Origin of the sequence: Bacillus sp. EE-W1 (assembly GCF_009760835.1) — a bacterium.
GTDB classification, from domain to species: Bacteria; Bacillota; Bacilli; order Bacillales; family Bacillaceae_G; genus Bacillus_A; species Bacillus_A wiedmannii.
On sequence record NZ_WIPE01000074.1, the window covers coordinates 173,015 to 230,685 of the forward strand.

Below are 57,671 nucleotides of genomic sequence, written 5' to 3' on the forward strand. Positions count from 1 at the left end.
TTTTTCCATCGTTAGTAATTCATACACACCTTTTTTCGCTCTTGCAAACGATTCAAGTGTCGGTGTTGCACTACCAAGAACGATAGGACATTTATGATATTGCCCCCTCCAGACAGCTACATCCCTTGCATGATACCTCGGATTATCTTCTTGCTTATAGCTCGATTCATGCTCCTCATCAATAATAATAATCCCTAAATTTTCAAAAGGAGCAAATACAGCTGAACGTGCACCAACTACAACTTTCACTTCTTTTCTTAAAATCTTACGCCATTCATCATATTTTTCTCCAACAGACAGCGCACTATGAAGAACCGCAACTTGCGAGCCAAATCTGCCTTTAAAACGATCTACCATTTGAGGCGTTAGTGCAATTTCAGGAACAAGTACAATAGCTTCTTTCCCTTTCGCGAGCACTGCTGCTATAGATTGTAAATATACTTCTGTTTTTCCGCTTCCTGTAACACCATATAGTAAAAATGGATTGTAAGTTTCATTTGTAATTGATGATAAAATCGGTGCAATAACTTGCTTTTGTTCCTCCGTAAGTGGGAATGGTTTCGTTTGTTCAAAATCATCATCGTCATACGGATTTCGGTACACTTCCACATACTTTTCTGAAATTAGCCCCTTTTTAACAAGTGCTTTAATCGGAGCGTCTGTTATTTGCAACTCTTCTGTTATCACTTTCAACGGCACACTTTTATAATTTTCCACAAAATAATAGAGTACATCTTGTTGTTTTTTACTTTTCAGTTCAAATGCTGCTAATTCCAATTTATCTTCTGACAACTCCGGTTGAACGACTCTTTGTTTCTTCTTTTGCACTTTATCTTTTACCTGATAAACAACTTCAATCGTGCCATTTTTAATTTCTTGTTGAATCGTGCGGTATAGATGCGGCTGCGTCTCAATAGCTTCCCAATCTATCGCTTCTTTGTCCTGAAATAAAAACAGTAGTTCAGGTGCTACTACTTCTTGTTTACGAAGTTGTAGACGCTTTTTATACGTAGCTTTTATCGCCGTTGGAAGCATGACTTGAAAGGCTGAAATCATATAACATAACGTTTCGCTTGTAAGCCAATATCCAAGCTTTAATAATTCCTCGTTTAAAACTGGTGTTACATCTAATATTTCATGGATTGTCTTTAGCTTCTTACTTTCTACTTCAGCCGAATCTTTGATCCCAATAATAAAGCCTTGCAATTTCCTTGGGCCAAATGGAACTACTACACGCATGCCTGTCTGGACAATATCTTCCCACTTTTTAGGGATAATATAATCAAATGGTCGATCTGTCTGACGTGCAGGTACATCAACAATTACACTTGCAAATTTCATAGACGATCATCTTCTAACATCATTTCAATTTGCTTTAATATTTCACGAGCAACCTCTTTCTTCGTTAAAAGTGGTAACTCGATGACTTCTCCATCTTTTCTATACATTGTTACAATGTTTGTATCTGTACCAAATCCAGCTCCTTGTGCCTTTACATCGTTCGCAACAATCATATTCGCATTTTTCTCACGTAATTTTTTTGTTGCGTATTCTTCTACCTTTGTCGTTTCAGCCGCAAAACCGATAAGTAACTGTTGATCCTTCATCTCACCTAACGTTTTTAAAATATCTACTGTTCTCTCGAGTTCGATTACAGCATCTCCATTTTTCTTTTTCATTTTATTATCATGAACATATTTCGGGCGATAATCTGCAACTGCTGCTGTTTTAATGACAACATCTACGTTTTGATACTGTTGCAGAACTACTTCTAACATATCTTGTGCAGATTCCACTTGTACCGTATTTACATGTAATGGTGGGTTTAATGCTGTCGGTCCCGAAACAAGTATGACATCAGCACCTAAGTTCGCTGCCACTTCCGCAATTGCATATCCCATTTTCCCAGAAGAAAAATTGGTCATAAAACGCACTGGATCAATCTTTTCACGAGTTGGGCCAGCAGTTATTAATATTTTTTTTCCTTGCAACGGTTTTTGTTCGGAAAAAGCCTCTTCTAACCGTGCAATAATTGCTTCCGGTTCTTCTAGTCTTCCCTTCGCAACATAACCACACGCTAAAAAACCTTCTCCAGGCTCAATAAATGTATATCCTAACGTTTTCAACGTCATCATATTTTTTTGTACAATTTTGTTTTCATACATATGCACATTCATAGCAGGTGCAATCCACACTGGGGCTGTAGTAGCTAACAAAGTAGTTGTAATCATATCGTCTGCAATACCACTAGCTAACTTCCCAATACAATTGGCAGTAGCAGGTGCAACAAGTACTACATCTGCCCAATCTGCTAAATCGATATGTGCAATAACAGCCGAGTCTTTCTCATCGAATGTATCTGTATATACATCATGGCGAGAAAGTGCTTGAAATGTAAGAGGCGTAACAAACTTCATTGCCGACCCACTCATCATTACTTTTACAATAGCACCAGCTTGTGTCAATTTACTAGTTAACGCAGCCGCTTTAAAGACCGCAATGCCTCCTGTTACACATAGAAGTATCTTTTTCCCTTTTAGCATATGGCTCGTCCTCTTTCTTTTTCAAACTTATAATACTGAAACAGAATTCCCAGCTCATCAGTACCAATATTTCTTCCCTATCGTAAAAAAATAACAACCTACTTGTAAATAGGTTGTTACCGTTACATAGAAAATTATAAAGTCTATGTTTTAATTTGTCGAAAAGAATGTCTTAATCGATGATTTTGCCTTCGCTTGGTACATATTTTAATACTTCTGCATCGATTTCTTCTAATGATTTACCTACACATTTATGAGAAACAGGTTGCTCGATAACACAGTTATCAGCAAGTTGCATTTCACGCGCACGTTTTGCAGCTACTGTTACAAGTGTATATTTAGAATCGATTTTTGTTAATAATGAATCAATTGATGGATTTAACATAATTATAGACCCTCCGTCATTTCTTTATAATATTTTGCTACTCTTTCGCGGCGGCAATGTTCACCAACCACAATTGCTTTAATTCTTTCACAAGCTAATTCAACTTGATCGTTTTCTACAACATAGTCGTAAGCGTCCATCATTTCGATTTCTTCTTTCGCTACCGTTAAACGATTTTCAATAACATCTTCAGTTTCTGTACCACGGCCGACAATACGGTTCTTTAGTTCAGATAAACTTGGAGGTGCTAAGAAAATAAATACACCTTCTGGGAAAGCTTTCTTAACTTGAATTGCTCCTTGCACTTCAATTTCTAAGAATACATCTTTTCCTTCTTGTAATGTTTTTTCAACATAGTCAATCGGTGTTCCGTAATAATTACCTACAAACTCAGCCCACTCAAGTAATTTTTCATTACGAATCATTTCCTCAAATTCTTCTCTCTCTTTAAAGAAATAATCCACACCATCTACTTCACCTTCACGTGGCTTACGTGTCGTTACTGAAATGGAGTACTGAAAACGTGTATCCTCATGACTAAACAGCTCTTTTCGAACCGTTCCTTTACCAACCCCAGAAGGTCCTGAAAGAACGATGAGCAATCCTCTTCTACTTCTCATAAATATGTAAAACCTACCCTTCCTCACTTAAATCTTCTTTATTATTCAAACGATGTGCAATCGTCTCTGGCTGAATTGGACTTAATACCACATGCCCATCATCCATAACAATAACCGCCCTTGTTTTTCTCCCATACGTAGCATCAAGCAAAGCATTATGTTCGCGTGCTTCCTGTACTGTTCGTTTAATAGGAGCTGACTCCGGACTTACAATAGCAATAATTCGATGAGCAGATACAATATTTCCGTATCCAATATTTAAAAACCGCATGGCCATAGTTTGCGCCTCCTAGTAAGTCTATCCGATTTCTCCACCACGTATAACTTTATATATTTTTTGAAAGCTACTCAATATTTTGTACTTGTTCACGAATTTTTTCAAGGTTATTTTTCATTTCTACAACATATTTTGAAATTGTTAAGTCATTTGCCTTAGAACCAATCGTATTAATTTCTCTATGCATCTCTTGCACGATGAAATCCATTTTCCTTCCAACAGGCTCTTCAATCTGCAGTGTTTCACGAAATTGCTCTAAATGACTTTGCAAACGAACTAACTCTTCGTGAATATCACAACGCTCTGCAAAGATTGCGACTTCTGTTAACAATCTTTGTTCATCTAGATCTTGATTATGTAATTCTTTTAAGCGATTTTCTAATCGTTCACGATATTTTTGTGTAACAATCGGTACATGCGGAATAATTGCATTTACACAATTGTGAATCTCTTGTAAACGATACGCTATATCTTTATGTAATCGTTCTCCTTCGCCATCTCTCATCGTTTTTAACATATGAGCAGCTTGGCGAACAGCCTCATATAAACCGTTCTCAAATTGTTCATTTACATTTTCTACTTCTTCAATCGCTGTTACTTCTGGCATTTCCATTAATTGCTGAAGTGTAATAGAATCTTGTAATTGAAATTTTCCTTTTATATCTTCCATAATCGATTGGTACTGCTCAAGAAGCGACCAATTCACACTTAATTTTCTTTCAACAAGCCCTTCACCCGTTATACTAATAGACACTTCAATGCGTCCACGCCGAACTTGTTCTGCAATTATTTTACGAATTTTTTCTTCAAATATCATCATTTGCTTCGGAAGTCGAATACTCATCTCTAGGAAACGGTGGTTCACCGATTTCATTTCTACTGTAATTTGAAAAGTATCATTTTCTACTTTCGATCTTCCAAATCCTGTCATACTACAAATCATTTTTATCACATCCAAGCCATGAAATAACTCAATGAAAAAGGTAATAGAGACAAGGCTCTACTACCTTCTGTAAATTATATCACATTTTCATATCATTGACTATTTCAAGTTTAATCCCTTCTTATATAATACTGGCTTTTCCTTCTTCCCCTTTTTCCCTGTTAATAAAGAACCTACTAACAAGAAGGTCGGAATTGATGACAAACCTCCAATTAACAACCAATCTCTCGCTTGTATTGGCATTGTACTAAAGATCGGTTGTAGCGGTGGGTAATATATAACCACTAACATTAACAGTAAAGAAATAATAACCGCTCCTACTAAATACACGTTCCCAAACGGATTACGGTGGAAGATAGAATGTTCACTCCGGCAATCAAATACATGAATAAGTTGTGCAAGTACCAACGTCGCAAACGCCACAGTTTGTGCATATTTCAGTTCATTTGGATGTTGATTATATGCAATAATAAACGCCACTAACGTCACTGCTCCAATTAGAAAGCCACGGCTTATAATTTTCCAGGCAAGCCCTCTAGCAAATACCCCTTCTTTCGGATGACGCGGCGTTCTCTTCATAACGTCTCCTTCCGCCTTATCCAATCCTAATGCCATCGCCGGTAATCCGTCAGTCACTAAGTTCACCCATAAAATTTGAATGGGAACCATCGGCAGCGGTAATGCAAGTAACATTGCAAATAACATGACTAAAATTTCTCCTACGTTCGATGCTAATAAATAACGAATAAACTTACGTATATTCTCGTATATATTTCTACCTTCTTTAATTGCTGATTTAATCGTAGCAAAATTATCATCTAGCAAAACAAGAGAAGAAGCTTCTTTCGCAACATCTGTCCCTGTAATTCCCATCGCTATCCCAATATCCGCTGTTTTTATAGCCGGAGCATCGTTTACTCCATCACCTGTCATCGCTACTATATGCCCTTTATTTTGCAACGCCTTAACAATCTTCAATTTATGTTCAGGTGATACTCGAGCAAATACATACGTATCTTCTACAACACTTTCTAGTTCCTCTACATCCATATTCGCGAGTTCTACTCCTTCAACAACACGTCCACCAGGTGGTAAAACCCCTAATTGTTCCGCAATTGCCATTGCTGTCACTTTATGATCTCCTGTAATCATCACTGTTCGAATACCAGCTTCTCTGCACTCTTTTACAGCCTGTTCTACCTCTGGTCTTGGCGGATCAATCATTCCCTGTATCCCGACCAACATAAAATCTTTTTCAACGTCTCTTTCATGTTCAATAGAATCTGTTACTTTTAATGGCTTAAATGCAACTGCAATTGTTCGGAGCGCTTGACTACCTAAACTATGAATAGCCGCCTGTACTTCTTTTCTATACAACTCACTTAACGGTTGTTGCTTATCCCCCCATAAAATCGTTTGACTCATTTGCAGGAGGACATCTGGTGCTCCCTTCGTAACAAGAAACTTTTTCCCCTCTCTATCTCGCACAATAACACTCATCATTTTTCGAGTTGAATCGAATGGAAATTCACGAATAATTTCAAATTTCCCTTTCAGTGCCTCACGTGTTATCCCCGCTTTCATTGCTGCAGCTACAAGTGCTCCCTCAGTTGGATCTCCATCTAATACATACGCCTTTTTCTTTTGAATAATATTTGCGTTATTACAAAGTGAACCAAATGTTAGTAGTTGATACAGTGCTTTTGTTTTAGCTGGATCGCATTCTTTTTCACCTTTCAAAAAAGAGCCATTAGGTTCATATCCTTGACCCGTAACTTTCCATAATTCCCCACCTGACCACATATGTGTTACCATCATTTTGTTTTGCGTCATTGTTCCTGTTTTATCAGAGCATATAACAGAAGCGCATCCTAACGTTTCTACCGCTGGTAACTTCCTTACAATTGCTCTCTTTTTAATCATACGCTGTACACCAAGCGATAAAGCTACTGTAACAATTGCTGGTAATCCTTCAGGAATAGCAGCAACAGCTAGCGACACGCCTGCTAAAAACATATGATACACTTCATTCCCTTGATACACACCGGCTAATACGACAAGCGCTGTCAAAATAAGAGCCACAATAATTAATATTTTCCCGAGTTGCTCTAATCTTCTTTGCAGTGGTGTTTCCATTTGCTCTGCATTTTGTAACATATTTGCAATTTGGCCCATCGCTGTATTCATACCAGTTGCTACAACGACCCCTGTTCCAGCTCCTCGTGTAATCATCGTACCCATAAAAGCCATATTTTTTTGATCACCAATTGAAACATCTTGCCCCTGCAGAGCTTCTACCTTCTTCTGCACCGGTACTGACTCTCCTGTCAAAGCTGATTCTTCGATATATAAACTTGATGCCTCAACAAGACGTACATCCGCCCCAATACGATCACCACTAGAAAATTTAATGATATCACCTAAAACAAGTGCTTTAGACGGTGCTTTTACCCAATTTCCATTCCGCATTACAGTAACTTGCGGGGCGGCTAGCTCTTTTAAAGCTTCCAGTGACTTTTCAGCCTTTCTTTCTTGAAAAAAGCCAAGAATACCATTGATAATAACAATCGCAACAATCGCAATAGCATCAATGTATTCACCTAAAAAAGCTGAAACTATTGTTGCACCAAATAAAACAAGTACCATAAAATCTTTAAACTGCGCCAAAAATACCATCAGTGCAGAAGGCCTTTTGGCTTCATCTAATTCATTTGTACCAAATTTTTTTATTCGCCCTTCTGCTTCCTTCTCTGTAAGCCCAACCTTCACATTCGTATTCGTTCTTTCTTCCACTTCGTGTGCGCGCATTCCATACCAGTTCATCCCACTATCGACCTCCTGATTCCAGACATACTCTATTGAAAGCTTATTCAGCCTCGTCCAAAAAAATGCTATAATTAACTTTTAGTTAGAAAGGAGTGTTCATTTATGGCATTCGATGGATTATTTACAAGAGCAATTACACATGAAATTGCAAATTCTCTTTACACAGGAAGAATTTCCAAAATATATCAACCTTCAAAATACGAGATTTTATTACATATTCGAGCAAACGGAAAAAATCAAAAACTAATTCTTTCCGCTCATCCGACATATGCACGTTTACACTTAACAAATCAAAATTACGATTCACCTGCACTTCCGCCAATGTTTTGTATGCTTCTTCGTAAGCATTTAGAAGGTGGGTTCATTGAAAAAATTGAACAAATTGATTTAGAGCGCATTATTCAAATTACCGTTCGTAGCAGAAATGAAATTGGTGACGAATCGCTAAAAACATTAGTAATTGAAATAATGGGACGACATAGTAACATCATTTTAGTAGACACAAAAACAAACAATATTTTAGATAGCTTAAAACACGTTTCTTTAGCGGTAAACAGACATCGGACTGTATATGCTGGAGCGGAGTACATTGCACCACCAGCACAACATAAAATTAACCCACTCCAGATTGAAACAAATGATGAATTTATTAGACCGCTAGACTTTCTATCTGGAAATATGGATAAACAGCTTGTCGGCACCTTCACGGGAATTTCGCCGTTATTCGCAAAAGAAGTAGTGAAAAAAGCAGGTATGGTAAATGAAAAAGCATTAGCGGACGCATTTTTCTCCATACAAAAACCATTACTAACTCATACATATTCACCAACAATGACTACTTCAAATGGGAAAGAATTCTTTTATCTTTTCCCTCTTGCACACTTGCAAGGAGAAGACAAGACATTCTCATCTGTTAGTGAATTGCTAGACCGTTTCTTTTTCGGAAAAGCAGAGCGCGACCGTGTAAAACAACAAGCTTATGATTTAGAGCGCTTTATGCAAAACGAAAAAAATAAAAATGAGAAGAAACTCATTAAACTAGAAAAAACATTACAAGATGCCGGAAAAGCAGATAAATATCAACTATTCGGAGAACTACTTACAGCCAATATGTACGCTTTGAAAAAAGGTGATAAAGATATTGAAGTCGTTAACTATTACGACGAAAATGGCGGAACTGTAAAAATTACATTAGATCCTTTAAAAACACCATCTGACAATGCGCAACGCTATTTCCAAAAGTACCAAAAAGCGAAAAATTCAGTTGTTGTTGTAGAAGAACAAATCGAAAAAACAAATGAAGAAATTATTTATTTTGATAGCTTACTTCAACAAATGGAAGCTGCTTCTTCAAAAGATATTGAAGAAATTCGCGAGGAATTAGCTGAAGAAGGTTATATGCGCAATCGTAAAGCAAAAAATGCTAAGAAGAAACCAACTAAACCGGTATTAGACAAATATTTAGCTAGTGACGGAACAGAAATTTTCGTCGGTAAAAACAACAAGCAAAATGATTATTTAACAACGAAGTTTGCCCGTCGTGATGAAATTTGGTTACATACGAAAGATATCCCTGGGTCTCATGTTGTCATTCGTTCTCTTGAACCTACCGAAGAAACCGTGTTAGAAGCTGCTAAAATCGCTGCCTATTTCAGTAAAGCAAAAGATTCTAGTTCTGTTCCTGTAGATTTCACCAAAATACGCCATGTCAAAAAACCGAGTGGTGCAAAACTTGGTTTTGTTACGTACGACAATCAGCAAACCGTATATGTAACACCTGATGCTGATACTGTAATGAAATTAAAAGCGTAAATAAAAAATGCGTTGCTTATAAGCAACGCATTTTTTACATTCGTTCACACTAGTTCATATACCCATTCACTAATTCATAACATCTTTCTTTTGTCATCTTGTATTTTTCATCTGCTGCTTCAATATATTTCATCGTTCCATTATTTTCATCCATAGCAATTGCTTTAACCTTACTTTCCTTTTCTTTAACCCATGCAACTTGTTTCTTTTTCAACGACTGAAACGCATCAGCTGACATCGTATTTTTTAATGTGCTGTAAATTTCATTTAGTTTATTATCCCACAGTTGATAATTTCCTTCTATTTCATTTACTATGTCATTTGTTGACATAACATTTGTATGTTTTTCTTGGTTTTCTAGAGCTGCTAACTCATTTAAAACCTTAGTTTTCCCCACCGCTGACGAAGTTTCTTTTTTTGAACTAGTAGACGTACTAGAATCATTCCCCTTAACTGTTTCTTGCTCTTGAACAAAATCTTTTTTCGTTACCTTTTCTTGCTCTTCATCATCTACATTGTGAGTAATAACCGAGTTTTTTGCGTCGACAGCAACTACTCCGTTACTTTCTTTAAAAATATATTTTTTATTTCCACTATTCTCTTCTCTAACGAAAGAGACATTCTTGAAACCTTGTACTCTAAGAAGTTCTTTAGCTTCTTCTTTAGTTAACTTTAAATCTACTGACGTATTTGATGACCATCTATCCATTAACCATTTTCCATCGGTATACACTAAGACAAATTCCCACATCTCCGCTTCATTACCCATATCATTTGCAAGAGTAAGCGTCTCAATCTTTAAGACATCATTTTTCTGTGAATAAGTTGTCCTCACGTCCGGCTCAATATGAATCGGAAATGGTAACATATCTGTTTCCCTTGATCTATTAAATGTATCAAGCAATCCTGGAAGCTCCTTCTCCACAAACTTATCTGAAACTAGCCCCTCAACGCCTTTTTTAGCTGTAGCTAAATCTCCAGGATTATTTCGGCTCCATCCATTTTCTTTTTCCATCTCACTAAATGCATTTGCTATTGCATCTACACTCTTTCTTACAATCTTTTTCGCTTCTTTTTCTTTCACTTCTGGCGCTTCATCAAGCTGTTCAATCGTTTCATTTACTTGAACTTTGTTTTCACCTTTTTCACAACCTGTTACAACTAGCATACTAGCAGCCAAGCAAAATGATATTACTTTACTTAATTTCTTCATGTACTCACAATCCTTATTCCTTCATATTCGTTACGTTTCCCTATTTCCGAGAGAAATCCAACAATTACCTATTATATCAATAACAGTTGTTTATTTATATATTAAATTTTATATCAGAACGAAACAAAGGACATACTTTCAAAATATATACTAAAAACCTCTTATCCTTTTCTTCCATATTGTCAAAAAAATTGACAGCGCTCTTTCGAATTTGTATAAAATTTTTGACACCTTGTAAAGAAACTGAAATTGTGATCGATATTTTTCTCATTCTCCCACTGATAATTGAAATAATCTGTATTTCACGAGCAGCCCACCACCCATAAATAGCGGGATAAAGTGAAACTTTAATCAGTGGGGGTTTTCTTCATCCCCCACCTAACTCCTTTGCTTTCGCTGAATTTTGAGGTGTGGGTCTTACTGCCCATTAAAGCGGGATAAATTCCCTACCTAAAAGATATGCAATTTCTGTTATCTTTTCTCTAACAATATTTTTTGGCACGCTATTTGCTTTATTCAATACTGTGAATAGGGGGAATTAACATGACTTTAAAAATTAATAAAATCCAAAATCAACTACAAAATTATGAAATTGACGGATTGCTTATTACAAAAAAAGAAAATCGCCAATATGCAACAGGCTTTACAGGTAGTGCTGGCGTCGTCTTAATCTCTGCGGATAAAGCTGTTTTTATAACTGATTTTCGCTATGTAGATCAAGCAAAATCACAAATAAAAGATGCTGAAATTATTATGCATAAAGGAAATTTAGAAAAAGAAATTGCAAATCAAGTATCAAAATTAAACATTCAAAAACTCGGAATTGAAGAGAACAACATGACATTGCAACAATATAAAAACTTACAAAAATACGTACATGTAGAAATGGTTCAAGTGTGCGAAATCATCGAAAATATTCGTATTATTAAAGACATGCCTGAAATAGAAACAATGAAAATCGCAGCTAATATTGCTGACGAAGCATTTCACCACATCCTTACGTTTCTAAAACCAGGAATAAGTGAAAATGATGTACGAGATGAGTTAGAATTTTTCATGAGAAAAAAAGGAGCTACATCCTCTTCATTCCAAATCATTGTAGCTTCTGGCGTTCGTTCTTCACTTCCTCATGGAGTTGCATCAAATAAAATAATCGAACGAGGCGACGTTGTTACATTAGATTTCGGTGCACTTTACGATGGATATTGTTCCGATATAACTCGTACTGTAGCAATCGGAGAACCATCCGAAGAATTCAAAAAGATATACAATGTTGTACGAGAAGCGTTAAAACGTGGGACTGAAGCAATTAAGCCTGGAGAAACTGCGAAAAGTATCGATGATATAACGAGAGATTACATTACAGAACATGGATACGGTCAATATTTTGGACACTCTACTGGTCATGGTCTTGGATTAGAAATACATGAACCTCTTCGTCTATCCCAAGAAAGTAAGGCTACTTTAGAAGAAGGTATGGTTGTTACCGTTGAACCTGGTATTTACATACCAAACTGGGGCGGTTGTAGAATTGAAGATGATATTGTCATCACAAAAGACGGATATGAAGTTATTACAAAATCAAATCGGGAACTAATTGTTATCCCTTGTTGAAATCATAGAAAAAAATGCCACCGAATAAGGTGGCATTTTCTTTTATTCATTAGCGAATAGCTTTTCATTTACTTTTTTAGCGACTACCGCTACCAACATTAAAATGCATATTAAATATATCGATTTCGCAATAAATAACCAGCCTTGAAACATTACAATTCCATCTATTATCTCATTTCCTTTCAATAACAAAAATGGAATCGTGCTTATTACAATGACAAACTCGATGCTGAAAACAATTTTCTTTTTTCGGCTATATGCCTTCCATTCTTTCCAGCGATACATAGGTGCAAAAATCAATACTCCTATACATATGCCCTGAAACAACTGATAATAGTAAACAAACGAGCACACCATAATAACCTATTTTCTCTCTCATTCGTACTCCCCCATTCTACTTCTCCTTTAATATGTAACTTACTACGCTTATAACAATTCTTAGAAAAACAACAACGACAATTACAAGATAAAGACCTTTTGCAGAAGACATCCATTCTTGAAAAATAGACATTTTCTCCATTTGCTTCTGCCCTTCTATTAAAATAAACCCTACGAAAAATGAGCAAATAACAATGATACCTATCATCATTCCGATACTTTTCTTACTATATTGTTTCATATCTTCCCAGTTATATAAAAGTATAAATACAAACCCGAAAACAGGTATAATACTGATCCATTCATTACTTGTAAACAGATTCAAAATGATTAATAGACTACAAGAAAGGATGAATCCCCAAAACCCAATTTTTTTGCGCATAAACCCTCCTTAAATTCCATTTTTAGGATTAATTGTATTGTAACATCCATTTCTACTTCTTACCATTACAGTACATGAAATTTCACTTTTTTCTTTTTCCTATACTCACATACTTTTACTGCTTTCATACAATAAACTACACGAATGCCTAAAGGATGTGAATGTTATGGGAGTTGAATTAACGCTGTTGCATGCTCTCTATATTCTTTGTTTACTCACTATTATTACTTTTTTTATTCTCCGGAAAGATACGACGATTATTTGTATCGTTTTTATCTTTTTATTAGCATTAACCGCTACAAGTTCTATCCCTCTTGCCGTTAGCGGTATTTTTCAAAGTTTCATTTACGCTATTACTGAACTATTACCAACTATATTAATCATCTCCATTATCGTATCAATGAGCAATCTACTCGTTCATACTGGCATAAATGATACGATGATTTCACCATTTACAAAGATGATTCGTACCCCTACCCTCGCCTACTGGATTATCGGCCTTTTAATGATGACAATTTCTTTCTTCTTTTGGCCTTCTCCAGCTGTCGCTTTAATGGGAGCTATTTTATTACCCGTCGCTGTACGCGTCGGCCTTCCACCAATTGGAGTTGCCATTGCTATGAACTTGTTCGGACACGGCATCGCCTTATCTGGTGACTTCGTTATTCAAGGTGCACCGAAATTAACAGCGGATGCTGCTGGTTTTCCTGTTTCCAGCGTTGTTTCTGCCAGTGTTCCCCTCGTTATCGTTATGGGTATTGTGACAACTTCCGTCGCATTTTTCTTCTTACGAAAAGAATTCCATACAGGCTTATCTATACAAGAATCTATCCCATCAACTGAGTCTTCTAAAACGCTCACTTCATTATCTCCTCGGACAAAAAAATGGCTCGCTATTTGTATTCCGATCGTATATGCCATCGATATCCTTTGCATGATTCAATTTAAACTACAAGGAAGCGACGCAACTGCACTTATCGGCGGGACGACTGTTATTATGATTATCATTATTTCCCTCATCGCTTACAAAGGAAATGGACTGAATAAAACGACCGATTATTTTATAGAAGGGCTCCAATTTGGATTTAAAATTTTCGGCCCAGTTATTCCAATTGCTGCACTCTTTTATTTAGGAGATAGCGGTTTTGTAAAAATTATCGGAGACTATTTACCGAAAGGTTCACATGGAATCATTAACGACTTAGGGATCGCCTTATCTCAAACTGTTCCTTTAAACCAATATGTATCGGCGGGAACATTAACTATCGTTGGTGTCATAACAGGCTTAGATGGGTCTGGTTTTTCCGGTATATCACTTGCTGGTTCAATTGCCAATCTTTTCGGAACAGCACTTGGGCATGGAACAGCTACATTAACAGCACTCGGGCAAATTGCTGCAATCTGGACCGGAGGCGGGACTTTAATTCCTTGGGCGCTTATTCCTGCCGCTGCCATTTGTAAAGTGGATCCATTTGAACTTGCAAGACGAAATTTTTTACCGGTTGTGATTGGCTTAATTGTCACCACAATCGTTGCGATGTTTATCCTATAACATAAGCAAGTGTTCTCTTGCTTATGTTTTTTTATTGTAAAATTCATCATGAATTACTGGCTTTCAAAAGGAGTTATGTATATGTTAGCGAAATTATATTAAGAGAGTATTTATTCCAAAACGTTTACGAGAAACAGATTACTTCCATTAGAAAAGGGGACATAACTATGAATGAATTGATTTTCGTCTTATTAATTTGTCCATTACTTATCTTTATCGTTTCTGTTATTGGAACGCGCAAGACGAAAACGTATTACGTAATGCCGATTGTAACGTTTGCTAGTTTTTTAATAATAGGTGTTATCGCCTTTACTCCAAAATTTTTCTTTTGGGTTGGCATGTATAGCATTTTCTCATTTATTGTTTCTTATATGACGCTATTGTTTGTAAGAGGATATGAAGTTGCGGAAAATGCTAAATAGTTGTTAGCAAGGAGACAGGAATATGGTTTTCTTTGATATTGATGGAACTTTACTTGATTATGAGGCCGCTGAAAGAAATGGTATTATAGATTTTTTTCAAATATATAATACTATTTTTTCAGGCAATGAATTAGAGGCAACGAAAGTCTGGCATGAATTATCAGAAGAATATTTCAACAAATTTTTATCCAAAGAATTATCTTTTCAAGAACAACAAAGTATGCGAATGTATCATTTATTTAAAGCATATGGAGTAAACTTATCTCCCGAGGAATCTCAGCATAAATTCAATCAATATATAGAACTATATAAGAACAACTGGACCGCGTTTGAAGATGTAAACTATACATTACAGACCTTGCAGGAAAAAGGGCACTCATTAGGTATCATTAGTAATGGTGAATATGAGCAACAAGTCGAAAAGTTAACTACTCTAAACATTCTACAATATTTCAAATACATATTTACTTCTAGTGAAATTGGGATATCGAAACCAGACCCTAAAATTTTTCAAAGAACTGTATTACAATCAAATCTTGAACTGAAAGATTGCTATTATATTGGCGATCGATTAGAAACAGATGCAATTAGTAGTACAGCAGCTGGAATGCATGGGATATGGTTAAATCGGGATAACTTGCAACTCAAGTTTGATGTTCCTACTATCTGTTCTTTACATGAAGTTTTAACAATAATATAAAAAGACGACCGCGTTCCCCCGCGGTCGTCTTTTTTCGTGTTACGCTGTGATCCAAGCTTCATTAGCTGGATTTTTACGCCACTCTTGTAATTTTTTCGTTTCAGCTTGTCCGATCATACCTTTTTCTGCTGCAACTTCAGTTAATGCACTGTAATCACTTAAAGAATATGATGCTACGTTTGCTACTTCTAGTTTCTCTTTTCCTGACTCAAGCTCGTATGTGAAGATTGATACGATTCCTAATACTTCACAGCCAGCTTCGCGAAGTGCTTCTACACATGTAATTGCACTACCGCCAGTTGAAATTAAGTCTTCTACTACTACTACTTTTTGACCTTTTTCAGCTTTTCCTTCGATTTGGTTCCCTTTACCGTGACCTTTTGCTTTACTACGCACGTAGCACATTGGTAAATCCATACGATCGCTTACCCATGCAGCGTGCGCAATACCAGCAGTTGCTGTTCCTGCAATAACTTCTACAGTTGGGAAGTGCTCTTTAATTAACTCTTCTAATCCAGCTGCAATCGCTTGACGTACTTTTGGATAAGATAAAGTTAAACGATTATCACAATAAATTGGTGATTTCATACCTGAAGACCAAGTGAATGGATCATTCGGTTGTAAAAATACTGCTCCAATTTCTAATAAATGCGATGCGATTTCTTTTTTCATACTGTTACACCTTCCCACTGTTGTTTTACTGTTTTATACGCTTCAAGCGGATTTCCCGCTTTTGTAATACTACGTCCAACTACGATGTAGCTTGAGCCAAGTTCCCTCGCACGTTTCGGTGTTGCTACGCGCACCTGGTCATTTACATCATCGCTTGCAAGACGAATCCCCGGTGTTACTGTTACAAATTCATTTCCGCATACTTCACGTAATTTCGGAACTTCAAGTGTTGAACAAACAACACCATCAAGTCCACTTTCTTTCGTTAGTTTTGCATAATGAGCAACCGCTTCTTCTAACGTTTTCTCAATGCCAATCTCTTTTTTCATCATAGCTTCCGAAGTGCTTGTTAGTTGTGTAACTGCAATACAAATCGGTCTCTCTTTTCCTTCTTGCTTACCTTCCTCTAATCCCTCAATCGCAGCTTTCATCATACTGCTTCCCCCAGCAGCATGAACATTTACCATATCAACATCTAGACTAGCTAGGCTACGCATAGCGCTTTTTACTGTATTCGGAATATCATGAAGTTTTAAATCTAGGAAGATCTTATGCCCTTTTTCTTTTAAGTACGTAATAATCGCAGGGCCTTCTTTGTAAAATAACTCCATACCCACTTTGACAAATAACTCTTCCCCTTCAAAGTGGTGTAAGAATTGTTCTACATCTTGTTTCCCTGGAAAATCTAGTGCAACGATTAACGACTGTGACATGTTTGTTTCCAGCTCCTTCCTTGACATTCCGAAATATGATCAAATCCTAATTCATCTAGTAATGCTGGTAATTCTTCAATAATTGTCGGACATACGAACGGATCGATAAAGTTCGCTGTTCCAACTGCAACCGCGCTTGCGCCAGCATAGAAGAATTCAATTACATCTTCCGCAGTTTCAATACCACCCATTCCGATAATCGGAATGTTAACCGCTTGACTTACTTCATGTACCATACGAATTGCTACTGGCTTAATCGCAGGACCTGATAATCCGCCTGTACGGTTTGCTAAAATTGGTTTAGCTGTTTTTAAATCTAGACGCATACCAAGCAATGTATTAATCATCGTTAAACCGTCCGCACCCGCATTTTCAATTGCTTTTGCAATCTCCACAATGTTTGCCACGTTCGGTGACAATTTCACATATACCGGTACTTCAGAAACCTCTTTTACTCGCTTCGTTAAATCAGCAGCAATTTCAGGATTCGTACCAAAAGCGATACCACCCGTTTTTACGTTTGGACAAGAAATATTTAATTCTAGCGCATGAACATTAGGTGCCTTTGAAATTTCTTTCGCAACTGCTACATAATCCTCAGCTTGTGAGCCAGCAACATTCGCAATAATCGGAAGATCAAATTGCTCGAGAAAAGGTAATTCAGAATTCATTACCTTTTCTAATCCAGGATTTTGAAGCCCGATTGCATTTAGCATTCCGCCTGGTGTTTCCGCAACACGAGGCGTTGGGTTTCCGTAACGAGGCTGTTCTGTTGTCGCTTTAATCATAATTGATCCAAGTACACTTAAATCATAGAACTGTGCATACTCACGACCAAATCCGAAGCAACCAGATGCTGGGATGATTGGATTTTTTAATGATAACCCTGGTAATTCAACTTGCAATCTGTTCATAGTACAACCTCCCCGATTGGAAATACTGGTCCGTCGCTACACACCTTCTTGTAAGAATGTCCACTCGGATCTGCTTGTAAATGGCATACACATGCGAAACATGCTCCAATGCCACAGCCCATACGCTCTTCTAATGAAATGTAGGCTTTTCTCTCTTTATAGCGTCCTTCTAATGCACGAAGCATCGCTAAAGGTCCACATGAGTATAGAATGTCAAAGTCGATTCCATAGCTATCAATTACATCTGTTACAAAGCCTTCTGTACCATGCGTACCATCAACTGTTGCAACATACGTATCACCAAGCTCTGCGAATTTCTCTTCATAGAAGACAACATCTTTCGTTTGGAAACCTAAGATGTGAATAACGCGTACTCCCTTTGCTACAAGACGCTGTGACAATTCATATAGTGGTGGTACACCAATTCCCCCTCCAACTAATAGAGCCGTTTGTCCAGCTTCCGCTTCTTCTACAGGAAAACCATGTCCAAGTGGTCCTAACACATCTACAAGTTCGCCTTGTTTTCTTTTCGCTAATGTTTTTGTTCCTTGTCCTTCCGCACGATATAGCATTGTAAATTCGTTCTTGTCTTGATCGACATTACAAATACTAATTGGGCGGCGCAGAAGGGGCGTAATGCCCTCTGCTACCTTAATGTGTACAAACTGCCCTGGATCGTTCATTTGCTGCACTAGATCCCCTTGAAGCACTAATTCGTAAATGTTTTTTGCGATTTCTTTTTGGTTAACGACGATCATATTTTGCTTTTGCATCATGCATGTACCACCTCGTGACGCTTCGTTTGCGTAATTTCTTTCATTGAATGAGCTGAGAATGTCATAGATTCTAGTACTCGTAAGATTGCTCTCGTTGTATCAAGTGATGTTAAGCAAGCCACACCATTTTCTACTGATTCACGGCGAATGCGGAAACCATCACGCGCTGGTTGTTTGCCTTTTGTTAATGTATTGATTACAAACTGTGCTTTTCCTTGACGGATAATATCAAGTAAGTTGTATTCTTCAGAATCAATTTTATTTACAACTTGCACTGGAATGTTTTGCTCTGCTAACGATTGTGCTGTTCCAGCTGTTGCTAATAAGTTATAGCCGATTTCGTGGAAACGTTTTGCAATTTCCATTGCTTCTTCTTTATCTTTATCCGCTACAGTGATGATTACTGATCCGTGCGTTGGGATGTTAATTCCTGAAGCAACTAACCCTTTGTATAATGCTTTTTCAAGTGTTAAGTCTTTACCCATTACTTCCCCTGTTGATTTCATTTCAGGTCCTAATGTTGTATCAACTGAACGTAGCTTCGCAAATGAGAATACCGGTGCTTTTACATACACTTCTTTCTCTTCTGGGTGATAACCAGTTCCATATCCTTGTTCTACAAGATCTTGACCTAAAATAACTTTCGTTGCAACATTCGCCATCGGTACGCCTGTAATTTTACTTAAGAATGGTACTGTACGACTCGCACGTGGATTTACTTCAATTACATACACTTCATCTTTGAATACTACAAACTGAATGTTTAGTAATCCAACAATGTTTAAACCTTTTCCAAGTGCAATTGTATGTTCAATAATTTGTTCTTTCAGTTTTGCAGATAAGCTTTGCGGTGGATATACTCCGATTGAGTCACCAGAGTGAACTCCAGCGCGTTCAATATGTTCCATAATACCTGGAATGAATACATTCTCACCGTCTGAAATTGCATCTACTTCAATTTCTTTACCAACCATGTAACGATCGATTAATACTGGGTGATCTGCGTGAACTTTAACCGCATTTTTCATGTAGTGCAGCAGTTCTTCTTGACGATATACGATTTCCATCGCGCGTCCACCTAGTACGTAAGATGGTCTTACTAATACTGGGTAACCAATTTTTTCAGCGATTGCTACCGCTTGCTCTACAGTCGTTGCTGTTTTACCAACTGGTTGCGGAATACCAAGTTGTGTTAGAGCTGCTTCAAACTTATCACGATCTTCTGCACGGTCTAAATCTTCAAGTGATGTTCCTAAGATTTTCACACCGTGAGCCTCTAATTTAGCAGCTAAGTTAATTGCCGTTTGTCCACCGAATTGGACGATAACACCTTCTGGTTTTTCTAAATCGATAATGTGCATTACATCTTCGATTGTTAATGGTTCAAAGTATAATTTGTCAGAAATACTGAAGTCTGTTGAAACTGTTTCTGGATTGTTATTAACAATGATTGCCTCATATCCCGCTTCTTTAATTGCCCATACAGAGTGAACTGTTGCATAGTCAAACTCAACACCTTGACCGATACGGATTGGACCAGATCCTAGAACTACTACACTCTTACGATCTGTTCTAACTGATTCATTCTCGTCACCATATGTGCTGTAGTAGTATGGTGTTGCAGATTCAAACTCTGCCGCACAAGTATCTACCATTTTATAAACAGGAGTTATGTTGCTTTCTTTACGCATATCGTAAATTTCACGCTCTGTTTTGTTCCAAGCATTGGCGATGTAATGGTCACTGAAGCCCATTTCCTTCGCTGATTGTAATACTTCCATATTTCCTACATTTGCTTTTACTTCGCGTTCCATGTTTACGATATTTTCAACTTTTTGTAAGAAGAAGAAGTCCATTTCACACCAATTGTTGATTTCTTCTTTCGTTACACCTTGACGAATTGCTTCTGCTACAATAAACAGTCGCTCATCATCAGCTTTTATAATGCGTTTTTTCATTGTCTCTTTATCAAGCTCTTTTAAATGCTCTAACTCTAAGTGATAAACACCAAGTTCTAAAGAACGAATCGCTTTTAATAATGATTGCTCTAAGTTACGTCCGATTGACATAACTTCACCAGTTGCCTTCATTTGTGTACCCAGTGTTCTGTTTGCTGATTCAAACTTATCAAATGGCCAGCGTGGAATTTTTGAAACAACATAGTCTAATGCTGGTTCGAAACAAGCATATGTTTTTTGTGTTACTGGATTTATAATTTCATCTAATGTTAAACCGACTGCAATTTTTGCCGCTAGCTTCGCAATTGGATATCCAGTTGCTTTAGATGCTAGTGCAGATGAACGACTTACACGCGGGTTTACTTCGATTACATAATATTGGAAGCTATGTGGATCAAGTGCAAGCTGAACGTTACATCCACCTTCAATTCCTAATGCACGAATAATTCGTAATGAAGTGTTTCGTAACATTTGATATTCACGGTCACTTAATGTTTGGCTCGGTGCTACAACGATAGAATCACCTGTGTGAACCCCAACTGGATCGATATTTTCCATGTTACATACTACAATCGCGTTATCATTTGAATCACGCATTACTTCATATTCAATTTCCTTACAACCAGCAATGCTCTTTTCTAATAAACATTGTGTTACCGGACTATGTTTTAATCCACCTGATACGATTTCAATTAGTTCTTCTTCATTACTACAGATTCCGCCACCTGTTCCCCCCATTGTAAATGCTGGGCGAACAATAACTGGATATCCAATTTCTTTTACAAATTCATGTGCTTCTTCTAGCGTATGAATAATGGTACTAGATGGAATTGGTTCATTTAATTCCTGCATTAAGGTACGGAATAAATCACGATCCTCCGCTTGCTCGATTGCTGATAATTTTGTTCCTAAAATTTCAACTCCGCACTCTTCAAGTATGCCTGATTTCGCAAGTTCAACAGCCATATTCAGGCCTGTTTGACCACCTAATGTTGGTAAGATTGCATCTGGACGTTCTTTACGAATGATACGGCTTACGAATTCTAGTGTTAATGGTTCTATATATACTTTATCTGCCGTTGCAGTATCTGTCATAATTGTTGCTGGGTTAGAGTTAACAAGGATTACTTTGTAACCTTCTTCTCTAAGAGATTGACAAGCTTGTGTACCAGAGTAGTCAAACTCTGCTGCTTGCCCAATTACAATTGGTCCTGATCCGATTACTAAAATTGTGTTAATGTCTAGGCGTTTTGGCATAACTCTTCCCCTTCTTTCTTGAAGTTTTCAATCATTGCTAAGAAATCTTCGAACAAATCGTTTGCATCTTCTGGTCCTGCAGAAGCTTCTGGATGGTATTGTACTGTAAATGCTGGGAACTTCGTATGACGAAGACCTTCTACTGTTCCATCATTTAAAGCAACATGTGTAATTTCAAGTTCTGTATTTTTAACTGATTCATCTTCTACTGCGTAACCATGATTTTGAGATGTAATTGCTACTTTTCCAGTTGCAAGATGTTTTACCGGATGGTTTAAACCACGGTGACCGAATTTTAACTTACTTGTATTCGCACCAGATGCTAGAGCGAATAGTTGATGTCCTAAGCAAATTCCGAATAAAGGAACTTTACCGATAATGTCTTTTAACATTTCAATTGCTTCTGGTACATCTTTTGGATCTCCAGGTCCGTTACTTAACATAATTCCATCTGGGCTAAGACGTAAAATTTCTTCTGCTGTTGTATTGTAAGGTACTACAATTACATCACAGTCACGTTTATTTAATTCTCGTAAAATACCATGTTTCATTCCGAAGTCTACAAGTACAACTCGGTGTCCACGGCCTGGGCTTGGGTATGGATCTTTCGTTGATACGCGTTTCACGTGATCTGTAAAGACTGTCGCTTTTAATTGGCTCACGATGTATTCCACATCTGCATCCATGTTACATAGACGTCCACGTAATGTACCGTATTGACGAATTTTTCTCGTTAATTTTCTTGTATCAATTCCTGCTAACCCTGGGATATTTCTTTCTTTTAAGTAATCATTTAACGAAATTTCATTACGGAAGTTTGATGGATGATCACAAATTTCGTTTACGATTAAACCATTTACAGATGGGTGAATTGATTCAAAATCGTCACGGTTGATGCCGTAGTTTCCGATTAATGGGTACGTGAATGTTACGATTTGACCGCAATATGATGGATCAGATAATGTTTCTTGATATCCAGTCATTCCTGTTGTAAATACAACCTCACCTGACTTTTCGATTTCTCCTCCGAAACCTTTTCCAATTAATACTGTTCCATCTTCTAAGATAAGTTGTCTTTTCATACTAATGCACTCTCCTTTTGCCATGCGATCTTACCACCAACGATTGTCATTACCGGCCATCCTTGGCATTTCCAACCTGCGAATGGTGTATTTTTTCCTTTTGATAAGAATGTTGTTGGGTCAATCTCTTCTTCTTGTTCTAAATCAATGATTGTAATATCAGCTGTTCTACCTTCTTTCAGGCGACCTGCTTCTAAGCCGAATGTATCAGCTGGTTTTTCTGTTAAGAATTGAATTAACTGCTCTAATGTAATAATTCCTTTTTTCACAAGGTTTGTGTATAGAAGTGGGAATGCTGTTTCAAAACCAGTAATTCCGAATGGTGCTCTTTCAATTCCTTGCGCTTTCTCTTCCGCTGTATGCGGTGCATGATCAGTTGCGATCATATCAATTGTTCCATCTAATAAACCTTCAATTAGTGCTGCGTGATCTTCTTTTCCACGAAGCGGCGGGTTCATTTTAAAGTTAGGATCAGCTGATGGGATATCATCTTCACATAACACTAAGTGATGAGGTGTTACTTCTGCTGTTACTTTAATTCCAGCGCGTTTCGCATCTCGAATTACGCGTACAGAACCTTTCGTACTTACGTGACATACGTGATAGTGACAATCTGCCGCTTCAGCAAGCAGTATATCCCTTGCAATATGTACAGATTCACATACTGATGGGATACCGTTTAATCCGTGTTTCTCAGAAAACTTCCCTTCATGTACACAACCTTTATTAATAAGAGTATTCTCTTCACAATGCGCAACTACTGCCATATTTAATTTCGCTGCACGCTTCATAGCAGCTAACATCATGCTAGCATCTTGTACGCCTACACCGTCATCAGTGAAAGCAAATGCTCCAAGTTCTTTTAATGTTTCGAAATCTGTCATTTCAGAACCAGCTTGGCGTACTGTAATTGCTCCGTATGGTAGTACGTTGACATGCGCTTTTTCTTTAATACGATTTTGCAAGTCTTCCATATGTTCTCTGCAATCTGGTACTGGGCGTGTATTTGGCATTGCACAAATTGTAGTGAATCCACCTTTTGCCGCTGCTAGTGTACCTGTTTCAATTGTTTCTTTATGTTCACCACCTGGTTCACGAAGGTGTACGTGTACATCTACTAATCCAGGTGCGATTAACTTTCCGTTCACATCGATTACTTCAGCATTATCTGCCGTAATATTTTCTGCTACCTTAGCGATTTTACCGTCTTGTACGAGAAGATCTGTTGCTACGATTTTTCCTTCTTCATTCATATAACGACCATTTTTAAACAAGTAATTCATGTTTCATTCCTCCTAATACATTTGGTAAGGCGCGTTTTAGTACAGCCATTCTTACGTAAACTCCATTTTCCATTTGTTTAAATATGCGTGAACGCTCACACTCAACAAGTTCACTTGCAATTTCAACATCACGGTTTACAGGAGCTGGATGCATAATAATGCTTCCTTCTTTCATACGCTTTTCTCTTTCCACTGTTAATCCGTGTTTCTCATGATACTCTTTCATAATGTCTGTTTCATAATGATCATGACGCTCATGTTGTACACGAAGTAACATCATTACATCCACTTCTGGAACAAGTTCATCTAATGGTTTGTATGTTCCAAACGTGCTGTCTTCATCTTTCCACTCTTCTGGACTTGCAAAGTAAATTGTTGCACCCAGTTTCGTTAATGCTTCTGCATTAGAACGTGCTACTCGGCTATGACGAATATCTCCTACTATCGCAATCTTTAATCCTTCAAATCTTCCAAACTCTTGTTTAATTGTAAGAAGATCGAGTAGGCACTGCGTTGGATGGTTTCCACATCCATCTCCAGCGTTTAAGATTGGGATATTTACCTGTTCTTTTAGTTCATCGAAGTAGCGATCTTGCTCATGGCGGACGATCACCGCTTTTGTTCCGATTGATTCCAGTGTTCTTATCGTATCGTATAAAGTTTCTCCTTTTTGTACGCTTGATGCATCCGCTGAAAAGTTTAAAACTTCAAGTCCTAATCTCTTCTCAGCAACTTCAAAGCTAAATCTCGTTCTCGTACTATTCTCAAAGAACAAGTTCGCAACAAAAGTTTGCTCTGTCGTTTTGCTCTCTTTTCCATTCGCGAAATCTTCTGCGTCTTTTAGGATTTCTGAAATTTCTACTTCCGATAATTCACTCATCGTTAACAAATGGCTCATCGTCATCCCTCATCTTTCTGATTTTTATGTTACCACTTTTGTATTTTTATAACAACTTTTGTATAAAAATACCCTAGTCATTTGAGACTAGGGTGCAAGGAAGAAGCCACCCTTTCCGGTCTCACAGGACTGAATTAAAAGGTTATTATTATGAAGCAATCTGCTTAGATTGTTTTATTTGTTTCGTTTCTGGTAGTAGTAGATTTAATAGTACACCCACAATTGCTGCTAGTGCCATTCCTTCTACTTGGAACGATTCTCCTACGTGGAGTACCGCTCCACCAATACCGATTACTAGTATTACTGATGCAATCATTAAGTTTCGTTTGTCACTTAGGTCTGTTTTATCATCTACCATCATGCGTAATCCGCTTGATGCAATTACACCGAATAGTAAGATTGATACACCACCCATAACTGGTGTTGGGATCGAATGAATCAGTGCAGAAATCTTACCGATAAATCCGAACATGATTGCAAACACTGCTGAGCCGATGAATAAGTATACACTGTATGCTCTCGTAATTGCTAACACACCGATGTTTTCACCATACGTTGTATTCGGTGGTCCACCTATTAGTGATGCAATCAATGTTGCTATTCCATCACCGAAGATTGAGCGATGTAAACCTGGTTTTTCAATTAAATCTCTTTTAATAACATTTCCTAGTACAATTTGATGTCCGATATGTTCTGAAATTGTTACTAATGCTACTGGTACCATCAAGAGTACAATCTTCCACGAAAACTCCGGAGTATATGTTACAAATGGTACTGTGAAATCTGGTACAACAAACCATTTTGCCTCAGCTACCGGCTTTAAGTTTACTAGCCCTTGGAAGTAAGCAAAGATATATCCGCCGATAATGCCCAGTAACACTGGTATGATACTGAAAAACCCTCTTCCGAATATAGAGCAGATAATTGTAATTGCTAATGTTACTAATGCTACTGAAAAGTGTGTAAAGCTATATTTGCCATCCGCACCGTTCATCGCCATGTTAACTGCTGTATGTGCTAAAGCTAGACCGATTACCATTACGACTGGACCAACTACGATTGGCGGAAGTAATTTCATAATCCACTCTGATCCTGACTTCTTAATTCCGAGTGAGATTAAGATGTACACAAGTCCTGCAAACAAACCACCAAGCATTGCTGCTCCAGGTCCACCTGCTGTTTTCGCTGTTATAATCGGTGCGATAAAGGCGAATGATGATCCTAGATAGGCAGGTACTTGACCTTTCGTTATAAGAAGAAACGCTAGCGTTCCTAATCCACTTGATATTAATGCTACTGACGGATTCAATCCTGTTAAAAACGGAACAAGCACTGTTGATCCAAACATCGCGAACAAATGTTGTATACTTAAAAATAACCATTTTCCCGGTTTCGGTACTTCATTAACGTCTAACACTGGCTTTTGTTCCATTGTTACATCCTCCTTCAGTTTAAATCTTTGCAATAAAAAAACTCTTTGTGCCTGTGCACAAAGAGTCCTACACTTTCGTATGCCAAATTTGACATATGAAAGCCAAGACCCTTTGGCAGCCTCACAGGACTACATTTAAAAGGGCTTTACTTATCGTATATGCTTACTCGATCTTGTTGATCTGTCTCTTGCAAATCAACTTCGATACGCTCTTCACTTGATGTTGGAATGTTCTTTCCTACATAATCAGCGCGAATTGGTAGTTCACGATGACCTCTATCAACAAGAACCGCCAGTTGGATTTGTGATGGTCTACCTAAATCCATAAGAGCATCCATTGCTGCTCGAACTGTTCTTCCTGTATATAATACATCATCCACAAGGATAACTTTTTTCTTCGTAATATCTACAGGGATATCAGAACCTTTTACAAGTGGTTCTTCATTTTTCGATTGTAGTGTTAGATCATCACGATATAACGTAATATCTAGCTCTCCAACTTCCATTTCTTTTCCTTCAATTTGACCAATTCGTTCTGCCAAACGTTGTGCAATAAAAATTCCACGAGTTTTAATTCCGACAAGAACACAATTATCGACACCTTTATTTCGTTCCACGATTTCATGACTAATTCGTGTTAAAGCGCGGCGAATCATTTGGTCATCTAAAACGACAGCTTTCTCTTGCATGCTCTACACCTCCAAGCTTTTTTCTTGCGTGAGAGTAATGGTATAAAAAAAGTCCTCTCAGCGTGTGCGAGAGGACTTTTGAAAAAAGGGTACAGCATACCCTATATATTTCAAACCGTTACCTTCTCAACCTCACGGGGCTGTGTTAAAGGATCATTATTTAACTGTTGTCAGTATCTCAGTTTTCTTATGATTTGTCAATACTATTTCCGTAAAATATTTAATGCGTCTTCAAACACTTCTGGAATCGGTGCCTCAAACTGAATATATTCACCAGTACGAGGATGGTCAAACCCTAAAATACCTGCGTGAAGTGCTTGTCCATTCATGTCTAATGTTTTCTTCGGACCATACTTCGGATCTCCTGCAAGTGGATAGCCAATATATTTCATATGAACACGAATTTGGTGCGTACGTCCCGTTTCTAAGCGACATTCTACAAGTGTAAAATCTTTAAAGCGTTCTAACACCTGGAAGTGTGTAACAGCATTCTTACCATTTTCATCAACTGTCATGCTTTGACGTTCTTTCTTATCGCGACCAATTGGCGCATCGATCGTTCCTTTATCATGCGGAATCACACCGTGTACAATCGCTTTGTAACGTCTTGTTACTGTTTTTGCTACAAGTTGATTTACAAGTGACTCATGCGCCACATCATTTTTAGCAACCATTAATAGTCCAGATGTATCTTTATCAATACGATGCACAATACCAGGACGCATTACACCGTTAATACCTGACAGGTCTGTACAATGGTGCATAAGTCCGTTTACAAGCGTACCGCTTGTATGCCCTGGAGCTGGATGTACAACCATACCACGTGGCTTATTTACAACGAGTACATCTGCATCTTCATAATAAATTTCTAAGCCCATATCTTCTGCTTGGATATCTAACTCTTCTGGATCAGGAATCGTTACTGTAATTTCATCGTTTTCTTTAACTTTATAATTCACTTTTACCGATTTTCCATTAACTGTAACGACATCATCTTTAATCCATTGTTGTACTTGTGAACGTGACCATTCACTGTTTATTTCTGCAACGAATTTATCAATTCGCTCACTTTTTTGTTCTTCTGCAACTGTTACTTGTACTACTTCACTCATTCAATTACTCCTTCGTTTTCTTGCCTTCTAATAATGTTTGAATAATAATTAATACAACACCAATACATAATGCTGAATCAGCTATATTGAATACTGGATAGTTGTACGAGAAAATATACACGTGAATGAAATCCACTACTTCTTGTCTAAATACACGATCAATGAAATTACCAATTGCTCCGCCTAATATTAGACCTAATGAAATCCCTAGAAGTTTGTCTGTTTTCGCATATTTTTGCATATAAATTACGATAAATACTACAAAAACGACTGTAATAATGTAGAAAAACCACATTTTATTTTCTAAAATCCCCCAGGCAGCTCCTCTATTTCGATGTGATGTTATGTATAATACATTATCGATAATCGGAATGCTCGTACCCAATTCCATGTTCTTTACAATTAGCCATTTCGATATTTGATCGATGGCAATGACAAATAACGCTATTACATAATATATCATTTTCATTTCCCCCACAAAGACAGTGTACCTCAAAATTTTAGCATAGCTGCAACCTTTTCACAATGAACCTTTATAGAAGAATAAAATAAATTAAAAAAAGGTAATATAATATCGTTGTGCGCATTCATACATTTACTTTTTCATAGAAAAATTCATGAATGGTACGGGCAGTCGGCATCGTCTTCATTTGTTTTACCGAAATGGCTCTCCCCGTTTCTTCACAAATACCATACATATCTATTTCCATTTTAAATAATGCACGTTCTACATCTTTTAAGTCCTCTTTTATATCATGTAATAGGAGTTTTTTCTTTATCTCTTCCTTAATTTCATATCCAAGCTCTTCGCTAAACTCTGTATCATATTTGTGCATGACCTCTTTAGCTAGCCTCTCTTGTAACTCTTTTCGCATCAATTGCAATTCTTCTTTGATTTCCATATACATTTCATTCACGTGTACATTCCTCCCAGCTGCAATGTACGATTAGTGTGTCCGAAATTTCTATGCTTACCTCACACACATTTTTCCTTCATAGGAAAGAGAGTGAAAGTTATTTTAATATATCATCAACAAAAAAACTGACTGTACTTACGCACAGTCAGTTTTTTTATTATTTTACATAGTTTTCTTTAACAACTGTTGCACAACGCTCACATAACGTTTCATGTTCAGCGTCTTTACCAATTGTTTCTGAAACTACCCAACAACGTTCACATGTTTCACCAGTTGCTTGAGCAACAACAACCGCTGTATGCTCATACTTCGGCGCATCTGCTGGCGCTTCTTCCATCATACCACCAAGTTTATACTCAGAAACGATGAATAATTGCTTTAAGTCTTCGCTAATAGACTCTAACATAGTTTTCATTTCTACAGTCGGATATAGCGTAATACTTGCATTTAATGACTTACCGATTACTTTCTCATTACGTGCTACTTCTAACGCTTTTAATACGTCATCACGCAGCGTCATAAATGCATCCCATTTTGTTTTTAATGCTTCCGCACCATCTAATTGTACAGCTTCTGGCATATTAGTTAATTGTACACTTTCTTCTGTTACACCCGGAATGTATGGCCATACTTCATCAGCTGTATGCGGTAAGATTGGTGTTACAAGTTTCGTCAATGCAACAAGAACATCATATAATACAGTTTGAATTGCACGACGATCTTCATGGTTTGCACCTTCAATGTATAAAATGTCTTTTGCAAAGTCTAAGTAGAATGAACTTAAATCAATTGTACAGAAGTTATGAATTGCATGATACACAGCAGCGAAGTCGTATGTTTCATATGCTTCTTTTACTTTTGTAATTAAGTCATTTAATTTCACTAACATGTAACGATCTACTTCACGAAGTTCAGCTACAGCTACTGTATTTTCACTTGGCTTAAAGTCATCTAAGTTTCCTAATAAGAAACGGAATGTGTTACGGATTTTACGATACACTTCTGCTACTTGTTTTAAAATATCATCTGAAATACGTACATCAGATTGATAGTCAACAGAAGATACCCATAAGCGTAAAATATCTCCACCTAATTGATCCATAATTTTCTTCGGTACGACGATGTTTCCAATCGACTTACTCATTTTACGACCTTCACCATCTAATACGAAACCATGGCTTAGTACGCCTTTATATGGAGCTTTACCTGTTACAGCAACTGCTGTTGATAATGAAGAGTTAAACCAACCACGATACTGGTCAGATCCTTCTAAATATAAATCAGCTGGACGTTGTAAGTCTTCGCGCTCTTCTAATACTGCTTGGTGAGAAGAACCTGAATCGAACCATACATCCATGATGTCTGTTTCTTTACGGAATTCACCATTTGGGCTACCTGTATGTGTAAATCCTTCTGGTAATAGATCTTTCGCTTCACGCTCAAACCATACGTTAGAACCGTGCTCACGGAATAAATCTGCTACATGGTTAATTGTTTCATCTGTAATAATTGGATCACCATTCTCTGCATAGAATACAGGGATTGGCACACCCCATGCACGCTGACGAGAAATACACCAGTCACCACGGTCACGAACCATATTATGAAGACGAGTTTCTCCCCATGCTGGTACCCATTTTGTTTCCGCAACAGCTTCTAATAATTCTTTACGGAACGCTTCAATAGATGCAAACCACTGTGCTGTCGCACGGAAAATAATTGGTTTTTTCGTTCTCCAATCATGTGGGTATGAATGCGTAATGAATGTTAGCTTCAGTAACGCGCCTACTTCTTCTAATTTTTCTGTAATTGGCTTGTTAGCTTTATCATAGAATAAGCCTTCAAATCCAGGTGCTTCATTTGTTAATACACCTTTATCATCAACTGGGCAAAGTACTTCTAATCCATACTTTTTACCAACAACGAAGTCATCTTCCCCGTGTCCTGGTGCTGTATGAACACAACCTGTACCTGCATCTGTTGTTACGTGATCTCCTAGCATAACTAATGAATCACGATCGTAGAATGGATGTTTTGCAACTGTATACTCAAGTTCGCTACCTTTTACCGTTTTCACAACTTCAGCATTTTCCCACTCTAACGTTTTTGCAACTGTCTCAAATAGTTCAGAAGCAATAATATATTTTTCAGCATTTAATTTTACAATAGCGTATTCAAGTTCTGGGTGAACAGAAATACCTAAGTTTGCAGGTAACGTCCAAGGTGTTGTTGTCCAGATAATGAATTTCTCATCACCTTCTAATACGTTCTTTCCGTCTTTTACAGGGAATGCTACGTAAATAGATGCTGATTTTTTATCTTGGTATTCAATTTCAGCTTCTGCTAAAGCTGATTCACTCGTTGGAGACCAGTAAACTGGTTTCTGCCCTTTATAGATATAACCTTTTTTCGCCATATCACCGAACACTTTAATTTGTTGCGCTTCATAAGCCGGCTCTAAAGTAATATATGGGTTATCCCAATCTGCACGTACACCTAAACGCTTAAATTGTTCACGTTGACGTTCTACTTGTTCATATGCATACTCTGCACATAACTTACGAAACTCAGCAACTGTCATTTCTTTACGCTTTACACCTTTATTTGTTAAAGCTTGCTCAATTGGTAAACCGTGTGTATCCCAACCCGGTACATATGGTGCGCAGTAACCAGTCATTGATTTATAACGAACAATAAAGTCTTTTAACACTTTATTTAATGCATGTCCCATATGAATGTCACCATTCGCATATGGAGGTCCATCATGCAGTACAAATAAAGGACGACCTTTCGTATGTTCTTGTACCTTTTCATAAATATTCATTTCAGCCCACTGTTCTTGCATTGCAGGCTCACGTTTTGGTAAATTCCCACGCATTGGGAACTCTGTTTTTGGCATTAGTAATGTATTTTTGTACTCCATGCTCAATTCCTCCTTACATGTATAAAAGAAACACTTAAAAAACGGAATAAAAAAGAGACCTTCTCATCCCAAAAAGGGACGAGAAAGTCTCCCGCGGTACCACCCTAGTAGATCCTATACGTATGTATACAATCCTCTTTATATTCTTAACGCGAATATACGCCTACGCTTACTCTATTTGTTCAGCGCGGAACTCCAGGGTGATATTCCCATTATCTCCTTATCCTGAGCTTACACCATCCTCAGTTCGCTATATAAGGTATGAAAAAGGTACTTATCCCTATCTTCGTTTTTCTTAATAAATATGTTGTTTAAAATTATATGTAATAATGAGAAAAACGTCAAGCTTACACTGTTTCTTCTTTTTTCAACAGTTCATCTACTTCGTCTTCTAACTCAATTAGTTTATCCCAATCATCGTTGTTTAACATTTCAAGCTGTGTTTCTAATAACATACGGAAACGAGTGCGGAATACTTTCGCTTGTTTCTTTAGCTCTTCAATATCAAAGGCAACTTTTCTTGATTTTACTAACGCTTCGTTAATAATACGGTCTGCATTCTTTTCAGCTTCACGTACGATTAATTTTGCTTCTTTTTGCGCATTACGTTTTACTTCTTCCGCTGCTTCTTGTGCAACGATGATAGATTTGTTTAACGTATCTTCAATATTAGAGAAATGATCTAACTTCCCTTCTAATTGCGCAACTTTTTCTTCTAGAGCTTTTTTCTCACGAATGACTAATTCATAATCTTTGATAATTTGATCAAGAAACTCATTTACTTGATCTTCATCATAGCCACGGAATCCGCGACCAAATTCTTTGTTATGAATATCTAATGGTGTTAACGGCACAACGCCACCTCCAAGTAGTTATCTAAATTTCCTATTTCAATTATATCTTTTCTTCGACAAAATAGGAGGATTTCCTTCTAAAAAACCAATCATTTTAGTATACCATACAAAATTCTCCATTTGTCGCGCTTTGTTCTACCTTCTACAGAAAACAATTTACTTCGTCCATATCCTCTCACTGAAAAAACATCTCCTGGATAACATTCATAAGAAGTTTGCTCCACTGTTTTCCAATTAACTTTTACTAAACCATTTTTTATGAAAGGTTGTACTTTTTGTCTGGATATATGTAACATTTCAGCTAACATAACATCTAAACGAAGTGAAGAAACCGTTCCAGATTTCTCTCCCCACGTTTCTTGCATCTGTAGAATTTTTTCTCCTTGCACTGGTGATAAGGAGACTTTCACTTTCCCTATAGATTGTAAGTTCATCTCAATATAAGATACAACTTCTTTCGCGACTACAATTTGGGCACGATCTTCTTGAAGCAAAATATCACCACATTTTTCTCTCGTTAAACCAAGAGACATAAATGTACCTAATATTTGCCTATGTTCTAGCGTATAAAACTTGGAAGGGTAGTCAATTTCCAATACTTCTACTTGAAATTCCTCTTCATTCACTACTAGATAGTCCGGATAAATGAGTGCTCTCTTACGCTCTGCATGAGGCATTGCACCATCAAACTGTACAGCAACATCCCCTTGTCCTATTACCATAGTGACAATTTGTTGTTGTCTTGGATCAAGGAAGTCTGTTAACTTCACTTGATGGTACTCCGCTGCTCGCTTCCACTCTAACACCTTATCCACAAAGACCTCTTCATCGGGTCTGAAATGTTCATAGATGCTCATGTATTTAACCTCTTACTATAAGAAATAGTTGAATATACTTATTAAACCATTCGTAGCAAGCTTTAACGTGAAAATCGCAACGAGTGGAGAGATATCAATCATACCAAGCGGCGGAATAAATCTGCGAAATGGTTCTAAATACGGTTCACAAATACGCGCAAGAATTTCTCCAAAAGTTGATTCCTTTGCACCAGGGAACCATGATAGAAGAATGTAAATAATAAGTGCCCACGAGTAGATCTCGATAGCAGTAATTAAAACGTTTAAAACTGTTACCATGGCGTATTACCACCTCTTTATATTTGTGTCTTCTTCTTCACCGAATAACTCTGAAATTGCACCAACAATATCTACATTTTCAGGGGTACACATAAATGTTTTCGGTCCTATTTTTTGAATGTCCCCGCCTATAGCGTATACAGTACCACTTAAAAAGTCAACGATACGTACAGCTTGATCAGTAGACATTCGTTGTAAATTAATCACAACAGCTCGTCTACCTTTTAAATGGTCCGAAATCCCTTGTGCTTCCGAATATGTGCGTGGTTCTAATAAAACAACTTTTGAAGATTGCTTTGCCGTTTCAATGCTCACAACATTTTGTTTCGGTTGCGCTTTTGGAAACGCAACATCTTGTTGTTCTGGCGGATCTTGCTGCTTCTTCATGTCTGTTTGCTCCTTTTCATAACTATATTGAGCTGCTTCTTTTTCTTCCGGTGTATCAAAAAAGAAGTATTTTACTTTTGACCAACTCATAATAAGATTCTCCTTCCTTTTACGCTTTTCCTACTAAAATCGTCCCCAAACGAATATATGTAGCACCTTCTTCAATTGCAATCGTGTAATCATTAGACATTCCCATTGATAATTCTTTACATGGCGCATGTAATAATTCTAGCTCCTGCACCTCTGTTTGTAGCATACACAACTCCTTAAAACAGCGTCTGATTTCTTCCTCTTCTTCTGTAAACGGAGCCATTGTCATTAGTCCCACCACTTCAATCTTATCCAATTCTTGCAAACTTTGAATAAAAGAAACGGTTTCTTCTATTGCCAATCCTTGCTTTGATTCTTCAGATGATGTTTTCACTTGAATAAAACATTTCACTTTCTTATCAGCACGTTTTTGAATTTCTTTTGCAAGTGAAAGACGATCTAACGAATGTAAATAATCAATTTCATTAATGATTTCTTTTACTTTTCTCGTTTGTAATGATCCAATAAAATGCCAATTCACTTTTGAACCGAAATGTTCGTACTTCTGTAAGAAACTTCCATTTCTATTTTCACCTAAATCGATAATTCCAGCTTCAATTACTTCGTTTGTTTTTTCAATTCCTACCGTTTTTGTAACCGCAACGAGTTTAATATCTTGCAACGAACGTCCCGCTCGTACGCAAGATTGTTTAATTGCTTCATTTACAGTTGTTAAATTTTTTTGTACTGTCACTTGCTTTCTTCCTCCTTAAAACCTATGAAACTCAACATTCTTCCTGTCTTACCTTGATCACGACGATGAGAGAAAAATAGTTGTTCTTCACAGCTTGTACAAAGAGATGACATTACAATATTCTCTTCTTTTATGCCTGATTGTACACATAATATACGATTAATTTCTTTTAAATTAATTGCGTACTGCCCATCAGAAATTTTTTTATAAGGGACAGAGCCGTTTACTACTTGCTCTGCTGCTGTTAACACTCGATCATCAACAACGTAACAACAAGATCCAATTGCTGGTCCAATTGCAACATGAATTTCATCACTTGAAATCCCTTCTGCATTCCATTTTTGAATCATTTCCTTTGCAATCTCTTTTACAGTCCCTTTCCATCCAGCATGCGCAAGTCCTATCATACCATGTGATGGTGCATAAAAATAGAGTGGAACACAATCCGCGTAACATGATGTTAGAAGAACATCATTATTAGTCGTATAAATGCCATCTGTTTTTGAAATGCCGTCTTCATATGAATAGACGCCACTTCCTTTTTCCTGTTGTCCTACTTTTTCAACATGATGATCATGAACTTGTTCAGAGCAAATCCAGTTTTCTAATGGTTTTTGTAACTTATTTGCTAAAATGCGTCTGTTTTCATGAACGTTCTCCACGATATCATTCACATGTAATCCTAAATTCATCGCATGAAAGGAGCCCGTACTTACCCCACCATCTTTTGTCGTAAATCCAGCAGTAATGTTTCCAAGTTCTTTCCACGCTTGTAAATACAGTATACCGTCCACATATTTAAATGGTTGTCTCATAAAGTGACTCCTTTTAATTAAAATAACATAAAAAAGCATGGTACTTCCTGTCTATTTTACCATACTTTTATTTTTTCATAATGCCAACAGAAAAAAAAGAGGAATTTGTAATATTCTTTATGAAATTGTCGGTGTTTGTATTGATTCTGTTACAGAATTAACAGGATTTACTCTAACAAGTATGACATCTTCCCCAATTTTCATAATTTCCTCCCAAGGAATTACAATTTCTACATCCTTCCCAAAGATCCCTAACATACGTGCCTGTTTGGAAATAATAATAGACCCGATCTTCCCTGTGTTCATATCAATTTCAATATCTCCAATATTCCCAAGCCTTTTTCCATCTGAAACATTTATTATCTCTTTCATCTGCAACTCCGAAATTCTTATCATTTTCATCCTCTCCCTTATATATGACGAATTGAAAAAACACTGTTTCTCAAATTAACAGGAAGCACCCTCTACTAATCCCATATTATTTTCATTATATGAACACAGCTTCCCTACTATGAGCGAAGACAAACTATATTACATATAAAAAGGTTTCACCATAAATGGTGAAACCTTATCCTTGAATCGTCTTATTCATTTGTTTAATAGCTGATTTCTCTAAACGTGACACTTGTGCTTGAGAAATCCCAATTTCTTCTGCAACTTCCATTTGTGTCTTTCCTTGAAAGAAACGTTTTCGAATAATCATTTTCTCACGATCATTTAAACGCTTCATCCCTTCTTTCAGTGCTAACTCTTCAACCCACTGCTCGTCCTTTTGTTTTTCATCACTTAACTGATCCATAACAAAGATAGGATCTCCCCCATCGTTATAAATCGGTTCAAATAATGAAACTGGATCTTGAATCGCATCTAATGCAAAAACAATTTCTTCATGAGTCACTTCAAGCACTTTTGCAATATCCATTGCTGTCGGTTCTTTTGAATTTTCTGCAATCAATTTCTCTCTTACTTGTAACGCTTTATACGCAATATCTCGTAATGATCGAGATACGCGAATCGGATTATTATCACGCAAATATCTGCGTATTTCCCCAATAATCATCGGCACAGCATACGTTGAAAATTTTACATTTTGGCCTAAATCAAAGTTATCAATGGATTTCATAAGTCCGATGCAACCAACTTGAAATAAATCGTCAACATATTCTCCTCTGTTATTAAATCTTTGGATGACGCTCAGTACAAGACGTAAGTTTCCATTCACTAATTTCTCTCTTGCGCTTATCTCTCCACTTTGCATTTCACGAAATAATTTACGCATTTCATCATTTTTTAGTACGGGAAGTTTAGCTGTATCAACACCGCAAATTTCTACTTTGTTTCTCGTCAAAGTGTTCCCTCCTATCGTGAGTTGCTGTACAGTGTAAAGTATTTCCTTTGAAGGGGATTTTATGCATGCGGTTTTCTCTTCATTTTTCATTTTCGTTGTCTCTTCTCATACAACGAAAGAGAATAAGACCAGCCTAGATAACGGCTGGTCTTATTCTTTACACCATTTTATTAAATTCTTTTCGTAATCTTTTTATGATTCTTTTTTCTAAACGCGAAATGTATGACTGTGAAATCCCAAGCATATCCGCCACATCTTTTTGCGTCTTTTCCTCTTCTCCAGCAAGCCCAAACCGAAGTTCCATAATTTGTTTTTCACGATCATTTAATTGATGCAATGCTTTCATTAGAAGATGACGATCTACAGTAGCTTCTAAATCTTTTGTAATAATATCATCATCTGTACCTAATACATCTGATAACAAAAGTTCATTCCCATCCCAATCGATGTTAAGCGGTTCGTCAAAAGAAACTTCTGAACGATTTTTATTATTCCGACGCAAATGCATTAAAATTTCATTTTCTATACAACGTGAGGCATATGTCGCTAATTTTATTTTCTTTTCCGGATTAAATGTATTCACTGCTTTAATAAGGCCGATTGTTCCTATACTAATCAAATCTTCAATATTTATCCCTGTATTTTCAAACTTTCTTGCTATATATACAACTAACCGTAAGTTGCGTTCAATCAGTAACGATCTTGCTGCCTGATCTCCTTTTGGCAATTTATTCAAAAGAACTTCCTCTTCTTCTTTCGTTAACGGTGGTGGCAACGCTTCACTTCCACCGATATAATAAATTTCATCGGTCTTAATTCCTAATTTCAACAATACTTTATACCAAAGGTATACTAAATAAAATTTTAATTTCATCATATTATCCCGCCTCCCATTATTAAGCAATTACCATTTTTTGCGAAATTAACATTTTCGGATGCACAATACATTGATACTCTCCATTGGTTGACAACTGTTGTGTATTTAATCCAATCAATACTTTGCTGACTACAATAGAACTACCTTCATGATAAATTTGCACACTGTCTGGCTTAATTGCCCATAAAAATTGATTCTCTACTCCTACTGCTCTGAAAGGAATTAAGCGTAATTTTGTCGCCCAGCCAGAATCATTTTCTGGTATTTGAGGAATCTCTGTTTTGGAATAAATTTGTTCTGTTAACCAAGCTGGCAAGCAATGCTCTAATGATGAAATATGCATAATCATAACGGGTGTTTTTGTTAACGGGTCGTAAAGTTGGTTCCCACTATCAATTAAACCTGCGAGTTCTAGTTCCTCTTCAGCTAATTGAATTTTCAATTTCACAATTTGGTCATAGTGTATTTTTGTAACCTCTACGCTTTCAATACGCTTTTTAGAAAAATAATAAATTACTGGAAAACCAAAAACAACAAACAGCCAGCTAATTGGATCACCGTAAGAAATTGATTGAGATTGAACCAATCCATTTACCATTTCATTCGTTTGCAAAAAGAAATGAGTCCCAATTAACCCTCCGCCAACCATAAAGGTTACAAAGTAAAAAGTAAAAACAGTTTGTGCATAGTTTCTAAACGTTGTAAACCCAAATGCTGTATACACAATAAGTAACGAGTACAGTAGTTTCATAATTTGGATGTGTCATCATAGAAGCAAAAGGAGTAAAGGCAAAAATAACAATGGTTGAACCTATAAATGCCCCTAACACAAGCCTCCATCTTTTGATCTTCTTTTTTAACACGGTTGCTGTTAATAAAAGTAAAAGAAAATCAATGCAGGCGTTTAACAACCAAACAACGTCGGCGTAAACAACCAAACAATTCACCTCTTTTTTTAAGTTGAGACTAGTATAATGCATATCCAATAGGAAAGTGTGTCAATTTGCGGAGGTGTTTTTTTGTTATTTTGTGCTTTCTAGACAAAATCTGTCGGTAAAAAATAAAAGTATATGTTTCATAGAATACTATATCTTTTTACTTATATATTAAGTGAAACTTTAATCACCCCGCACCAATCAGGCTGCCCAGCAAATAGCGGGCTAAATCGAAATATATAAAATAAAAAAAGACCTGCTTAGCAGATCTTTTCCCTGTATAAAACAAAAAAGGAGCATAAAAGCTCCTTTTCTTTTATCGTCTACGACGGTTACGTAAGAATGCTGGAATATCGATGTCATCTGAATCTGTATGACGCTCATGCACAACCGGCTCTTCACGTTTCATTTCACGCTTAACTTCACGTTGTTTTGAAGGTTGAGCTACTTGCTGTTGCTGTTGTTGCGTGTGATTCGCAGTCGGACGGATAATTGGTTTTGGTGGCTGCGTCGAAGCACTATCATCAAAACCAGTTGCAATTACAGTTACAACGATATCATCTTTTAATCCTTCATTAATAACAGAACCGAAGATCATATTTACTTCTGGATCTGAAGCTGAAGCTACAATGTCTGCCGCTTCTTGTACTTCATATAAGCTTAAGTTAGCTCCACCCGTAATGTTCATGATAACACCTTGAGCTCCATCAATAGATGTTTCTAATAATGGACTAGAAATCGCTTTTTTCGCAGCTTCAGCAGCACGATTTTCTCCATTACCAGAACCAATACCCATTAAAGCAGAACCTCTATTAGACATAATTGTCTTTACGTCTGCGAAGTCTAAGTTAATTAAACCTGGTGTTGCAATTAAATCAGAAATACCTTGAACACCTTGACGTAATACGTTATCTGCTTCACGGAATGCTTCTAACATCGGCGTATTTTTATCAACAATCTCTAATAAGCGATCGTTTGGAATTACAATAAGTGTATCTACATTTTCTTTAAATGCCGCAATACCAGATGCTGCTTGCGTTGCACGTTTACGTCCTTCAAATGTAAATGGACGTGTCACAACACCAACTGTTAATGCACCTAATTCTTTTGCAACTTGAGCAACAACTGGAGCTGCACCAGTTCCAGTTCCGCCGCCCATACCAGCAGTTACGAAGACCATATCCGCACCACGAAGTGCTTCTTGGATCTGTTCTTTACTTTCTTCTGCAGCTTTTTTCCCTACTTCAGGGTTTGCACCTGCACCAAGTCCACGTGTTAATTTTCCACCAATTTGCATTTTTGTTTCAGCTTTTGATAGATTTAATGCTTGTGCATCAGTATTCACAGCGATAAAGTCTACACCTTGTACACCGTGTTCAATCATACGGTTTACAGCATTGTTTCCGCCACCGCCGACACCGATAACTTTTATATTTGCTAATTGATCTTGAGTAGTATCAAACTCTAACATGTCGAAATCCCCCTAGAACCTCATTTTTCGTGTCCAATTTTAATCCCATAAATAACGGAATACACGTTTTACTTTTGACATCATACGTTCATCATTTTGATTATTATTGTTTTGATTACGAGTTTTTTGTTTCGCAGGTTGCTGTTGTACCGGCGTTGGTGCTGGTGCTGGTACTGGTTCAAAATGTTCTTGCTTTTCCTGCACATTTTTTCCACGTAATTTAGCTTTTTGATAAGAATGTTTAATTAATCCTACTCCACTTGTATATTGGGGCTCACGCACACCAATATAATCAGGAGTCGCTATACGAACATTTTCATGTAAAATATCATATGCAAGATCAAGAACACCCGGCATAGAAGCAATTCCACCAGTTAGTACATAGCCAGAAGCTACTTGCTTTACTCCTAACTTACGCACTTCATCTTGAACAAACATTAAAATTTCCTCTACACGAGCCTCTATTATATCCGATAATTCCAACTGAGAATATTGTTCTGTTTGATCGCTTCCCATAATAGGAACCGTAAACATCTCTTCTTCAGATGCTGTATCATAAAAAGCATGTCCATATTTCAACTTTATTTGATCTGCATTGTCTGTTGAAGTTTTCAACCCAATCGCAATATCCTTCGTTATATGGTCTCCACCTAACGGTAATACGCTCGTCGCTTGTAACTCTCCATCTTTAAAAATAGATAAAGTTGTAGATCCTCCCCCCATATCAACAAGGGCTACTCCTCTATTTTTTTCATCTGAAGATATAGCAACTGTTGCAGCCGCTAAAGGTTGAAGACAAATATCAACTATTTCAAGACCTGCTTTTTCTACACAACGAAGTAGGTTATGTAGTAAAGTCCTCGAGCCTGTTATAAGTGTACCTTCCATTTCTAATCTTACACCGATCATCCCGCGTGGATCGTTAATCTCGTCAAGACCGTCTACGATGAACTGTCGAGGTACCACATCAATAAACTCACGCTCTGGAGCAATTGACACAACTTGTGCTGCATCTAGAACGCGTAAGACATCTTCATTCCCGATTTCACGATCTTCATTTGAAACAGCGACTACTCCGTGACAAGGAAGTAGCTGTACCTGGTTTGCATTGACACCTACTACAACTTGCTCAATGTGGATTCCCACCATGCGCTCAGCTTGTTCAATTGCTTTTTTAATTGATCGAACAGTCTCGTCTATATCAACTATCGATCCCTTCTTTAAACCATTTGATTTTACATTTCCAACACCAATAATGTTTAAGCTGTCATTAACCATTTCACCAATGATGACTTTAACATTGGATGTACCGATGTCAAGACTAACATATATTTCATTGCTGTTCATTCTTTGGCACCTCCTTCTTTATTTATACCATACAACTCAATATATGGAACAACAATCGCAACTTTACTATTTATAAGAAAAATATTCAACGTCTTTATACGTTTCCCTTTTTTAACCCTATATTTTTCTTATTTTTATTTAACATTCATTTAAGAATATCGCAGTAAACTTTGAATAACTGCTTATCTTGAAATAATTCTATTTCAAGTGTAAAGATTACCGCCAAGTATAAGTCTACACTAAGATGTACTCATAGAAAAGTGAAACTTGTACCAATCCTAGTATGAATCTAAGAATTTTTACATCTTTTTCATCAAATGAACCATTCTTGTAAATTCAGATGCATTCAATAGAACGTTCGTTTCGTTTTTTCTACAGGAACGTAGTAAAAACTATCGTTCTATTCTTTTTTTTCTTCCGCTCCTAATTCTTTCGTATATGCCCCTACTTCTAAATCAATTAATACCTTTTTACCCGGCTCAATTGTTTTTAAGATAAGCGGATAAGCTTCCATACGCTTTGCGAAATTTTGAATCGTAGTGCTCACTTCGTACCCTTCGTTCATATATAAAGTAAGATGATCTTCATTCGCATTCGTCGGTGAATAACGAATTTCAGAAATAGACCTTAAAATAGTTGGTGTTAATTTTTCAAGCTCAGCAATTAACTCCTTCATTTTTTCCTCTTTAAAAGGTTCAAAAATTGGTGCTGCAACAGGAAGTTTTCCGTTCGGAAGTACATCAAGTGTTTTCCCGTTCTCTAGTAACGGTTGTAATTTCCCATCTTTGTTTATATAACCAATCGTTAAATATTCTTCAATATGAACATCAATTTTATTTGGAAAACGTTTTTTTACATTTACTGCTTTAATTTCTTTTCGTTTCGTTAGGTTTTCTTCTGCTTTATGTGCTGTCACTCGGAAATAACTTGTATCATACGTCACACCTGATTCCTTCATCACTTGTTCATCTGTCATATAATGATTTCCAAACACACTTATCTTTTTGATATTGCTTAGCGGAGACCGAAAATAAATTAAAAAGAGCACTAATAAAAATAAAATTGATATGTATAAAATCAACCGATGATTAACATTTTTCTTGTTTTTCTTCTGTTGATTTTTTAACTTTGGTACACGATCCTGTAGTTTAATCACTTTACTATTTTTCATGTACGATCCCCCTACGTAACATAAAAAACGGCATGTTCCTCATGCCGTTCTTATCTTCTTATTATAACATAAATGATAATGAGCGGAACGAATAACCGTTATCTTCCAATGATTTCTACTTCTGTATGCATTTCTACGCCAAATTTATCCTCGATTGTTTGTTTTATTAATGCAATTAAAGATAAGACATCTTGCGCACTGGCTCCCCCAGTGTTAATAATAAAATTCCCATGCATTTCAGAAATTTGAGCTCCGCCTATTTGATAACCACGAAGCCCCGCCTTTTCTATTAAGTCTCCTGCAAAGTATGGGATTGGATTCCGAAATATGCTTCCTGCACAAGGATGATTCCACGGCTGTGTTTCACGACGGTAGTCTTTATTCTTTTGCATGACGCTTACGATTCCCTCACGCTCCCCTACCTGCAATTGAAACTCAGCTTCCAAAACAATACCAGGACGTTTCGTTTGCAATACAGAAGTACGATAGGAAAACTCCATTTCTTCATGTGTTAACCAATCAATTGTTCCGTTTTCAAACAAAATAAGAGCTTTTGATAATATGTTTGATATATCCGATTTATGTGCTCCTGCATTCATATACACTGCACCACCAACACTTCCTGGAATACCACTGGCAAATTCCAGGCCAGATAACCCTTGACGACTAAGTAAAGTTGATAATTTAATAAGGGGATACCCACCACCAACTCTTACTCTATGTTTTTCGACTTCTAAGTGGTCTAATCCTTCTCCTAAACGAATAACGACACCTTCTATACCTAGATCAGATACAAGAAGGTTCGAACCTCGACCAATTACAGTCCACTTTGTTTTATATTTTTTTACTAACTGCAACGTTTTTTCAATACTGGCAACATGCTTTGGCACAATTAAAATATCAGCTGGTCCACCTATTTTCATAGTGGTATAACACGCTAACGCTTCATTCACTAACACGCGACCAACATTTGCTTCTATAAGCTCATTTACTAATTGCTCCATAAACAATCTCCCCCATACTAAGTATCCTTATTACAGTAGTATGCAGGGCGTTCACCTAACGTTATTTTTTTACAAGCTTATTCATTACTTCATACAGCTTATTTGCTGCATCTGGAATACCTAATTGCCCCGCAGCCAGCTTCATATTTTGTAATGTTTGTGCATCCAATAAAATCTCATCAATATCACGAATAAGCGTTTCTGCTGTTAAATCTTTTTCAAGCAACATTTTTGCTGCTCCTTTATCGACAACGGAACGTGCATTCTTTTCCTGATGGTTATTTGTTACGTAAGGACTCGGTATTAACACACTTGGCTTACCTAACGCGGTTAATTCTGCAAGTGTTGTTGCCCCCGCTCTTGAAACAACAAGATCTACACCTGTAAGTACCTCTGGCATATTATGAATGAAAGGTTTAATAATAACATTATTCGGATTCCCTTTTTGCTTCACTGCTTCCATCACTTTGTCATAATGAACTTCACCTGTTACATACAATATTTCGTAACTTTTATTTCCAAACTGTTCAATTGCCTCTACGAAAGCATCGTTAATCGGTCTAGCCCCACGACTTCCACCAAAAATAAGTACCGATTTTTTAGGAAGAGATAAACCTACTGAACGTTTTCCTTTCATTCCATTCTGATCCATTACTTCTGATGCTCTTGGATTTCCTGTCATCACCACTTTTGACTGTGGAAAATGTTCTGCAGCCGCTTCAAAACAAACCGCAACTTTATCAACATAGCGGCTTAAAAATTTATTCGTTACACCAGGTACACTATTTTGTTCATGTACAATGGTTGGAATACCTAATTTTGCTGCAGCATATACAACTGGTCCACATACATATCCACCCGTTCCAATCACAATATCTGGATTAAAACGACGAATATATCGTTTACTATCTTGTACACCCTTTAGGAAACGCATCACCGTTTTCACGTTATCTAACGATATTTTACGCTTAAATCCACTTATAACAATAGATTGAAACGGTATGCCTGCTTTTGGAACGATCGTGCTCTCTAATCCACTCTCCGTACCAATATATAAAAACCTTGCTTCCGGATTTAATTTTTTTATTTCTCTTATTAGAGCAAGAGCCGGATAAATATGACCTCCAGTGCCCCCACCACTTACTAATACACGCACTACTAACTCCTCCGCTTCTCTTTTCTTATTTCAGTCGTATTTATTTCTATATACATCATGTTTCTTCGCGCACATACGAAAAACCCTGTCTTATAAAACAGGGTTTAGTAGCGAGAATGGCGACTTATATTTAATAATACACCTACTGCCATTAACATTAATGTCAAACTTGATCCACCATAACTTAAAAACGGCAAAGTAATACCTGTAACAGGCATCAATCCTGTTACAACACCAACATTAATCATTACTTGAATCGCAATCATCGCCACAATACCTACTGCTAAAAACGTACCATATAAATCTGGCGCTCCTAAAGCTATACGAATCCCACGCCATAATAATAGACTAAATAATAATAACACAAATGAACCACCAATAAAACCTAATTCCTCCGATAAGATCGCAAATATAAAGTCTGTTTGCGGTTCAGGTAAATAAAGAAACTTTTGTCTACTTTGTCCAAGTCCAAGCCCGAATAATCCACCAGGTCCAATTGCGAGTAACGATTGAATAATTTGAAATCCACTTCCAAGCGGATCTGACCACGGATCTAAATATGATGTAATACGTTTCATTCGATACGGTGCTGATGCAATTAGCCCTACAAATCCTGCTACACCAAGCAAACCAAACATTGCAAAGTGAAATACCCTTGCTCCCGAGATAAATATCATAATAATACATGTTCCAACCATTACAGTTCCTGTGCCAAGATCTGGCTGTAACATAATCATCCCAAAAGCAAGAAATACAAAACTAAGAGCTGGTAGTAAACCACGTTTAAAAGAGGTAATTAATTTTTGTCGTTCCGCTAAAAATTTTGCTAAGAAAATAATCATCGCAAACTTCATAAATTCTGACGGTTGAATGGAAAATGCCCCGATTCCAATCCAACTTCGCGCACCTCCTCGAACAAGTCCTACCCCAGGAATAAGAACAAGAATAAGAAGAATGAAGCAAACTAGCAAAATTACTTTTGAATACGTACGCCACACCCAATAATCAATTTTCATAATTAAAAACATAGCCACTACACCAATACTTGCAAATAGCAATTGCCTTTTTGCAAAAAAGAATGAGTCCCCCATTTTATAAGAGGCCCAAACCGCACTCGCACTATACACCATAACCATTCCGATTGTTAACAACGCAAGTGTAACGATGATGAGAATAAAATCAGGCGTTTTCTTCATTACCCATAAACACCACCTCTTTAGGCAGAAACTTTTGCCCTATGTAACAAAACATCAGTAGGTGTTAGCCTACTGATGTTTTGATTTACTTTATATAAGTTTATGCACAGCTTGTATAAAAATGTCTCCTCTTTCTTCAAATGTTTTAAATTGATCCCAGCTTGCACATGCTGGAGAAAGAAGAATTACATCGCCATCTGTAGAATGAGCATAAGCTTTCACTACCGCTTCATCTAAAGTATCGACACTTTCAATTGTATCTAATCCCGCTTTTTCTGCAGCTCTTACTAGTTTTGGAGCTGTTTGTCCAAATGTTACAATTGCTTTTACATTTTTGAAATATGGAATTAAATCATCGAATTCATTTCCACGATCAAGCCCACCTGCTAATAACACAATCGGTTGTGTAAACGCAGATAAAGCTTTCTCAGTCGCTAACATATTCGTTGCTTTTGAGTCATTATAAACCTTACGATTGTTAATAGTTGTTACATATTCTAAACGATGTTTTACACCTGTAAAACGTTTTAATACCACCGTAATCGCTTCATTAGAAACACCCAATAATTTTCCGATACTCATCGCTGCTAAAATATTTTCTAAATTATGTTGACCAGGTAAAACGATATCGCCTACTTCAACAACTTTTTCACCTTTAAAACAAAGAGCATTCTCTTTTATACACGCACCATCTTCAATTTCTTTCTTTGTCGAGAATAGTACTTTTTGCCCTTTACTATAAGCAGATAAAGCCATCACATCTGCATCATCTGCATTTATTACACTATAATCATTTTCTGTTTGGTTTTTAAAAATATTTGCTTTTGCTAAACCATATTCCTTCTTCGTCCCGTGATAATCTAAGTGGGCCTCAAATAAATTTAAAAACGCAGCAATTTTAGGTTGGAACAATTCTACTCCCATCAGTTGGAACGATGAAAGCTCTGTAACTACAACTTCATTTTCTTTTGCATCCTGTGCTACTTCACACGCTACAGTTCCTATGTTCCCTGCAATTATAGGATGCTTTTGTCCTTCTTTTAGCATTTCAAATGCAAGCATTGTCGTCGTCGTTTTACCGTTAGACCCCGTAATCCCAACAAATGGCGCTTCTGAAATACGATATGCTAATTCAACTTCCGTAACAATTGGGATTTGCTTTTCTTTCGCAGCAACTAATATTGGATTAGAATACGGGATTCCTGGATTTTTTACTACAAGAGAAATATTTCTCTCTAACAATTCTAAAGGATGACCACCGCATACAACGTCCATTCCTTTTGCTTGTAATTCTGCAGCAAGTACATTATCTGCTAAAGGCTTTCCGTCATTTACAATAACATTTGCCCCTAATTTTTGTAACAACGTAGCTGCTGCATAACCACTTTTTGCAATGCCTAATACAAGAATATTTTTATTTTGAAATTCAGTTACAGTTTTCAATTACATCCACACCCCGATATAAATTCCTAACACAGCTAATAAAAATCCTACAGACCAAAATGTCACAACAACACGCCACTCTGACCAACCACATAATTCATAATGATGGTGTAATGGACTCATTTTAAAGACACGTTTTCCTGTTGTTTTAAAAGAAATGACCTGAATAATAACAGATAAAGTTTCCATTACGAATACTCCACCAATGATTACAAGTAGTAATTCTTGTTTTAATAAAATCGCTACAGCTGCAATGGCTCCACCTAAAGCTAAGGAACCTGTATCTCCCATAAACACTTTCGCTGGATTTGCATTGAATACTAAAAATCCAAGTACAGCTCCTACAACTGCCATACAGAATATCGCTACTCCAAATTGCTCTTGCGCTACTGCAATAATACTAAAAGCTCCAAATGCAATAGCAGCTGTTCCTGATAATAAACCATCTAAACCGTCAGTTAAGTTAACTGCATTTGATCCACCAATAAGCATAAATAATACAAGTACAAAATACGCCCAACCTAGTTCAAACTTAACATCTGTTCCCGGAATCATGATGTATGTGTGGAGCGCTTGCCCTTTTCCAATTAAAAAGAACGCAATAGCAATAACAAGCTGACCTACTAATTTTTGTTTTGATGTTAAACCAAGATTTCTCTTCTTAACTACCTTTATGTAGTCATCTAAAAATCCAATTAATCCGTAGCCAAATGTCACTAATAATAATAACGAAACCTCTGCACCTAAATGATTAAACTTAATCGCCATAATAAGTGAAGTTACCATCATAGATACATATATGACAATACCACCCATTGTAGGTGTCCCTGATTTTTTTTGATGTGACTTTGGTCCCTCATCACGAATACTCTGTCCGAACTTTAATTTCCTTAAAAATGGAATAAACAATGGCGAAAGGGCAACAGAAATTAAGAATGCTACCCCAGCCGTTACTAATAAACCTTGCTCAAGCACATGTAGTCCTCCTCTCATGTTGTTACTCTTCGTTGTTTAAACGCTCTGTAATTGCTTCTTTAGCGACTTCACGATCGTCAAAATGATGAACGTCTTTACCAATAATTTGATACGTTTCATGACCCTTACCAGCAATAATGATGATATCTTCAGCTTTCGCGTTAGCAATTGCATGGTATATCGCTTCTTTTCTATCAATAATTACTTCATAATTATTCCCATTTGCACCCTGCACCATATCATCTAAAATAGCCCCTGGCTCTTCACTTCTTGGATTATCTGAAGTGTAAATTGCATGAGTTGCATATTTTGTTGCAACACTTGCCATGATTGGTCTCTTTGTTCGATCTCTATCTCCACCACAACCGACGATGCAATATACATCGCCTTTTGCAAACTGTTTTGCTGTTTTTAATACATTCTCTAAGCTATCTGGTGTATGTGCATAATCAACAATAACTGTATAATTTTGTCCACCATCAACTACTTCAAAACGTCCTGGAACTCCAGCTAGTTGCTTTATTACATCAATAACCGTTTCTAAACTTACACCAGAAACAAGTCCTGCCGCTGTTGCCGCTAGTACGTTATATACATTAAATTTCCCAATCAATTTCATCGTAACATTTACACTTTCATACGGTGTTACAAGCGTAAATGTAGTTCCAGCACTCGTCATAACGATATCTTTGGCCATAATATCACTTGTTGTATCAATTCCATACGTTACAACAGTTGCCGCAGTACTTCTCATATATTCCGCAGTTACAGCATCATCGTTATTCAGTACCGCGTACTTTTCACGATCATGGTTATAACTATTGCCAAGTTGTGCAAATAGCAACCCTTTTGCATGTTTATATTCTTCCATCGTTTTATGATAGTCTAAATGATCTTGTGTTAAATTTGTAAACACTGCTACATCGTAATCACATCCGTGTACACGACCAAGATCTAAAGCATGTGACGAAACTTCCATTACTGTACTATCTACACCGTGCTCAACCATTTTTAAAAATGTCTGTTGAAGTGTTAGTGCATCTGGTGTTGTATTTTTCACCTCAAATGTTTCATCACCGATTTTCATATTAATCGTTCCAATTAGCCCCGTTTTATGACCATGTGCGCGCATAATCTCATCCATAATATGCGATGTTGTTGTCTTTCCATTTGTACCTGTAATTCCGATTAAATGTAACTTGTGTGTTGGTTGACCATAAAAATAATCAGCTAAAACCGCTAACGAACGAAAAGTGTTTTTCACAAGTACAACTGGAACGTCAACATCAATTGGTCTTTCCGCAACAATAGCAGCCGCTCCTTGTGCCGCTGCTTGCTTAGCAAAATCATGGCTATCAACCGTATATCCTTTCATACATACAAATAAGCTTCCCTCTTTCACTTTACGTGAATCAGCTTCTATAGATGTGATTTCTGGATTTTCTTTTGGAACAACTGGAAAATCATGCAAACATGATAAAAGTGTATGCAACTTCATTTCACTAAACCCTCTCTACATTGTGTATTTATCTCTTTTTTAATAAGCAACACGTTACCTCCTAAATATGTAAAATAGGAGGTAAGTGCTACTGTGTCTAATAAATAGACTTATTTATAATTGGGGCTCTTACAGCCTCAAATTAAGTAACTCTTCTATAAAGAACTCACTTCCACCAATTGTACCATAAAACGTACTAGGTTACCTTTAATTCCCGAAGTAAATTCTAATTTTTGAGCCTTCTTTCACTTTAGCTCCTGCTTCTGGGGATTGTTTAATTACTTTCTCTCCGTCTCCACTTATATCAAGCTTCAAATCGACGAGTTGTGTCTGTAAGTCTTTCTTTTTCATACCAATTAAATTCGGAACTTCCACAGTTGGTGTATCGCCCCATTTATATTCTCTCTCAACTTGTTCTTTTCTCGGTTTCACTCCCATAACAGGAAGTGCATCCCGAAGAATATTCCCAACAATTGGAGCTGCTACTACTCCACCAAATTGCGTTACACCTTTCGGATTATCAACAGCAACATAGACAACAATTTCCGGATCATCCGCTGGAGCAAAACCGATAAAAGATACTATATAATTATTCTCTAAATATTTACCATCTTTCACCTTTTGAGCCGTACCTGTTTTTCCACCTACACGATACCCATCAATGAAAGCACCTTTACCAGATCCCTTTGCTACAACATTCTCTAATGCATACCGAACTTTTTCTGAAGTTTCCTTGGAAATAACTTTTCTTTTTTCCACAGGTGTCTTTTTACTTACAACTTGATTATTTTTCGGATCAATAAATTCCTTAGCTATATACGGTTGATACAATGTCCCACCATTTACAGCCGCTGCTACTGCTGCTACTTGTTGAATTGGTGTTACAGAAACTCCTTGACCAAATGAAGTAGTTGCTTGCTCGACTGGACCGACTTTATCTAAATTAAATAAAATCCCACTACCTTCACCTTGCAAATCAATTCCGGTTTTCTGTCCAAAGCCAAAATTACGAATGTATTTAAACAATCGGTCTTTACCAAGACGATCACCAAGTTCAATAAATCCTGGGTTACATGAGTTTTGAACTACTTCTAAAAACGTTTGGCTACCATGGCCTCCCGCTTTCCAGCATTTCAATCTAGCTCCACCCACTTCAGCTGCTCCATCATCATAAAACGTATCTTTCTCTAAGTCTACTAAATTTTCATTCAAGGCTGCTGCTAACGTAATGATCTTAAATGTTGAACCAGGCTCATACGTACTCCATACTGGTAAATTTCTATTATACACTTCTGGAGAAACACTTTGAAAATCTGCTGGATCAAAACTCGGCCGACTCGACATACCTAAAATTTCACCATTTTTCGGATTCATTGCAATCGCAATCATACCATCTGGATTATATGTCGACTCTGCAATATTCATTTCTCTTTCCATAATTCTATTAATACGTGCATCAATTGTTAAACCTAAATTCAAACCAGCTTCTGGTTTTTTGAAATCATCGCCAACATTAGGCATCCTTTGTCCTTTTGCATCTGCAAAAAAACGCACATGACCTTCATCACCATTTAGCTCTTTATCATAATATTTTTCCAGTCCCATAAGACCTTGGTTATCACTACCTGCAAACCCTAATACGTGTGATAAAAAGTTGCCAAATGGATAGTACCGGATAGAGTCCTCTGCGATATAAACACCTTTCAAACTTAATCCTCGTACCTCTTTCGCTTTATCATGTGATATTTTCCTTCCGCCTTTATCTAACCTTACAATTGATTCTTTTTTTGTAATTCTCTTATAAATCTCATCTTTTTCCACACCTAATACTGCAGCTAACTTCTCTGCAGTCTCTGCTGGTTTTTCAATTTGCCTCGGTACAACAAAGACAGTTGGGGCACTTTTATTCGTAGCAAGTTCCACACCATTCCGGTCTAAAATTTTCCCACGTTCAGGTTCAAAAGTAATATTTCGACTCCATGAATCCTTCGCACGATCCGTTAACATATTGCCAAGAAAAAATTGCACATATCCAAGACGAATATCGATGATAGTGAAAATAAGTATACCTGATATGAGTATAAAAATAAGTCGTTTTCTAACCGTTACATTTGATACACGCATATTGGAACAAGCCTCCCTTACGCCTAGCTTGTTCCAATATATGCTTGTACTTATTTAATTAGAACTTCTTCTCTTTTACCATTACTGTTCTTCTGCTTCTTGTTGTGGTTCAAGTGGCGGTACAAGCGTTACACCTAACTCTGTACCAGGTTGTAACAATGTTCCTTCTGCCACACTTTGTTCGGTTACGTATCCGGTACCAGTAGGTTTTAGGTTAAGCTTTAATGTTTTTGCTAAATTCATAACATCACGAAGCGCCCAGCCTTGTATATTTGGCATTGTAGGTTTATCTCCCACTAAGAAGACTCGGTCACCCTTCAATGTTTGTTCAGTCGCTTTCGGTACTTGCTGCTGTACTTTCCCTTCACCTAATACGATTGGACGAAGTTTTGCTTTATCAATAGCTTTTTTCGCTTCTTCCATCGTTTTTCCGGTTACATCTGGAACAGCAGTTTGCTGCTCTTTCACATATTTCTTCGGATCTTTCACTTCATTAGGCTTAATCTTTAAATACTCTAAACTATTCTTCGTTACATATTTAAAAATATCAGCTAAAGGTTGTGCGCCACTCTCATCATCTTTCAATTTCGGTTGTTTAACAGCTACATATACAACAAGTTGCGGATCATCCATAGGTGCCATACCTAAGAACGAGAATATATAATTCTCTCTCCCTGTCATATAGCCACCTTTTCCATCCGGAATTTGGGCTGTTCCTGTTTTACCACCAACTGAATAACCATCGACTTTATAAGCGGTTCCTGTTCCTTTCGGCGATGTAACAACACGTTCTAATAACTGTCTTACTTGCGCTGCTGTTTCTTTTGTAACAGGTTTTCCCACTTCTTCTGGCTTATGTTCTAATTTTACTTCCCCTGTTATTGGATTTACAATTTTATCAACTGTATAAGGCTTCATCATTTTTCCGTCATTTGCAATAGCAGTTGCAGCTTGCACAAGCTGAATTGGTGTTACAGTAGAACCTTGTCCAAAAGCTGTTGTTACTTGCTGTATTTGCTGATCGAATATAATTGTATTTGAACCTTCACCAGGTAAATCAATCTTCGTTTTTTCATCTAATCCAAAACTATGAATATATTTTCGGAATCGTTCTGGTCCAAGTTTTTGATCCCCTAAAATTGCAAACGCTACGTTGGAAGAGCGCTCTACCCCTTCATCAAATGTGATAGATCCCCATCCAGCGCCACCGTTATGATCTTTTATTTTTCGGTTTCCGACTTGATATGTACCAGACTGATAATAATCTTGTCCTTTGTACACACCTTCATTAATAGCTGCTGCTAGCGTGAAAATTTTCATTGTTGATCCAGGTTCAAATGCATTTGCAATTGCGTCATTATAAAAATATTTAATATCCTCTCGGTTCGGATCATAACTAGGTTTAGTAGACATTCCTAATATTTTCCCTGTTTTTGGATCCGCAACAATCCCTATTAAGCTTTCTGGTTCATAATGTTTACTCGCTTCTTTCATTGCGTCTTCTAAAAAACTTTGAATACGCTGGTCAAGCGTTAAATATACATTATCTCCATTTTTAGGTGCCTTTACATTCACTTTTCCGCCGTCAAGAGATACGCCTCTACGATCGCCTGTATAAGCTACTTCTCCGTTAGAAGCTCCTAAATACTTATCCAAACTCTTTTCTAAACCAAATTGTCCTATAGCAATCCCCTTATCATCAGGTCTCGCATGACCTACGACATAAGATGCGAAATCACCGTTTGGATATACTCTGGCATTTTCAGTAATAAAAGATATACCTGGCAATTTTAATGCTTCTATTTGATCTTTCTGTTCTTTCGTCAAGCCCTTACCTAATTTCCCGAATTCCACTTGACTTTTATCTTTATTTAACGCAGCTAAAATATCCTCTTCGCCTTTTCCAAGTACTCCTGCAATTTTCTTTGCAGTGTCCTCTTTATTCTCAACCGGCTTCGCACCTTTTAATTCCGCTACAAGTTTATAAGAGTTTGCATCTTGCGCTAATACATGACCATTTTGGTCATAAATCGTTCCTCGATTTGCTTCGAGAACTCCTGCTTTACTATGTTTTTGCTGAGCGAGTTTATCCAAATCTTGATTATGCACTGTTCCTGTTGCTTGTATGTAAAAAAATCGGGCTAATAATAGCAAAAAGAGCAGGAGGAATAAAATCATAAAATACCCTGCTCCCTTATTGGTATGAAATTTAGTCATATTTCTCTTCATTTTCCCTTCACACCTATTGCCTTATTTGAGGCCCTTCACATTATTCGCATTAATTTCTAGCCCGTGTTTTTTTGCAACTTCAGCGATTCGTTCATAGCGACTTAACTTCTCTACTTCAGCCTGTAACTCTTGATTTTCTTTTTGCTTCTGTACAATTTTTTGTTCTATCGTCGCTGCTTCTACATTAACTTGATAAAGGCCTGCTTTATTTCCAATAAACGCTACACAGGCATACAATAAAAAGCCAATAAATGCTACATACAACAGTTTTTCGATTCTTGTAATCTTCGCTTTAGCTTTTGGCTGAACCATCTGCTGTGGGGGCGTTTGAATCTGTATCTCTTCTTGCGCTTGTTGTTTGTACTTTACAGCTAAGTTACTCATACCTCTCTCCCCTTTTTATCGTTTTTCAGCGATTCTCAATTTCGCAGAACGCGCTCGATTATTTTCTTCTAACTCTATATCAGAAGGTAAAATCGGTTTTCTCGTAATAAGCTTTAATTTTGGCTTAAATTCATCAGGAATAATCGGTAATCCTGGTGGCAATTGTGGCGTTGTGCTATTTCGTTTAAACGTCGTTTTACAAATACGGTCTTCTAAAGAATGGAATGTTATAACACTAACTCTTCCGCCCGGCTTGACCATCTCAATTGCAGATTCCAACGCTTCTTCAAATACTTTCAATTCATCATTTACCGCAATACGGATTGCTTGGAACACTCGCTTCGCAGGGTGTCCACCCGTTCTACGAGCAGGAGCTGGAATACCCTCTTTAATTAGTTCTACTAATTCTCCTGTCGTTTCAATAGCTTTATTCTCACGATACGCTTCAATTTTCCTTACTATTTGTTTTGAAAATTTCTCTTCACCATACTGGAAGAAAATTCTTACAAGTTGCTCATATGACCAGCTATTTACAACATCATATGCTGTTAATGGGGCATCTTGATCCATCCGCATATCTAACGGTGCATCATGATGATAACTAAAGCCACGCTCTGGTGTATCTAATTGTGGGGATGAAACACCTAAATCAAATAAAATACCATCTACTTCTGTTATACCTAATTCCTGTAGTTTTTCAGATAAATAACGGAAATTACTCTTTACTGTTATGAACTGCTCACCGTATGAAGAGAATCTTTCTTTCGCATTTTGAATCGCTATCTCATCTTGATCAAACGCGATTAATCTTCCACCTTCAGTTAATTGGGATAATAAATAAGAACTATGTCCTCCTCCCCCCAGTGTACAATCTACATATGTACCACCTGGCTTTATATCTAAGCCGTCTACTGTTTCCTTCAAAAGCACTGTTACGTGTTTAAACATTGTTGCACCTACTCTTTTTCCAATTAATTATGTTGAATGCATCTCCTCCTCCAAACGCATATTTCACGATTAGAGAACGAAATACTATGAAAGAACGACTCATTTAACTTGCCTACAAAAGCAGCATACTATACAAATCGCTATTTTCTTTTATTATATACTAAATTTTATCATCTTTTGCGGGAATTTAAATAAAAAACTGTCGAAAAAGATGATAATACGTTTACATTTTGTGCTATTTTGTCATATATTTAAGTATCCTGCATAATTACGATATTCACTTTTTTAAAATTGATAATTCAGAAAAATTTCACTTCACAGTAAATTCAACAAGACAAAAATAAAATCCTGCTCCTAAGAGCAAGATTCTATAGTTTTATAACATGATGTTTTCCGTCCCAAGAAAACGATTTTTCCATTACACGATCAACGAAATCCAAACCAAACTGATTTAAATAGTAACATACATTCCACACACGCTCTTGCGGCGCCCCTAATGGACGAAGTGCAAATTGTATACGACGGAATTTATTTAGCTGTACTTCATGTTTTTTCTCAACATTTCTTTTCAACATTCTTTCCAACAGTTCAATTTGTTCATTAATTTTGAATTCATTTTTCCCTGCAAACGCACTTAATCCAGGATCTATTTTCTTCACAAACTGTTGTAATGACGTATGGATATCAATTATTTCTTTTTTCGCCTCTACAAATCGATCATCTATCGGTTCCTCTATTTGATTAGATAACCAGTTTTCACGCAACTTATCTACGTTATTTAAAAAAGGATCACTGTCTTGCAATTGCAAATCGTATAAATCTGTCGCTATATCCCTCTCTACATAAGTGATTGTAATACGCGGAACGACAGGCGGCATTTGGAAACCAATCGTATGGAAAACTTGTTGCAATTCACTCCAGTAAGCTAATTCCCCTGGTCCTCCAATAAACGCGAGCGTAGGAAATAGATACTCTTGCATAAGAGGGCGCGTTACAACATTATTACTAAAGCGTTCCGGACTTCTTTCCATCTCTTCCATCAATTCCTCATATGAAAAGGAATACGCTCCATCCTTCCCTACAAACTTCCCTTGATCGTCTTCAAGTAATACTCGCTCATTATCAATTTCCATGAATATATGTACTGCATTATACTTTGTTTCAATAATCGGTTTATATCCTAATTCTTTAATTATTTCCTGTTGGTTATGAAGCCCCTCTTGCACTTCTTTATACTTACCTATAATTTGCTTAAAAAACGGCACTTCTAATTTTCTTAATTCAGGATGATGCGAA

Annotated in this window: 51 protein-coding genes, 2 pseudogenes and 1 other annotated feature (2 of these 54 running past the window's edge); of the genes and pseudogenes, 5 read left to right on the forward strand and 48 right to left on the reverse strand. The window is 37.0% G+C overall.

Going from position 1 to position 57,671, the window contains the following annotated elements; genetic code table 11:
- The 7 genes from priA to GFJ36_RS20120 form a co-directional block, all read right to left on the reverse strand.
- A protein-coding gene (gene priA / locus GFJ36_RS20090; protein ID WP_088064293.1) for a primosomal protein N' crosses the window boundary here: on the reverse strand, positions 1-1,341 show its 5' portion. The gene continues 1,065 nt to the left of window position 1, outside the view; the window shows 1,341 of its 2,406 coding nt (coding positions 1-1,341); its start codon is at positions 1,339-1,341; its stop codon lies off the left edge, out of view.
- Complete coding sequence (coaBC, locus tag GFJ36_RS20095) at positions 1,338-2,543, reverse strand: bifunctional phosphopantothenoylcysteine decarboxylase/phosphopantothenate--cysteine ligase CoaBC (RefSeq protein WP_097889667.1); 1,206 nt, start codon at positions 2,541-2,543, stop codon at positions 1,338-1,340. The genes priA and coaBC overlap by 4 nt, the downstream gene beginning before the upstream one ends.
- A gap of 172 nt (positions 2,544-2,715) precedes the next feature.
- Complete coding sequence (gene rpoZ, locus GFJ36_RS20100) at positions 2,716-2,928, reverse strand: DNA-directed RNA polymerase subunit omega (protein ID WP_000933965.1); 213 nt, start codon at positions 2,926-2,928, stop codon at positions 2,716-2,718.
- A 2-nt stretch (positions 2,929-2,930) separates the two neighbouring features.
- Positions 2,931-3,548, reverse strand: coding sequence for a guanylate kinase (gene gmk / locus GFJ36_RS20105; RefSeq protein WP_001257740.1), 618 nt, complete (start codon positions 3,546-3,548; stop codon positions 2,931-2,933).
- Positions 3,549-3,561: 13 nt separating this feature from the next.
- Complete coding sequence (gene remA, locus GFJ36_RS20110; RefSeq protein WP_001251456.1) at positions 3,562-3,825, reverse strand: extracellular matrix/biofilm regulator RemA; 264 nt, start codon at positions 3,823-3,825, stop codon at positions 3,562-3,564.
- A gap of 67 nt (positions 3,826-3,892) precedes the next feature.
- A complete protein-coding gene (locus tag GFJ36_RS20115) occupies positions 3,893-4,768 on the reverse strand; it encodes a YicC/YloC family endoribonuclease (RefSeq protein WP_000563111.1) in 876 nt (291 codons plus the stop codon).
- Positions 4,769-4,867: 99 nt separating this feature from the next.
- Entirely contained in the window at positions 4,868-7,591 is a 2,724-nt protein-coding gene (locus GFJ36_RS20120) for a calcium-translocating P-type ATPase, SERCA-type (protein WP_097889666.1), read from the reverse strand.
- Positions 7,592-7,696: 105 nt separating this feature from the next.
- On the opposite strand from GFJ36_RS20120, the gene GFJ36_RS20125 reads away from it, so the two are divergent.
- Positions 7,697-9,406 carry an Rqc2 family fibronectin-binding protein gene (locus GFJ36_RS20125; RefSeq protein WP_087985060.1) on the forward strand — a complete coding sequence of 570 codons (1,710 nt, stop codon included), beginning with the start codon at positions 7,697-7,699 and terminating at the stop codon, positions 9,404-9,406.
- 49 nt (positions 9,407-9,455) lie between these two features.
- Here GFJ36_RS20125 and GFJ36_RS20130 read toward each other — a convergent pair whose 3' ends face one another.
- The gene (locus GFJ36_RS20130) at positions 9,456-10,619 is read right to left on the reverse strand and encodes a lysozyme inhibitor LprI family protein (RefSeq protein WP_097889665.1); all 1,164 of its coding nucleotides are present in this window, start codon (positions 10,617-10,619) and stop codon (positions 9,456-9,458) included.
- A 543-nt stretch (positions 10,620-11,162) separates the two neighbouring features.
- Between GFJ36_RS20130 and GFJ36_RS20135 the strand changes: the two genes are divergently transcribed.
- Positions 11,163-12,233 (forward strand): M24 family metallopeptidase, encoded by a 1,071-nt coding sequence (locus GFJ36_RS20135; RefSeq protein WP_088064298.1) that lies wholly within the window; start codon positions 11,163-11,165, stop codon positions 12,231-12,233.
- Positions 12,234-12,275: 42 nt separating this feature from the next.
- On the opposite strand, the pseudogene GFJ36_RS20140 reads toward GFJ36_RS20135, so the two are convergent.
- Both GFJ36_RS20140 and GFJ36_RS20145 read right to left on the reverse strand, forming a co-directional pair.
- Positions 12,276-12,612 (reverse strand): annotated as a pseudogene (locus GFJ36_RS20140) (YoqO family protein).
- Positions 12,613-12,627: 15 nt separating this feature from the next.
- On the reverse strand, positions 12,628-12,993 hold the full coding sequence (locus tag GFJ36_RS20145) for a YoqO family protein (RefSeq protein WP_088064299.1): 366 nt from the start codon (positions 12,991-12,993) through the stop codon (positions 12,628-12,630).
- Between the two features lie 166 nt (positions 12,994-13,159).
- On the opposite strand from GFJ36_RS20145, the gene GFJ36_RS20150 reads away from it, so the two are divergent.
- The 3 genes from GFJ36_RS20150 (at position 13,160) to GFJ36_RS20160 (ending at position 15,667) form a co-directional block, all read left to right on the forward strand.
- The gene (locus GFJ36_RS20150) at positions 13,160-14,545 is read left to right on the forward strand and encodes a hypothetical protein (protein WP_088064300.1); all 1,386 of its coding nucleotides are present in this window, start codon (positions 13,160-13,162) and stop codon (positions 14,543-14,545) included.
- A 167-nt stretch (positions 14,546-14,712) separates the two neighbouring features.
- Complete coding sequence (locus tag GFJ36_RS20155; protein ID WP_001003934.1) at positions 14,713-14,967, forward strand: YbeF family protein; 255 nt, start codon at positions 14,713-14,715, stop codon at positions 14,965-14,967.
- 22 nt (positions 14,968-14,989) lie between these two features.
- Entirely contained in the window at positions 14,990-15,667 is a 678-nt protein-coding gene (locus GFJ36_RS20160) for an HAD family hydrolase (RefSeq protein ID WP_157349727.1), read from the forward strand.
- A 39-nt stretch (positions 15,668-15,706) separates the two neighbouring features.
- Here the strand turns inward: GFJ36_RS20160 and pyrE are convergent, their stop codons facing one another.
- From pyrE to bshC, 38 genes and pseudogenes are all read right to left on the reverse strand, one after another.
- Positions 15,707-16,339, reverse strand: coding sequence for an orotate phosphoribosyltransferase (gene pyrE / locus GFJ36_RS20165; protein ID WP_097889663.1), 633 nt, complete (start codon positions 16,337-16,339; stop codon positions 15,707-15,709).
- Positions 16,336-17,052 carry an orotidine-5'-phosphate decarboxylase gene (gene pyrF / locus GFJ36_RS20170; RefSeq protein WP_097889662.1) on the reverse strand — a complete coding sequence of 239 codons (717 nt, stop codon included), beginning with the start codon at positions 17,050-17,052 and terminating at the stop codon, positions 16,336-16,338. Before pyrF ends, pyrE begins: the two co-directional genes overlap by 4 nt.
- Positions 17,037-17,966 (reverse strand): dihydroorotate oxidase B catalytic subunit, encoded by a 930-nt coding sequence (gene pyrD, locus GFJ36_RS20175; RefSeq protein WP_001081053.1) that lies wholly within the window; start codon positions 17,964-17,966, stop codon positions 17,037-17,039. The genes pyrF and pyrD overlap by 16 nt, the downstream gene beginning before the upstream one ends.
- Complete coding sequence (gene pyrK / locus GFJ36_RS20180) at positions 17,963-18,742, reverse strand: dihydroorotate oxidase B electron transfer subunit (RefSeq protein ID WP_000983346.1); 780 nt, start codon at positions 18,740-18,742, stop codon at positions 17,963-17,965. The genes pyrD and pyrK overlap by 4 nt, the downstream gene beginning before the upstream one ends.
- A complete protein-coding gene (gene carB, locus GFJ36_RS20185; protein WP_097889661.1) occupies positions 18,739-21,957 on the reverse strand; it encodes a carbamoyl-phosphate synthase large subunit in 3,219 nt (1,072 codons plus the stop codon). Before carB ends, pyrK begins: the two co-directional genes overlap by 4 nt.
- The gene (locus GFJ36_RS20190; RefSeq protein WP_097889660.1) at positions 21,942-23,039 is read right to left on the reverse strand and encodes a carbamoyl phosphate synthase small subunit; all 1,098 of its coding nucleotides are present in this window, start codon (positions 23,037-23,039) and stop codon (positions 21,942-21,944) included. Before GFJ36_RS20190 ends, carB begins: the two co-directional genes overlap by 16 nt.
- Entirely contained in the window at positions 23,036-24,322 is a 1,287-nt protein-coding gene (gene pyrC / locus GFJ36_RS20195) for a dihydroorotase (protein WP_001108374.1), read from the reverse strand. The genes GFJ36_RS20190 and pyrC overlap by 4 nt, the downstream gene beginning before the upstream one ends.
- A complete protein-coding gene (gene pyrB / locus GFJ36_RS20200) occupies positions 24,306-25,220 on the reverse strand; it encodes an aspartate carbamoyltransferase (RefSeq protein WP_048546070.1) in 915 nt (304 codons plus the stop codon). Before pyrB ends, pyrC begins: the two co-directional genes overlap by 17 nt.
- Positions 25,221-25,368: 148 nt before the next feature.
- Positions 25,369-26,652, reverse strand: a complete 1,284-nt coding sequence (gene uraA, locus GFJ36_RS20205; RefSeq protein WP_000435919.1) for a uracil permease — start codon at positions 26,650-26,652, stop codon at positions 25,369-25,371.
- A gap of 146 nt (positions 26,653-26,798) precedes the next feature.
- On the reverse strand, positions 26,799-27,341 hold the full coding sequence (gene pyrR, locus GFJ36_RS20210) for a bifunctional pyrimidine operon transcriptional regulator/uracil phosphoribosyltransferase (protein WP_001156490.1): 543 nt from the start codon (positions 27,339-27,341) through the stop codon (positions 26,799-26,801).
- Positions 27,342-27,544: 203 nt separating this feature from the next.
- The gene (locus GFJ36_RS20215; RefSeq protein WP_000005846.1) at positions 27,545-28,453 is read right to left on the reverse strand and encodes an RluA family pseudouridine synthase; all 909 of its coding nucleotides are present in this window, start codon (positions 28,451-28,453) and stop codon (positions 27,545-27,547) included.
- A 4-nt stretch (positions 28,454-28,457) separates the two neighbouring features.
- Entirely contained in the window at positions 28,458-28,916 is a 459-nt protein-coding gene (lspA, locus tag GFJ36_RS20220; protein ID WP_000642186.1) for a lipoprotein signal peptidase LspA, read from the reverse strand.
- A 124-nt stretch (positions 28,917-29,040) separates the two neighbouring features.
- The gene (locus GFJ36_RS20225; RefSeq protein WP_001004658.1) at positions 29,041-29,370 is read right to left on the reverse strand and encodes a TraR/DksA C4-type zinc finger protein; all 330 of its coding nucleotides are present in this window, start codon (positions 29,368-29,370) and stop codon (positions 29,041-29,043) included.
- A gap of 157 nt (positions 29,371-29,527) precedes the next feature.
- Positions 29,528-32,293: an isoleucine--tRNA ligase gene (gene ileS2 / locus GFJ36_RS20230; protein WP_097889659.1), complete on the reverse strand. Its 2,766-nt coding sequence runs from the start codon at positions 32,291-32,293 to the stop codon at positions 29,528-29,530.
- A 71-nt stretch (positions 32,294-32,364) separates the two neighbouring features.
- Positions 32,365-32,589 (reverse strand) — a binding site (T-box leader).
- Positions 32,590-32,640: 51 nt separating this feature from the next.
- The gene (divIVA, locus tag GFJ36_RS20235) at positions 32,641-33,147 is read right to left on the reverse strand and encodes a septum site-determining protein DivIVA (protein WP_001131609.1); all 507 of its coding nucleotides are present in this window, start codon (positions 33,145-33,147) and stop codon (positions 32,641-32,643) included.
- Between the two features lie 89 nt (positions 33,148-33,236).
- Positions 33,237-34,004 (reverse strand): YlmH family RNA-binding protein, encoded by a 768-nt coding sequence (locus GFJ36_RS20240; RefSeq protein ID WP_097889658.1) that lies wholly within the window; start codon positions 34,002-34,004, stop codon positions 33,237-33,239.
- A 15-nt stretch (positions 34,005-34,019) separates the two neighbouring features.
- Positions 34,020-34,283, reverse strand: coding sequence for a YggT family protein (locus GFJ36_RS20245; protein WP_000259082.1), 264 nt, complete (start codon positions 34,281-34,283; stop codon positions 34,020-34,022).
- 6 nt (positions 34,284-34,289) lie between these two features.
- Positions 34,290-34,760, reverse strand: coding sequence for a cell division protein SepF (locus GFJ36_RS20250; RefSeq protein ID WP_000119131.1), 471 nt, complete (start codon positions 34,758-34,760; stop codon positions 34,290-34,292).
- Between the two features lie 19 nt (positions 34,761-34,779).
- A complete protein-coding gene (locus GFJ36_RS20255; protein WP_097889657.1) occupies positions 34,780-35,454 on the reverse strand; it encodes a YggS family pyridoxal phosphate-dependent enzyme in 675 nt (224 codons plus the stop codon).
- Complete coding sequence (pgeF, locus tag GFJ36_RS20260; protein ID WP_046956465.1) at positions 35,451-36,269, reverse strand: peptidoglycan editing factor PgeF; 819 nt, start codon at positions 36,267-36,269, stop codon at positions 35,451-35,453. The genes GFJ36_RS20255 and pgeF overlap by 4 nt, the downstream gene beginning before the upstream one ends.
- A 117-nt stretch (positions 36,270-36,386) precedes the next feature.
- On the reverse strand, positions 36,387-36,665 hold the full coding sequence (locus tag GFJ36_RS20265) for a YlmC/YmxH family sporulation protein (protein WP_000619414.1): 279 nt from the start codon (positions 36,663-36,665) through the stop codon (positions 36,387-36,389).
- A 172-nt stretch (positions 36,666-36,837) separates the two neighbouring features.
- Positions 36,838-37,617: an RNA polymerase sporulation sigma factor SigG gene (sigG, locus tag GFJ36_RS20270; protein ID WP_000197753.1), complete on the reverse strand. Its 780-nt coding sequence runs from the start codon at positions 37,615-37,617 to the stop codon at positions 36,838-36,840.
- 157 nt (positions 37,618-37,774) lie between these two features.
- Positions 37,775-38,494, reverse strand: a complete 720-nt coding sequence (gene sigE, locus GFJ36_RS20275; protein WP_000976947.1) for an RNA polymerase sporulation sigma factor SigE — start codon at positions 38,492-38,494, stop codon at positions 37,775-37,777.
- Positions 38,495-38,513: 19 nt separating this feature from the next.
- Positions 38,514-39,432, reverse strand: a pseudogene (gene spoIIGA, locus GFJ36_RS20280) (sigma-E processing peptidase SpoIIGA).
- A 313-nt stretch (positions 39,433-39,745) separates the two neighbouring features.
- Positions 39,746-40,900 (reverse strand): cell division protein FtsZ, encoded by a 1,155-nt coding sequence (ftsZ, locus tag GFJ36_RS20285; protein ID WP_000888983.1) that lies wholly within the window; start codon positions 40,898-40,900, stop codon positions 39,746-39,748.
- A 39-nt stretch (positions 40,901-40,939) separates the two neighbouring features.
- Positions 40,940-42,247 (reverse strand): cell division protein FtsA, encoded by a 1,308-nt coding sequence (ftsA, locus tag GFJ36_RS20290; RefSeq protein ID WP_048546087.1) that lies wholly within the window; start codon positions 42,245-42,247, stop codon positions 40,940-40,942.
- Between the two features lie 400 nt (positions 42,248-42,647).
- Positions 42,648-43,418, reverse strand: coding sequence for a cell division protein DivIB (gene divIB / locus GFJ36_RS20295; RefSeq protein ID WP_000798232.1), 771 nt, complete (start codon positions 43,416-43,418; stop codon positions 42,648-42,650).
- 98 nt (positions 43,419-43,516) lie between these two features.
- Positions 43,517-44,422: a UDP-N-acetylmuramate dehydrogenase gene (gene murB, locus GFJ36_RS20300; RefSeq protein ID WP_088064306.1), complete on the reverse strand. Its 906-nt coding sequence runs from the start codon at positions 44,420-44,422 to the stop codon at positions 43,517-43,519.
- Positions 44,423-44,483: 61 nt separating this feature from the next.
- Positions 44,484-45,578, reverse strand: a complete 1,095-nt coding sequence (murG, locus tag GFJ36_RS20305) for an undecaprenyldiphospho-muramoylpentapeptide beta-N-acetylglucosaminyltransferase (RefSeq protein ID WP_001265424.1) — start codon at positions 45,576-45,578, stop codon at positions 44,484-44,486.
- A 104-nt stretch (positions 45,579-45,682) separates the two neighbouring features.
- Positions 45,683-46,774 (reverse strand): stage V sporulation protein E, encoded by a 1,092-nt coding sequence (gene spoVE, locus GFJ36_RS20310; RefSeq protein WP_000753516.1) that lies wholly within the window; start codon positions 46,772-46,774, stop codon positions 45,683-45,685.
- Positions 46,775-46,864: 90 nt separating this feature from the next.
- Complete coding sequence (gene murD / locus GFJ36_RS20315; RefSeq protein WP_097889655.1) at positions 46,865-48,217, reverse strand: UDP-N-acetylmuramoyl-L-alanine--D-glutamate ligase; 1,353 nt, start codon at positions 48,215-48,217, stop codon at positions 46,865-46,867.
- Positions 48,218-49,192 carry a phospho-N-acetylmuramoyl-pentapeptide-transferase gene (mraY, locus tag GFJ36_RS20320; protein ID WP_088064308.1) on the reverse strand — a complete coding sequence of 325 codons (975 nt, stop codon included), beginning with the start codon at positions 49,190-49,192 and terminating at the stop codon, positions 48,218-48,220.
- Positions 49,193-49,214: 22 nt separating this feature from the next.
- The gene (murE, locus tag GFJ36_RS20325; protein ID WP_048546093.1) at positions 49,215-50,690 is read right to left on the reverse strand and encodes a UDP-N-acetylmuramoyl-L-alanyl-D-glutamate--2,6-diaminopimelate ligase; all 1,476 of its coding nucleotides are present in this window, start codon (positions 50,688-50,690) and stop codon (positions 49,215-49,217) included.
- A 207-nt stretch (positions 50,691-50,897) separates the two neighbouring features.
- On the reverse strand, positions 50,898-52,814 hold the full coding sequence (locus tag GFJ36_RS20330; RefSeq protein ID WP_001266227.1) for a stage V sporulation protein D: 1,917 nt from the start codon (positions 52,812-52,814) through the stop codon (positions 50,898-50,900).
- 81 nt (positions 52,815-52,895) lie between these two features.
- Positions 52,896-55,043 (reverse strand): penicillin-binding protein, encoded by a 2,148-nt coding sequence (locus GFJ36_RS20335; protein WP_079998456.1) that lies wholly within the window; start codon positions 55,041-55,043, stop codon positions 52,896-52,898.
- A gap of 21 nt (positions 55,044-55,064) precedes the next feature.
- On the reverse strand, positions 55,065-55,427 hold the full coding sequence (gene ftsL, locus GFJ36_RS20340) for a cell division protein FtsL (RefSeq protein ID WP_000067078.1): 363 nt from the start codon (positions 55,425-55,427) through the stop codon (positions 55,065-55,067).
- A 15-nt stretch (positions 55,428-55,442) separates the two neighbouring features.
- Positions 55,443-56,375, reverse strand: coding sequence for a 16S rRNA (cytosine(1402)-N(4))-methyltransferase RsmH (gene rsmH / locus GFJ36_RS20345; RefSeq protein WP_000472512.1), 933 nt, complete (start codon positions 56,373-56,375; stop codon positions 55,443-55,445).
- Between the two features lie 368 nt (positions 56,376-56,743).
- On the reverse strand, positions 56,744-57,671 hold the 3' portion of the coding sequence (bshC, locus tag GFJ36_RS20350; RefSeq protein ID WP_088064311.1) for a bacillithiol biosynthesis cysteine-adding enzyme BshC. 689 nt of this gene lie beyond the right edge of the window; only the last 928 of its 1,617 coding nucleotides appear in the window; its start codon lies off the right edge, out of view; its stop codon occupies positions 56,744-56,746.

Bases quoted from the DNA above. Each gene is read 5' to 3' on its own strand.
- murB (WP_088064306.1), bottom strand. From the start codon at position 44,422: ATGGAGCAATTAGTAAATGAGCTTATAGAAGCAAATGTTGGTCGCGTG.
- coaBC (WP_097889667.1), bottom strand. From the start codon at position 2,543: ATGCTAAAAGGGAAAAAGATACTTCTATGTGTAACAGGAGGCATTGCG.
- pgeF (WP_046956465.1), bottom strand. From the start codon at position 36,269: ATGAGACAACCATTTAAATATGTGGACGGTATACTGTATTTACAAGCG.
- remA (WP_001251456.1), bottom strand. From the start codon at position 3,825: ATGGCCATGCGGTTTTTAAATATTGGATACGGAAATATTGTATCTGCT.
- gmk (WP_001257740.1), bottom strand. From the start codon at position 3,548: ATGAGAAGTAGAAGAGGATTGCTCATCGTTCTTTCAGGACCTTCTGGG.
- GFJ36_RS20120 (WP_097889666.1), bottom strand. From the start codon at position 7,591: ATGAACTGGTATGGAATGCGCGCACACGAAGTGGAAGAAAGAACGAAT.
- GFJ36_RS20215 (WP_000005846.1), bottom strand. From the start codon at position 28,453: ATGAGTGAAGTAGTACAAGTAACAGTTGCAGAAGAACAAAAAAGTGAG.
- GFJ36_RS20245 (WP_000259082.1), bottom strand. From the start codon at position 34,283: ATGGTAACAGTTTTAAACGTTTTAATTACTGCTATCGAGATCTACTCG.
- GFJ36_RS20335 (WP_079998456.1), bottom strand. From the start codon at position 55,043: ATGAAGAGAAATATGACTAAATTTCATACCAATAAGGGAGCAGGGTAT.
- murE (WP_048546093.1), bottom strand. From the start codon at position 50,690: ATGAAGTTGCATACACTTTTATCATGTTTGCATGATTTTCCAGTTGTT.
- ftsA (WP_048546087.1), bottom strand. From the start codon at position 42,247: ATGAACAGCAATGAAATATATGTTAGTCTTGACATCGGTACATCCAAT.
- lspA (WP_000642186.1), bottom strand. From the start codon at position 28,916: ATGATATATTATGTAATAGCGTTATTTGTCATTGCCATCGATCAAATA.
- GFJ36_RS20265 (WP_000619414.1), bottom strand. From the start codon at position 36,665: ATGATAAGAATTTCGGAGTTGCAGATGAAAGAGATAATAAATGTTTCA.
- ftsZ (WP_000888983.1), bottom strand. From the start codon at position 40,900: ATGTTAGAGTTTGATACTACTCAAGATCAATTAGCAAATATAAAAGTT.
- divIB (WP_000798232.1), bottom strand. From the start codon at position 43,418: ATGAAAAATAGTAAAGTGATTAAACTACAGGATCGTGTACCAAAGTTA.
- GFJ36_RS20155 (WP_001003934.1), top strand. From the start codon at position 14,713: ATGAATGAATTGATTTTCGTCTTATTAATTTGTCCATTACTTATCTTT.
- GFJ36_RS20145 (WP_088064299.1), bottom strand. From the start codon at position 12,993: ATGCGCAAAAAAATTGGGTTTTGGGGATTCATCCTTTCTTGTAGTCTA.
- rsmH (WP_000472512.1), bottom strand. From the start codon at position 56,375: ATGTTTAAACACGTAACAGTGCTTTTGAAGGAAACAGTAGACGGCTTA.
- carB (WP_097889661.1), bottom strand. From the start codon at position 21,957: ATGCCAAAACGCCTAGACATTAACACAATTTTAGTAATCGGATCAGGA.
- pyrB (WP_048546070.1), bottom strand. From the start codon at position 25,220: ATGAGCCATTTGTTAACGATGAGTGAATTATCGGAAGTAGAAATTTCA.
- GFJ36_RS20160 (WP_157349727.1), top strand. From the start codon at position 14,990: ATGGTTTTCTTTGATATTGATGGAACTTTACTTGATTATGAGGCCGCT.
- GFJ36_RS20240 (WP_097889658.1), bottom strand. From the start codon at position 34,004: ATGAGCATCTATGAACATTTCAGACCCGATGAAGAGGTCTTTGTGGAT.
- rpoZ (WP_000933965.1), bottom strand. From the start codon at position 2,928: ATGTTAAATCCATCAATTGATTCATTATTAACAAAAATCGATTCTAAA.
- pyrR (WP_001156490.1), bottom strand. From the start codon at position 27,341: ATGCAAGAGAAAGCTGTCGTTTTAGATGACCAAATGATTCGCCGCGCT.
- spoVE (WP_000753516.1), bottom strand. From the start codon at position 46,774: ATGAAGAAAACGCCTGATTTTATTCTCATCATCGTTACACTTGCGTTG.
- GFJ36_RS20125 (WP_087985060.1), top strand. From the start codon at position 7,697: ATGGCATTCGATGGATTATTTACAAGAGCAATTACACATGAAATTGCA.
- ileS2 (WP_097889659.1), bottom strand. From the start codon at position 32,293: ATGGAGTACAAAAATACATTACTAATGCCAAAAACAGAGTTCCCAATG.
- pyrK (WP_000983346.1), bottom strand. From the start codon at position 18,742: ATGATGCAAAAGCAAAATATGATCGTCGTTAACCAAAAAGAAATCGCA.
- GFJ36_RS20250 (WP_000119131.1), bottom strand. From the start codon at position 34,760: ATGAGTTGGTCAAAAGTAAAATACTTCTTTTTTGATACACCGGAAGAA.
- pyrE (WP_097889663.1), bottom strand. From the start codon at position 16,339: ATGAAAAAAGAAATCGCATCGCATTTATTAGAAATTGGAGCAGTATTT.
- pyrC (WP_001108374.1), bottom strand. From the start codon at position 24,322: ATGAATTACTTGTTTAAAAATGGTCGTTATATGAATGAAGAAGGAAAA.
- GFJ36_RS20135 (WP_088064298.1), top strand. From the start codon at position 11,163: ATGACTTTAAAAATTAATAAAATCCAAAATCAACTACAAAATTATGAA.
- ftsL (WP_000067078.1), bottom strand. From the start codon at position 55,427: ATGAGTAACTTAGCTGTAAAGTACAAACAACAAGCGCAAGAAGAGATA.
- pyrF (WP_097889662.1), bottom strand. From the start codon at position 17,052: ATGTCACAGTCGTTAATCGTTGCACTAGATTTTCCAGGGAAACAAGAT.
- GFJ36_RS20150 (WP_088064300.1), top strand. From the start codon at position 13,160: ATGGGAGTTGAATTAACGCTGTTGCATGCTCTCTATATTCTTTGTTTA.
- uraA (WP_000435919.1), bottom strand. From the start codon at position 26,652: ATGGAACAAAAGCCAGTGTTAGACGTTAATGAAGTACCGAAACCGGGA.
- GFJ36_RS20130 (WP_097889665.1), bottom strand. From the start codon at position 10,619: ATGAAGAAATTAAGTAAAGTAATATCATTTTGCTTGGCTGCTAGTATG.
- pyrD (WP_001081053.1), bottom strand. From the start codon at position 17,966: ATGAACAGATTGCAAGTTGAATTACCAGGGTTATCATTAAAAAATCCA.
- GFJ36_RS20115 (WP_000563111.1), bottom strand. From the start codon at position 4,768: ATGATTTGTAGTATGACAGGATTTGGAAGATCGAAAGTAGAAAATGAT.
- GFJ36_RS20330 (WP_001266227.1), bottom strand. From the start codon at position 52,814: ATGCGTGTATCAAATGTAACGGTTAGAAAACGACTTATTTTTATACTC.
- GFJ36_RS20190 (WP_097889660.1), bottom strand. From the start codon at position 23,039: ATGAAAAGACAACTTATCTTAGAAGATGGAACAGTATTAATTGGAAAA.
- sigE (WP_000976947.1), bottom strand. From the start codon at position 38,494: ATGATGAAATTAAAATTTTATTTAGTATACCTTTGGTATAAAGTATTG.